At 72.6% G+C, this 56470-nt stretch carries 52 protein-coding genes, 2 pseudogenes and 1 riboswitch (2 of these 55 only partly in view); of the genes and pseudogenes, 22 read left to right on the top strand and 32 right to left on the bottom strand.

Annotated elements, in window-relative coordinates; genetic code table 11:
- Together AC5WS8_RS17895 and AC5WS8_RS17890 are read right to left on the bottom strand one after the other, a co-directional pair.
- A protein-coding gene (locus AC5WS8_RS17895) for a sacsin N-terminal ATP-binding-like domain-containing protein (RefSeq protein ID WP_496104387.1) crosses the window boundary here: on the bottom strand, positions 1–1423 show its start. 1745 nt of this gene lie to the left of the window's left edge; 1423 of the gene's 3168 nt are visible here — the first part of the coding sequence; its start codon is at positions 1421–1423; its stop codon lies beyond the left edge, outside the window.
- A 153-nt stretch (positions 1424–1576) separates the two neighbouring features.
- Positions 1577–2497, bottom strand: a complete 921-nt coding sequence (locus AC5WS8_RS17890) for a DUF3027 domain-containing protein (RefSeq protein WP_496104386.1) — start codon at positions 2495–2497, stop codon at positions 1577–1579.
- 400 nt (positions 2498–2897) lie between these two features.
- Here AC5WS8_RS17890 and AC5WS8_RS17885 point away from each other — a divergent pair, with 400 nt between their 5' ends.
- The 4 genes from AC5WS8_RS17885 (at position 2898) to AC5WS8_RS17870 (ending at position 6425) form a co-directional block, all read left to right on the top strand.
- The gene (locus AC5WS8_RS17885; RefSeq protein WP_496104385.1) at positions 2898–4331 is read left to right on the top strand and encodes an MFS transporter; all 1434 of its coding nucleotides are present in this window, start codon (positions 2898–2900) and stop codon (positions 4329–4331) included.
- A 77-nt stretch (positions 4332–4408) separates the two neighbouring features.
- Positions 4409–4861 (top strand): DUF2771 domain-containing protein, encoded by a 453-nt coding sequence (locus AC5WS8_RS17880; protein ID WP_496104524.1) that lies wholly within the window; start codon positions 4409–4411, stop codon positions 4859–4861.
- Positions 4831–5574, top strand: a complete 744-nt coding sequence (locus AC5WS8_RS17875) for a futalosine hydrolase (RefSeq protein WP_496104384.1) — start codon at positions 4831–4833, stop codon at positions 5572–5574. Before AC5WS8_RS17880 ends, AC5WS8_RS17875 begins: the two co-directional genes overlap by 31 nt.
- Positions 5571–6425 carry a 1,4-dihydroxy-6-naphtoate synthase gene (locus tag AC5WS8_RS17870; protein WP_496104383.1) on the top strand — a complete coding sequence of 285 codons (855 nt, stop codon included), beginning with the start codon at positions 5571–5573 and terminating at the stop codon, positions 6423–6425. The genes AC5WS8_RS17875 and AC5WS8_RS17870 overlap by 4 nt, the downstream gene beginning before the upstream one ends.
- A 27-nt stretch (positions 6426–6452) precedes the next feature.
- Here AC5WS8_RS17870 and AC5WS8_RS17865 read toward each other — a convergent pair whose 3' ends face one another.
- The 4 genes and pseudogenes from AC5WS8_RS17865 to AC5WS8_RS17850 all read right to left on the bottom strand — a co-directional run bounded on the left by AC5WS8_RS17865 (position 6453) and on the right by AC5WS8_RS17850 (position 7703).
- A complete protein-coding gene (locus tag AC5WS8_RS17865; RefSeq protein ID WP_496104382.1) occupies positions 6453–6836 on the bottom strand; it encodes a cold-shock protein in 384 nt (127 codons plus the stop codon).
- Between the two features lie 193 nt (positions 6837–7029).
- A pseudogene (locus AC5WS8_RS17860) lies at positions 7030–7251 on the bottom strand (hypothetical protein); the annotation flags it as partial.
- A 117-nt stretch (positions 7252–7368) separates the two neighbouring features.
- Positions 7369–7524 carry a recombinase family protein gene (locus AC5WS8_RS17855; protein ID WP_496104381.1) on the bottom strand — a complete coding sequence of 52 codons (156 nt, stop codon included), beginning with the start codon at positions 7522–7524 and terminating at the stop codon, positions 7369–7371.
- Positions 7461–7703 carry a hypothetical protein gene (locus tag AC5WS8_RS17850; protein WP_496104536.1) on the bottom strand — a complete coding sequence of 81 codons (243 nt, stop codon included), beginning with the start codon at positions 7701–7703 and terminating at the stop codon, positions 7461–7463. Before AC5WS8_RS17850 ends, AC5WS8_RS17855 begins: the two co-directional genes overlap by 64 nt.
- Positions 7704–8055: 352 nt before the next feature.
- On the opposite strand from AC5WS8_RS17850, the gene AC5WS8_RS17845 reads away from it, so the two are divergent.
- Complete coding sequence (locus AC5WS8_RS17845) at positions 8056–8310, top strand: hypothetical protein (protein ID WP_496104380.1); 255 nt, start codon at positions 8056–8058, stop codon at positions 8308–8310.
- Positions 8311–8340: 30 nt separating this feature from the next.
- On the opposite strand, the gene AC5WS8_RS17840 is transcribed toward AC5WS8_RS17845, so the two are convergent.
- Entirely contained in the window at positions 8341–8958 is a 618-nt protein-coding gene (locus AC5WS8_RS17840) for an HAD family hydrolase (RefSeq protein WP_496104379.1), read from the bottom strand.
- Between the two features lie 87 nt (positions 8959–9045).
- A complete protein-coding gene (locus AC5WS8_RS17835; RefSeq protein ID WP_496104378.1) occupies positions 9046–10038 on the bottom strand; it encodes a hypothetical protein in 993 nt (330 codons plus the stop codon).
- A gap of 531 nt (positions 10039–10569) precedes the next feature.
- Here AC5WS8_RS17835 and AC5WS8_RS17830 point away from each other — a divergent pair.
- Entirely contained in the window at positions 10570–13179 is a 2610-nt protein-coding gene (locus tag AC5WS8_RS17830) for a helicase-associated domain-containing protein (protein ID WP_496104377.1), read from the top strand.
- 89 nt (positions 13180–13268) lie between these two features.
- Positions 13269–14915, top strand: coding sequence for a DNA repair helicase XPB (locus tag AC5WS8_RS17825; protein ID WP_496104376.1), 1647 nt, complete (start codon positions 13269–13271; stop codon positions 14913–14915).
- Between the two features lie 13 nt (positions 14916–14928).
- On the opposite strand, the gene AC5WS8_RS17820 is transcribed toward AC5WS8_RS17825, so the two are convergent.
- Positions 14929–15114 carry a hypothetical protein gene (locus tag AC5WS8_RS17820; RefSeq protein ID WP_496104375.1) on the bottom strand — a complete coding sequence of 62 codons (186 nt, stop codon included), beginning with the start codon at positions 15112–15114 and terminating at the stop codon, positions 14929–14931.
- Positions 15115–15582: 468 nt separating this feature from the next.
- On the opposite strand from AC5WS8_RS17820, the gene AC5WS8_RS17815 reads away from it, so the two are divergent.
- A complete protein-coding gene (locus AC5WS8_RS17815) occupies positions 15583–17547 on the top strand; it encodes a HelD family protein (protein ID WP_496104523.1) in 1965 nt (654 codons plus the stop codon).
- A 42-nt stretch (positions 17548–17589) separates the two neighbouring features.
- Here the strand turns inward: AC5WS8_RS17815 and AC5WS8_RS17810 are convergent, their stop codons facing one another.
- From AC5WS8_RS17810 to AC5WS8_RS17795, 4 genes are all read right to left on the bottom strand, one after another.
- Positions 17590–20931 carry a choice-of-anchor D domain-containing protein gene (locus tag AC5WS8_RS17810; RefSeq protein WP_496104374.1) on the bottom strand — a complete coding sequence of 1114 codons (3342 nt, stop codon included), beginning with the start codon at positions 20929–20931 and terminating at the stop codon, positions 17590–17592.
- A gap of 239 nt (positions 20932–21170) precedes the next feature.
- Positions 21171–21425, bottom strand: a complete 255-nt coding sequence (locus AC5WS8_RS17805; RefSeq protein WP_496104373.1) for an ArsR/SmtB family transcription factor — start codon at positions 21423–21425, stop codon at positions 21171–21173.
- Between the two features lie 55 nt (positions 21426–21480).
- Positions 21481–22170, bottom strand: a complete 690-nt coding sequence (locus AC5WS8_RS17800; protein WP_496104372.1) for a copper homeostasis protein CutC — start codon at positions 22168–22170, stop codon at positions 21481–21483.
- Between the two features lie 106 nt (positions 22171–22276).
- Positions 22277–22954 (bottom strand): maleylpyruvate isomerase family mycothiol-dependent enzyme, encoded by a 678-nt coding sequence (locus AC5WS8_RS17795; protein ID WP_496104371.1) that lies wholly within the window; start codon positions 22952–22954, stop codon positions 22277–22279.
- A gap of 48 nt (positions 22955–23002) precedes the next feature.
- Between AC5WS8_RS17795 and AC5WS8_RS17790 the strand changes: the two genes are divergently transcribed.
- Positions 23003–23650, top strand: a complete 648-nt coding sequence (locus AC5WS8_RS17790; protein WP_496104370.1) for an HD domain-containing protein — start codon at positions 23003–23005, stop codon at positions 23648–23650.
- Between the two features lie 25 nt (positions 23651–23675).
- Positions 23676–24743, top strand: a complete 1068-nt coding sequence (locus AC5WS8_RS17785; protein WP_496104369.1) for a GNAT family N-acetyltransferase — start codon at positions 23676–23678, stop codon at positions 24741–24743.
- On the opposite strand, the gene AC5WS8_RS17780 is transcribed toward AC5WS8_RS17785, so the two are convergent.
- Both AC5WS8_RS17780 and AC5WS8_RS17775 read right to left on the bottom strand, forming a co-directional pair.
- On the bottom strand, positions 24691–25011 hold the full coding sequence (locus tag AC5WS8_RS17780; RefSeq protein ID WP_496104368.1) for a DUF4031 domain-containing protein: 321 nt from the start codon (positions 25009–25011) through the stop codon (positions 24691–24693). The two genes, AC5WS8_RS17785 and AC5WS8_RS17780, sit on opposite strands and share 53 nt — an antisense overlap.
- Positions 25008–25391, bottom strand: a complete 384-nt coding sequence (locus AC5WS8_RS17775) for a DUF8819 family protein (RefSeq protein ID WP_496104367.1) — start codon at positions 25389–25391, stop codon at positions 25008–25010. Before AC5WS8_RS17775 ends, AC5WS8_RS17780 begins: the two co-directional genes overlap by 4 nt.
- 55 nt (positions 25392–25446) lie before the next feature.
- Here AC5WS8_RS17775 and AC5WS8_RS17770 point away from each other — a divergent pair, with 55 nt between their 5' ends.
- From AC5WS8_RS17770 to AC5WS8_RS17760, 3 genes are all read left to right on the top strand, one after another.
- Complete coding sequence (locus AC5WS8_RS17770) at positions 25447–26385, top strand: MurR/RpiR family transcriptional regulator (protein WP_496104366.1); 939 nt, start codon at positions 25447–25449, stop codon at positions 26383–26385.
- 51 nt (positions 26386–26436) lie between these two features.
- Positions 26437–27372 carry an N-acetylmuramic acid 6-phosphate etherase gene (gene murQ / locus AC5WS8_RS17765; RefSeq protein WP_496104365.1) on the top strand — a complete coding sequence of 312 codons (936 nt, stop codon included), beginning with the start codon at positions 26437–26439 and terminating at the stop codon, positions 27370–27372.
- 78 nt (positions 27373–27450) lie between these two features.
- Complete coding sequence (locus tag AC5WS8_RS17760) at positions 27451–28821, top strand: PTS transporter subunit EIIC (protein WP_496104364.1); 1371 nt, start codon at positions 27451–27453, stop codon at positions 28819–28821.
- A 22-nt stretch (positions 28822–28843) separates the two neighbouring features.
- Here the strand turns inward: AC5WS8_RS17760 and AC5WS8_RS17755 are convergent, their stop codons facing one another.
- Both AC5WS8_RS17755 and AC5WS8_RS17750 read right to left on the bottom strand, forming a co-directional pair.
- The gene (locus AC5WS8_RS17755; RefSeq protein WP_496104363.1) at positions 28844–29359 is read right to left on the bottom strand and encodes a DUF6624 domain-containing protein; all 516 of its coding nucleotides are present in this window, start codon (positions 29357–29359) and stop codon (positions 28844–28846) included.
- Between the two features lie 131 nt (positions 29360–29490).
- A complete protein-coding gene (locus tag AC5WS8_RS17750; protein ID WP_496104362.1) occupies positions 29491–29739 on the bottom strand; it encodes a hypothetical protein in 249 nt (82 codons plus the stop codon).
- Positions 29740–29848: 109 nt separating this feature from the next.
- Here AC5WS8_RS17750 and AC5WS8_RS17745 point away from each other — a divergent pair, with 109 nt between their 5' ends.
- The 3 genes and pseudogenes from AC5WS8_RS17745 to AC5WS8_RS17735 all read left to right on the top strand — a co-directional run bounded on the left by AC5WS8_RS17745 (position 29849) and on the right by AC5WS8_RS17735 (position 32228).
- A complete protein-coding gene (locus AC5WS8_RS17745) occupies positions 29849–30688 on the top strand; it encodes a helix-turn-helix domain-containing protein (protein ID WP_496104361.1) in 840 nt (279 codons plus the stop codon).
- Entirely contained in the window at positions 30672–30878 is a 207-nt protein-coding gene (locus AC5WS8_RS17740) for a DUF397 domain-containing protein (protein WP_496104360.1), read from the top strand. The genes AC5WS8_RS17745 and AC5WS8_RS17740 overlap by 17 nt, the downstream gene beginning before the upstream one ends.
- Before the next feature lie 524 nt (positions 30879–31402).
- A pseudogene (locus AC5WS8_RS17735) lies at positions 31403–32228 on the top strand (hypothetical protein).
- Between the two features lie 16 nt (positions 32229–32244).
- Here AC5WS8_RS17735 and AC5WS8_RS17730 read toward each other — a convergent pair.
- Both AC5WS8_RS17730 and AC5WS8_RS17725 read right to left on the bottom strand, forming a co-directional pair.
- Positions 32245–33621, bottom strand: coding sequence for an APC family permease (locus AC5WS8_RS17730; protein ID WP_496104359.1), 1377 nt, complete (start codon positions 33619–33621; stop codon positions 32245–32247).
- Positions 33622–33927: 306 nt separating this feature from the next.
- Entirely contained in the window at positions 33928–34467 is a 540-nt protein-coding gene (locus tag AC5WS8_RS17725) for a TetR/AcrR family transcriptional regulator (protein ID WP_496104358.1), read from the bottom strand.
- Between the two features lie 538 nt (positions 34468–35005).
- Here AC5WS8_RS17725 and AC5WS8_RS17720 point away from each other — a divergent pair.
- Positions 35006–36403 carry a flavin monoamine oxidase family protein gene (locus AC5WS8_RS17720; RefSeq protein ID WP_496104357.1) on the top strand — a complete coding sequence of 466 codons (1398 nt, stop codon included), beginning with the start codon at positions 35006–35008 and terminating at the stop codon, positions 36401–36403.
- 370 nt (positions 36404–36773) lie between these two features.
- Here AC5WS8_RS17720 and AC5WS8_RS17715 read toward each other — a convergent pair whose 3' ends face one another.
- The 8 genes from AC5WS8_RS17715 to thrC all read right to left on the bottom strand — a co-directional run bounded on the left by AC5WS8_RS17715 (position 36774) and on the right by thrC (position 46452).
- A complete protein-coding gene (locus AC5WS8_RS17715) occupies positions 36774–37418 on the bottom strand; it encodes a DedA family protein (RefSeq protein WP_496104356.1) in 645 nt (214 codons plus the stop codon).
- Positions 37419–37503: 85 nt separating this feature from the next.
- On the bottom strand, positions 37504–38649 hold the full coding sequence (locus AC5WS8_RS17710; RefSeq protein WP_496104355.1) for an FUSC family protein: 1146 nt from the start codon (positions 38647–38649) through the stop codon (positions 37504–37506).
- A gap of 325 nt (positions 38650–38974) precedes the next feature.
- The gene (locus AC5WS8_RS17705; RefSeq protein WP_496104354.1) at positions 38975–40534 is read right to left on the bottom strand and encodes a carboxylesterase/lipase family protein; all 1560 of its coding nucleotides are present in this window, start codon (positions 40532–40534) and stop codon (positions 38975–38977) included.
- Positions 40535–40830: 296 nt separating this feature from the next.
- Entirely contained in the window at positions 40831–41955 is a 1125-nt protein-coding gene (locus AC5WS8_RS17700) for an NADH:flavin oxidoreductase (RefSeq protein ID WP_496104353.1), read from the bottom strand.
- 203 nt (positions 41956–42158) lie between these two features.
- On the bottom strand, positions 42159–43784 hold the full coding sequence (gene groL, locus AC5WS8_RS17695) for a chaperonin GroEL (protein WP_496104352.1): 1626 nt from the start codon (positions 43782–43784) through the stop codon (positions 42159–42161).
- 407 nt (positions 43785–44191) lie between these two features.
- Positions 44192–44395 carry a cold-shock protein gene (locus tag AC5WS8_RS17690; RefSeq protein ID WP_004986573.1) on the bottom strand — a complete coding sequence of 68 codons (204 nt, stop codon included), beginning with the start codon at positions 44393–44395 and terminating at the stop codon, positions 44192–44194.
- A 449-nt stretch (positions 44396–44844) separates the two neighbouring features.
- The gene (locus tag AC5WS8_RS17685; protein ID WP_363213747.1) at positions 44845–45120 is read right to left on the bottom strand and encodes a MoaD/ThiS family protein; all 276 of its coding nucleotides are present in this window, start codon (positions 45118–45120) and stop codon (positions 44845–44847) included.
- 51 nt (positions 45121–45171) lie between these two features.
- A complete protein-coding gene (thrC, locus tag AC5WS8_RS17680; protein ID WP_496104351.1) occupies positions 45172–46452 on the bottom strand; it encodes a threonine synthase in 1281 nt (426 codons plus the stop codon).
- 18 nt (positions 46453–46470) lie between these two features.
- A riboswitch (SAM riboswitch) is annotated at positions 46471–46627 on the bottom strand.
- 193 nt (positions 46628–46820) lie between these two features.
- Between thrC and AC5WS8_RS17675 the strand changes: the two genes are divergently transcribed.
- Both AC5WS8_RS17675 and AC5WS8_RS17670 read left to right on the top strand, forming a co-directional pair.
- The gene (locus AC5WS8_RS17675; RefSeq protein WP_496104350.1) at positions 46821–47765 is read left to right on the top strand and encodes a glucosyl-3-phosphoglycerate synthase; all 945 of its coding nucleotides are present in this window, start codon (positions 46821–46823) and stop codon (positions 47763–47765) included.
- Between the two features lie 105 nt (positions 47766–47870).
- Entirely contained in the window at positions 47871–49304 is a 1434-nt protein-coding gene (locus tag AC5WS8_RS17670) for an alpha,alpha-trehalose-phosphate synthase (UDP-forming) (protein WP_496104349.1), read from the top strand.
- A 6-nt stretch (positions 49305–49310) separates the two neighbouring features.
- Here the strand turns inward: AC5WS8_RS17670 and otsB are convergent, their stop codons facing one another.
- From otsB to AC5WS8_RS17655, 3 genes are all read right to left on the bottom strand, one after another.
- Positions 49311–50156, bottom strand: a complete 846-nt coding sequence (gene otsB, locus AC5WS8_RS17665) for a trehalose-phosphatase (protein ID WP_496104348.1) — start codon at positions 50154–50156, stop codon at positions 49311–49313.
- Between the two features lie 207 nt (positions 50157–50363).
- Positions 50364–50591 carry a DUF3263 domain-containing protein gene (locus tag AC5WS8_RS17660; RefSeq protein ID WP_496104347.1) on the bottom strand — a complete coding sequence of 76 codons (228 nt, stop codon included), beginning with the start codon at positions 50589–50591 and terminating at the stop codon, positions 50364–50366.
- A 49-nt stretch (positions 50592–50640) separates the two neighbouring features.
- The gene (locus tag AC5WS8_RS17655; protein ID WP_496104346.1) at positions 50641–51933 is read right to left on the bottom strand and encodes an ABC transporter substrate-binding protein; all 1293 of its coding nucleotides are present in this window, start codon (positions 51931–51933) and stop codon (positions 50641–50643) included.
- A gap of 105 nt (positions 51934–52038) precedes the next feature.
- On the opposite strand from AC5WS8_RS17655, the gene AC5WS8_RS17650 reads away from it, so the two are divergent.
- The 3 genes from AC5WS8_RS17650 (at position 52039) to AC5WS8_RS17640 (ending at position 55210) form a co-directional block, all read left to right on the top strand.
- Positions 52039–52983, top strand: a complete 945-nt coding sequence (locus AC5WS8_RS17650; protein WP_496104345.1) for an ROK family protein — start codon at positions 52039–52041, stop codon at positions 52981–52983.
- Entirely contained in the window at positions 52983–54125 is a 1143-nt protein-coding gene (gene nagA / locus AC5WS8_RS17645) for an N-acetylglucosamine-6-phosphate deacetylase (protein ID WP_496104344.1), read from the top strand. The genes AC5WS8_RS17650 and nagA overlap by 1 nt, the downstream gene beginning before the upstream one ends.
- Before the next feature lie 155 nt (positions 54126–54280).
- Complete coding sequence (locus AC5WS8_RS17640) at positions 54281–55210, top strand: 1-phosphofructokinase family hexose kinase (RefSeq protein WP_496104343.1); 930 nt, start codon at positions 54281–54283, stop codon at positions 55208–55210.
- A gap of 22 nt (positions 55211–55232) precedes the next feature.
- On the opposite strand, the gene AC5WS8_RS17635 is transcribed toward AC5WS8_RS17640, so the two are convergent.
- Both AC5WS8_RS17635 and cdgB read right to left on the bottom strand, forming a co-directional pair.
- Entirely contained in the window at positions 55233–56171 is a 939-nt protein-coding gene (locus AC5WS8_RS17635) for a CBM35 domain-containing protein (RefSeq protein ID WP_496104342.1), read from the bottom strand.
- 117 nt (positions 56172–56288) lie between these two features.
- Positions 56289–56470, bottom strand: partial view of a diguanylate cyclase CdgB gene (cdgB, locus tag AC5WS8_RS17630; protein WP_496104341.1) — the 3' portion only. 1498 nt of this gene lie beyond the right edge of the window; 182 of the gene's 1680 nt are visible here — the last part of the coding sequence; the start codon falls outside the window, past its right edge — the gene reads right to left on this strand; the stop codon is at positions 56289–56291.

Here is a 56470-nt window from a genome sequence, read left to right as displayed (position 1 = left end):
GCCCCGCGAGCCGGTCGATCGCCTCGGTCAGCGGCACCCGGGCCACGCCCAGCGTCCGCAGCTCCACGCGGCGTTCCAGGCCCGCAGGCAGCAGGCAGGGCAGCACCTCGGCGAGGACCCGCACGGTCCCGGCCCCGGCGCCCTCGACGACCTCGGCGTCGCGGGGACGCAGCGCCTCGGGCAGTTCGTCGTCGCCGGGCTCGCCCGCAGGGGGCAGGAACGCGGTGCGCGGCAGCCGCTCCAGGATCGCCCCGCGCAGTGCGCCGTCCAGTTCGCCCCTGCCGAGCGGTCCCGGCACCAGGTCCAGAATGCCGGGGGTCACCGGGCGCCAGGTGTCGAGGAGTTCGGCGTAGGCGTCGGCCGCGCGCTCCACCAGGAAGTCGGTCAGCGGGCCGGGCGCGGCGTGACGGCGGCTGGTGTCCAGCGGGAACGACGCGATGAGCAGCGCGGGCACCCCGAGCGGCTCGTCGCTGGGGGTCGGGGCGTGCACCACCGGTGCGGTGCTGGGACGGGCCGGGGTGCCGTCGGCCTCGGCGGGGACGGCCCAGGTGACGGACCAGTGGGGGCGCAGCCGCTCCTCGACGGGGCGGTCGGCGAGCAGGTCGGGGGTGAGGGGGCCGTGCTGGGAGACGGTGCGCCAGCGGGTGGTGCCGTCGCGGGAGTCCGCCACGACGGTGTCGGTGCCCTCGGTGCGCCGGATCAGCGTGCGGGGGCCGCAGTCGTGGATTTCGACCAGGACCTCTTCGAGGCCGGGCAGGGCGAGCAGCAGCGCGTCGTCGACGGCCCCCAGCAGCCGCTCGGCGAGATCGGCGGCCGCCGCGTCGCGCAGCGGGAGGATGACGGCGGTGTCGTACGGGTCCGGAGCGGTGCCCTCGGCGGAGAACGGCAGCCGCAGCAGCGGTACGTGCCCGTCGCGGCGGCGGATCTCGTCGCCGAGGCCGGGGCTGTGCCGGGCGGTCTCGGTGGCCAGTTCGCGGGCCTCGGACAGGGACCAGCGCACCCCGCCGTGCCGGCCGACGACCGCCGGTTCGTCGCTGACGGCGAGGACGGCCGCGAAGCCGACGCCGAAGCGGCCGACGGCCTGTTCCCGTTCGCCGCGCTTGGCGGAGGCCCGCAGGGTGGACAGCGACTCGACACCGGCCGCGTCCAGCGGGGCACCGGTGTTGGCGGCGACGAGCACGCCCTCGCGGAGGGTCAGCCGGAGCCGGCCGGGTACCCCTGCCCGAGCCGCCGCGTCGGCGGCGTTCTGCGCGAGCTCGACGACCAGGCGGTCGCGGTAGCCGCCGAGGACGAGGTCCTCCTCGGCGTTGGCGTCCTCGCGGAACCGGGCCGGGCTGGTGGCCCAGGCGTCCAGCACGCCGCGGCGCAGGCGGGCCGTGCCGAACGGGTCACCTTCGGCTGCCGGTCGCACGAACTTGCTCACGGTTCACTCTCCCTCTGGCGGCCTGGCCGGGCGCCGCGGGGATGAAGTTACCGTCTGCCGGGGCCGCCGTTCCCCGGGGCTGCGCCCAGGACCCCGCTTCGGGTGGAAGGGCCTCGTCCGCGAACCGCGCCAAGCCCTTCGCGAGGGCCTGCCCTACGAGTGCCCCAGCTCCGCCGACGACTCGTCCGGCACCACCGGCACCGACCCCTCCGGGGACGGCCGCAGCGGAAACGGTTCGACCTTCGTCTCGTCGACCACCGGCGGGGCCGGGCGCGGTGTCTTGGGCATGACCGCCGCCTCGGAGTGGCCGCCGCAGCCGTACGACAGGGAGACCACACGGCCGTCCGCCGGGGAGAACTCGTTGGCGCACACCCCGAAGGCCTGTCCGAGCGAGCCGCCGATCGGGACGAGGAAGCCGCAGCTGACGCAGGAGGCGGGAGCCGCCTGTGCCATCGGCGTCTTGGGTCCGAACGCCTCCTCCCAGCGGTCGGCGGCGACGTGCAGTCCGTAGCGGGACAGGACCCGGGCGCGGCGCATGCCCAGTTCCTCCGCCAGCGCGGAGATCGAACCGCGCGACGGGGCGATCGGCAGGTTCGCCGGGACCCCGGCGGTCACCTCCGCGTCCTCCGCCTCGACCAGCTCGGCCATCTCGCCGGAGACCGCGGAGTTCGGCGGCGGCTCCTCCTCGACGAGGAAACCGGGCTCCAGGCGCTGATCCTCGGCGTCCGTCGGCAGCAGGTCGCCCGGACCCAGGTCGCCGGGGCGCAGCCGCTCGCTCCACGGCACCCACTCCGGGGCGAGCAGTGCGTCGGGGCCGGGCAGCAGGACCGTCTCGTCCACCGTGACGATCTTCGCGCGTGAGGCCCGCGCGACCGTCACCGCCCAGCGCCAGCCCCGGTACCCCGGTTCCTTGGACTCGAAGAAGTGCGTGACGACGCGATCGCCCTCGGACACCATCCCGGCGTGCTCGCCGACGACGCCGGGCGCGGCGGCCTCCTCGGCGGCGGTGCGTGCGAGGTCGATCGCCTCGGCGCACAGGCGGTCGGGGGTGCGGCTTCGCGTTGTCGCGCTCACAGGTATCGCTTCTCTCCTACGCCGTCTCACGGTGCGCCCTTTCTCGGCTGGGTGCGGACGGAGCGGACCTGGGGGCCGCGTCGACGTCCGCGCCCGTTCGCGCTCGGGCGCACCCACACCATCCATTCTGCGGGATGGAATTCAGGCGCGCGGCCGAGAACGATCGCCACGGCGCGCTACGCACGCTACCCTCTCCGCGCCCCAGGGCCCACACCGAGTCGCCGCGCTTTCGCGGAGCCCGGCCCTCCGCATGCCGTTCGGGTCGTGTCGCACCGGTGCCTCCCGGCCGGGAGCGCACCTGGCCCGTTCCGTACCCGCGCTCCGCCCCGGTACCACACCGGTCGATCCCGTACGTGCGACAACCGCGCTACACCCGCGCTTCTCGGGGCACTATGACGGGGTGGCAGCCGCAAGGTCGTCCGAGGGAACCACCGGGGTGGGTGGGGCCGGGGGGCGCAGCCGGGGTGGCGGTTCGGGCCGGTTCGTCGGGTCCGTCCGCGCGGTCGGCCGTGCCGTGCGTCGTCCGCTCACCGGTGTCGCCCGCGGCATCCGGAAGGTCACGCACGCGCACGGCGCGGGCGAGTCCGGCCTCGGCAAACTGATCGAACTGCACGCCGTGAACGGCGCCGGCGACGTCATGGTCACCGTCGCCCTGGCCTCCACCGTCTTCTTCTCCGTGCCGACCGACGAGGCCCGCGGGCGGGTCGCGCTCTACCTCGCCATCACCATGGCACCGTTCACGCTGCTCGCCCCCGTGATCGGCCCGCTCCTCGACCGCCTCCCGCACGGCCGGCGGGCCGCGATGGCGGGCGCGATGCTCGCCCGGGCCCTGCTCGCGCTGATCATCTCGGGGGCGGTGGCGAGCGGCAGCCTGGAGCTGTATCCGGCGGCGCTCGGCGTCCTCGTCGCGTCGAAGGCGTACGGGGTCGTCCGCAGTGCCGTCGTGCCACGGCTGCTGCCGCCCCGCTTCTCCCTGGTCAAGGCCAACTCCCGGGTCACCCTCGGTGGTCTGCTCGCCACCGGGCTGGCCGCCCCGGTCGGGGCCGCACTGCATGCCGTCGGTCCCGGCTGGCCGCTGTACGGCGCCTTCGTGGTGTTCGTCGCGGGGACGTTCCTGTCGTTCTCGCTGCCGCCGAAGGTCGACTCGGCCAAGGGGGAGGACCGTGCGCTGCTCGCCGCGGACGAAGGACATCTGCACGGACCCGGGCGCAGGTCGGCCGCACGCCGGCCCGGGCTGCGCACCGTCGGCCCCGCCGTCATCCACGCCCTGGCCGCCAACGCCGCACTGCGCTGCCTGTCCGGCTTCCTGATCTTCTTCCTCGCGTTCCTGCTGCGCGAGCACCCGCTCACCGGGGAGAGCGCGGCGGTGTCGCTCGGCATCGTGGGCGTCGCGGCGGGCGCGGGAAACGCGCTGGGTACGGCCGTCGGCGCCTGGCTGAGGTCCCGCGCACCGGAAGTGATCATCGTGACGGTGGTGGCGATCGTGCTGGGCGCGGCGATCACGGCGGCGGTGTTCTTCGGCGCGTTCCTGGTCACGTGCCTGGCCGGGGGCGCCGGGTTCGCCCAGGCACTCGCCAAGCTGGCGCTGGACGCGCTGATCCAGCGGGACGTGCCGGAGCTGGTGCGCACGTCGGCGTTCGCACGCTCGGAGACGCTGCTGCAGATGGCGTGGGTGCTGGGCGGGGCGATCGGGATCGTGCTGCCGCTCAACGGGGTGCTGGGGCTCTCGGTCGGCGCGGCGATCGTCGCGGCGGGCTGGGTGCCGACGGTACGCGCGCTGCTGGCCTCGGCCCGGCGCGGGGGACCGGCCCCGGCACGGGTGCCCGGGGCCTGATCGCGGGAGCGGGCACGTCGTACACCCCGCGTGGGGGGCACCCCGGTCGTGCCCGATAGCCTTCGGCCATGACCCCACTGCGTTCCCGTCGCGCCGTAGCCGCCTTCGGCGCCGTTTCCGCCGGACTGCTCCTGTTGTCCGCCTGTAACAAGCCGTCGCCGCTGGCGACCATCACGGTCGGCACGAACTCGGTGAGCTCCCAGACCGACTGCTACAACGACGGCAAGGAAGTCCCGTCCGGCGATCTGGAGAAGTGCCTGAAGTCGAAGGACATCAAGTCGATCAAGGTAGACCCCGAGGAGACGGTCCGCTTCGGCGTCGACCCGGCCATCGCCGACAAGGGCTGGACGATCCTCCTGAACGGCCAGCCGCTGACCGATTCCAGCACCAAGACCTACCGCACGATCCCGGGCAGCGTGTTCTTCAACGCCCAGTACGGGGCGAGCGGCAACTCCACGCTCGTCTCCATCAAGGAGGGCGAGAGCAAGGTGACGGGGCTGTGGTCCTTCAGGCTCGAGAAGGCTTCCTGATCACTGCCGCACACGCAAGGGTCCTGGTGGCCACCGCGGTCCCCGTGGAACGGGACGCGGTGGCCGGGGCCTTCGCGTCCCCGGCCACCGAGGTGCCGCTGCCGGGGGTGACCCTGCACCGCACCGGCGCCCTCGACCTGCTCGCCGCCGGGGTGGGCCCCGCCCTCGCCGCCGCCTCCACCGCCGCCGCGCTCACCGCCGCCGCCCTCGACGGCACCCCCTACGACCTCGTCGTCTCCGCCGGCATCGCGGGCGGCTTCGGGCCCGACGCGCCCCTCGGCTCGCTCGTCGTCGCCGACGACATCGTGGCCGCCGACCTCGGGGCCCAGACCCCGGACGGTTTCCTGCCCGTGACCGAACTCGGCTTCGGGACCGTCAGCCATCGGCCGCCGGAATCCCTCGTACGGGATCTCGTCGCCGTCACCGGGGCGCGCGCCGGGACCGTCCTCACCGTCTCCACCGTGACCGGCAGCGCCGCACGCGCCGCCGAGCTGCGTACCCGGCATCCGCGGGCGCTCGCGGAGGCCATGGAGGGGTTCGGGGTCGCGGAGGCGGCCACCGCGCACGGCACGCCCGTCGTGGAGATCCGGGCCGTCTCCAACCCCGTCGGTCCGCGCGACCGCGCCGCCTGGCGCATCGGTGACGCGCTCGCGGCCCTCACGGAGGGCTTCGGGAAGCTAGCGCCCGTATGGGAGAGTTGGGAGTCAGCATGACCGCATCCGCCGAGCCCCTGAAGATCGCCTACTCCCCGTGTCCGAACGACACGTTCGTCTTCGACGCCCTCGCCCACGGCCGGGTGCCCGGCGCGCCGTCGCTCGACGTGACGTTCGCCGACATCGACATCACCAACGGGATGGCCGAGCGCGGCGAGCTCGACGTGCTGAAGGTGTCGTACGCCGTCCTGCCGTACGTCCTGGACGAGTACGCCCTGCTGCCGTGCGGGGGCGCGCTGGGGCGGGGCTGCGGGCCGCTGGTGCTCACTCGGGAGGAGGGGCTCGATCTCACCGGCCGGACGGTCGCCGTGCCGAGCGAGAGGTCCACGGCGTATCTGCTGTTCCGCCTCTGGGCCGCGGACACGGTCCCCGGCGGAGTCGGCGAGACCGTGGTCATGCCGTTCCACGAGATCATGCCGGCCGTGCGGGACGGGAAGGTCGACGCGGGGCTGGTCATCCACGAGGCGCGCTTCACGTACCGGAACTACGGGCTGCACAGGCTCGCGGACATGGGCGAGCACTGGGAGCACACCACCGGCCTGCCGATCCCCCTGGGCGCGATCATCGCCAGGCGGTCGCTGGGTGCGGACGCGCTGAAGCTGCTCGCCGACTCGATCCGCACCTCCGTACGGGCAGCCTGGGACGACCCCGAGACCTCCCGCCCGTACGTCATGGAACACGCGCAGGAGATGGACCCTGCGGTGGCCGACCAGCACATCGGCCTGTACGTCAACGAGTTCACGGCCGACCTGGGCGAGGACGGCTATGCGGCCGTCCGGGGCCTGCTCACCCGCGCGGCGGCCGAGGGGCTTCTGCCGCCCCTCGGCCCGGACGCACTCGCGTTCCCCTGACAAAGGCCCGATGCGCGCTGTGCGTGGTCAGACGTCCAACTGGTCGGCGACCGCGCGCAGCAGGCCCGCGATCTTCTTGCCGGAGGCCTTCTCGGGGTAGCGGCCCTTCTCCAGCATCGGCGTGATGTTCTCCAGGAGGGTCGTCAGGTCCTGGACGATGGACGCCAGCTCGTCCGGCTTCTTGCGCTGCGCGGCCGCGACCGAGGGGGTCGGCTCCAGAAGGGTGACGGACAGCGCCTGGTCGCCGCGCTGGCCGGCGACCACTCCGAACTCCACGCGCTGTCCCGGCTTCAGGGAATCCACTCCGGCGGGGAGAACCGAGGAATGAACGAAGACGTCGCCGCCGTCGTCGCGGGAGAGGAAGCCGAAGCCCTTCTCGCTGTTGAACCACTTGACCTTGCCAGTCGGCAAAGCACACACTCCCTCGATCCGTCCTGGACAACGCCCGGACGCCCTTGAACTGCCGTGGAACCACCTTACCGAGGGTCTCTCCAGCCGGACACGCCTTAAAACGGGACCGATCCCCCGTGCGCCTGGTGTGACGCAATAGAGGCTCGGCCGAGTGAGGGAAGTGTGCCGACCACCCGATGTGCCGGTAGAGGGCTGCGCGGGAGACTCCGAGAGCCCTGGCAATGGCAGCGATACTCTCACCCTCCTCCTTACGAGCCTTGGCCACGGTGAGCGGATCCTCAGTGGTGACGGCAGGACGTCCACCGGTACATCCCTGAGCCTTGGCCGCTTCCGGTCCGGCACGCGTCCTGCCCTTGATAAAGGGAACGCTCGAACTCCGCCGTTGCGCCCACGACTTGGCGCATGAGCCGCCCATCCGGGGTGCCGGGGTCAATCCGACGAGAACGCCCGCGAGCACCTTGAAGCCGATACCGCGCTCCTCCAGGCCGTCCACAGTCGTCGCCAGGTCGATAAGGGAGCGGGCGAACCAGTCCTACGTCCAGACACAGCGGGAGTCGCCCTCACGGAGGCAGTCCAGAGCCTTACCGAGCTCCGGCCGGTCCATGTTCTTGCCGGACGCCTTGTCTACGAAGACCCGGGAGCAACCGGCTTCCTCGAGTGCATCGATCCGAAGCTGTGCGTGATGCACCCCGGCACTTCGAGAGTGCCGTAATTTTCAAGAATCACTTCACGCATCTCTGGGCCGTCCAGCAGTGCGGGGTCGAACCAGTGCGCCGGAACGTTGTGGGCAATCGTGCGCCAGTCCGCCCCCCTGTCCATTTGCAGGTTCAGTTCCTCGGCCATGACCTTGATGTCACCCAGGTCCATCACTGCCCCCCGTCCCATTCCAGCAACAGCTTCACGCCACGCCCGGACAGTGACTCCGTAGGCCCGCAGGAACTCTCTGCGGTCCTCTCTGTCCTTGGACTCCCGGACTTCCCCGTACTTCTTGCCCGTTGCCCACAGGGCGGGGCGCGCCCAGGTGGGCTGACGTGGTGCCGGATCACGCCACGCTGCCACTCGATGGACGTCGAGCCGTCCGTGTCGGCAGAGAGGCGGAGACGGGACAGGTAGCGCAGACCAGGTGTCATGACAGGGAGCGTAGGGCTCTGTGTGCCCGGATGACCGACTTGGCCTTACCGGTAGGCACGCCCTTCGCGGCGGGAACTACCCTGGTCCGGTGCGTGACAAAACCCAGGCGAATTCCGCCGCGGCCGGCGACCGGCTGATCCGTGCCGGTGCCGTCGTGTTCTTCCTCGGGGCCGTGTCCACTCTGGTCACCGTGGCCCCGCTGCTGCTGGGGACGAAGCCTTTCCCTCCGTACATGTACGGCCTGTGCATGCTCATGGGCGTGGGCTTCCTGATCGCCGGGGCCGGCGTGCTCCAGTCGATCTCGGAGGGACGCAGGCAGGCGCGCGGAGTGGGGCAGCGGTAGCCGTGGCGGGCCGGCGGCGGTGACGGGGCGCTACCGGGCCCGGTACGTCGCCAGCCAGGCCGGGAACTCGGTGAGGTCGGCGAGCACGACGTCCGCGCCGGCGGCCCGCAGTTCGTCGGCGGCGCAGGGGCCGGTGGCGACGGCGACGGAGTGGGCGTCCGCCGCGCGGGCGCCGCGCACGTCTCCGACGTGGTCGCCGACGTAGACGGCCGCGCCGTGATCGGCCAGCGCCTCCGCCTTGCGCTCGGCCCACAGGTCGCCGATCACCGCGTCGGGCTCGATACCGAGGTGCTCCAGGTGCAGCTTGGCGTTGGGCTCGTACTTGGCGGTGACGACGATCGCGCGCCCGCCGGCCGCCCGTACGGCCCCGATCGCCTCGCGGGCACCGGGCAGGGCGGGCGTCGCGGCGACGGCGATGGTGGGGTACATCTCACGGTAGAGGTCGGCCACCGCGTCGACCTGCTCCGCCGGGAACCAGTTCACCAGCTCCTCCGCGAGCGGTGGGCCGAGTCGGGTGACGGCCAGGTCGGCGTCGATGTACGTGCCGGTCCGGGCGGAAAGCGCCTGATAGCAGGCGTGGATCCCGGGCCGGGAGTCGATCAGCGTCATGTCGAGGTCGAAGCCGACGGTGAGGGCGCGCGAAGTCATACGGGCGATTCTCCCAGGGGAGCCGTGCGCGCCGGACTCGTGAGCGGCCTTTGCAGGATCCTCGGAATTCTCGGGAGCCCTGCGGTGTCACCGGCGGCGCTGTGAGCGCCAGACCAGGAAGAGGGCCGAGGCGACGGCGGCTCCGCGGACGACCCACGGCCAGGTCTGGGCGATCGCGTCGCTCATGTGTCCCTGGACGATGGGGGTGCCCCAGCGGCCCTCCGTGCGGCCCCAGAGCCAGACGACGCCGGCGGACGCGACCAGGCCGGGCATGCCCATGACCGCCCACTTGGACTCGGTGGGGGTCAGCCGGCGGGAGGCCCACGCGATGAGCCAGCCGAGACCGAGGGCGATCCAGTTGCCGAGCACGGCGCCGGCGACCAGGAGCAGGGCGGCGAGCAGCAGCAGGGGGTTGTGCCATCCCGCCAGGCGCGGCGGGCGGCGGGACGGGGCGGCCGTCTCCTCGGCGCTGGGGGCGGCCTCCACGGCCGGTACCGGCTCCGGTTCCTTCCGTACGGGCTCCGGCTGCGCCGGGTCGCGCGGCGGCGGCTTCAGCAGCTCGGGGATCTCCACCCCGCCGACGAACCCGGGGACCCCGTCACCGACCCCGAACGCACCGCCGGGCTCGCCGTCGACCCGCCACCAGTCGGGCTGGAGCGCGCTGTCGCCGAGCTCGTGGGCACCGGCCAGGTGGGGCGGGGACGGCGCGTTCCGGGAGGTGCCGGCGAGCGGCGGATCGGCGGGGCGGGGCCTGGGTACGACACGGCGCAGGCCCTTGGGGCGGTCGTCCGTGTCGTTCGCTCGCTGGAGGGGGACGGACGCGGGGCGGCTCTCGGTGGCGCCGGCGGGGGCGTCGGCGGACGCGGCGGCGACGACCTCGTCGGGGGTGCCGAGGCGGGCGAGAATGCGGCGAACGGCGGCGGGGCTGTCGACGGGGGCCTTCGCGCGCCGCCGGTCGATCTCGTTGCGCAGGTCCGACACGAGCCGCATGCGCGCGGCCGACGGCAACTGGCGCTGCTGGGCCATGTCTCCGACCCGGCTCAGATAGTCGAAGACGAGCTGATCGCTTTCGATCCCCACGAAGCCCCTCCGGGGTGGCGCCGCATGTCCCCCGTACCGTATCCCGGCCGAACCGTCCCCGGGGGCTGCGCCCCCGACCCCCTTTCGGTCTTCGGCCCGACGATCGGGTGGCTTCGGCCCGACGATCGGGTGGCTTCGGCCCGACGATCGGGTGGCTTGCGCCCGTGCCCGGCTGCGGGCCGCAGGTGGCAGGCCGCGCCCCCGCGCCGCAGCCGCAGTCGCAGTCGCAGTCGCATGTCGACACGGCCCGCGCCCCTTTCGGAGGCCCTGCCCCGCAGCGCCCGATCGGCCGTCGGCCCGAAGGGCTCGGTGGCTTGGGCGAGTGCCCGGCTGGAGGCGGTATGTGGCCGGTCGCGCAGTTCCCCGCGCCCCTTCACGGCGCAGCCCAGCCGCCACAGGCCGCTGCGGGGACGCAAACCCCACCCGCACCCGGAGCGAAGCCCCGCCAGCAAAGCACCGGCCACAGTTCCGCTCGGTGGCCGGTCCGGCAGGGCACGCGTCGGCCCCGCCCCACCCGCTACCGTGGACCGGATGACGACCGAGGAGCGCTCGCAGAAGGAAGCCACCGGAACCGGTACGCCCCGTTCGCTGGCCGAGTCCCTGCGCGCCCGGGACGACGCCTCCCTGGCCGCCCTCCTCCGCGCCCGCCCGGACCTCGTCACCCCGGTCCCCACGGATCTCACCCAGCTCGCCGCCCGCGCCGCCACCCGCGCCAGTGTCATCCGGGCGCTGGAGCGCCTCGACCGGTTCGCCCAGCAGACGGCGGAGGCACTCGCCGTGGCCCCGGACCCGGCCTCGTACGGCGAACTCCTGCAGCTCATGACCGGCGACGGCGGGGCCGAGACCGATCCCGTGGTCGCCGAGGCCGTCCCCCACGCCCTCGGCACCCTGCGCGATCAGGCCCTCGTGTGGGGCACCGACGACCGGCTCCACCTCGTCCGCACCGCCCGCGAGCTGCTCGCCCCCTCCCCGCAGCACCCCTCCCCCACCGGCCTGGGCCCCACCGCCGCCGAGGCCACAGCCGGCATGTCCCCGGGGCGGATCCAGGAGATCCTCACCACCACCGGGCTGCCGACGACCCACGACGCCGTGTCCGCCGTGGCCTCTCTCACCGCCCTCTTCAGCGACCGCACCCGCATGGCCGCGCTCCTCGCCACGGCCCCCGCCGAGTCCCTGGAGGTCCTGGGCCGGCTCGTCTGGGGACCGCCGTACGGGCAGGTCACCCCGGACCCCGCCCCGCGGCTGCGCTGGCTCCTCGACCACGGTCTGCTGCTGCCCACGGCACCCGGCACCGTCGTGCTCCCCCGCGAGGTCGCGCTGCACCTGCGGTCCGGGCGGGCGCACCGCCACCCCGAGCCACTGCCGCCCGCGGTGGAACCCGCCGCCACGCACCGCCCACAGGTGGTGGACGCGACCGCGGCCGGGCAGGCGTACACGGCGCTCGCCACCGTCGAGGAGCTGCTGAAGGACTGGGACGAGGGCGGCCCGGCCGTGCTGCGGGCCGGCGGGCTCAGTGTGCGGGACCTGAAGCGGACCGCCGTCGCCCTCGACGTGACGGAGCCCGTCGCCGCCTTCTGGGTCGAACTCGCCCACGCGGCGGGTCTGCTCGCCTCGGACGGCGAGGCCGACGAGCGGTACGCGGCGACCCCGGCCTACGACGAGTGGCTGGAACGCCCCGCCGCCGAGCGGTGGACGCGGCTCGCCACCGCTTGGCTGGCCGCCACCCGCACCCCCGGTCTCGTCGGCGGGCGGGACGCCAAGGAGCGCACCCTGTCCGCGCTCGGCCCCGGCCTGGACCGCTCCGCCGCGCCCGAGGTCCGCCACCGCGTCCTGACCCTGCTCGCCGGGCTGCCGGAGGGCGCCTCCACCACCCCCGAGTCGATCCTGGCCCGGCTGCGCTGGGAGCGCCCCCCGCGCGGCACCCTGGTCGGCGGCGCCCAGGTCGGCGGCGCCCCTCCCGGCGCCGACGATCTGCGCGCCCGCCTCGCCCAGTGGACCCTCTCCGAAGCGGAAGTCCTCGGTCTCACCGGCCGCGGTGCCCTGTCCGCCCACGGCCGCGCCCTGATCGGGGAGCCCTCCGGTCACGCTCCGGCCGTCGAGCCCGCCGCGACCGGCCCCGGCGACAAGCTCCCCGTCCACCGGCACCACCACCGGCCCCCCGTCCCCCGCGCGCCGCTCACGCCCGCCGAGCAGGCCGCGGCCGCCTCCCGCGCCGCCCGCCTGCTCGCCCCGCTCCTGCCCGAGCCCGTGGACCACGTGCTGCTCCAGGCGGACCTCACGGCGGTGGCCCCCGGCCCGCTGCGGCGCCCGCTGGCCGACGTGCTCGGCGTGCTGGCGGAGGTGGAGTCGAAGGGCGGCGCGACCGTCTACCGCTTCACGCCCGCCTCCGTCCGCCGCGCCCTGGACGCCGGCCGCACCGCGTCCGACCTGCACGCCTTTCTCGCCGCCCACTCCCGGACACCGGTCCCGCAGCCGCTGACGTATCTCATCGACGACGTCGCGCGGAAGCACGGTCACCTGCGTGTCGGGGCCGCCTCCGCGTATGTGCGCTGCGACGACGACGCCCTTCTGGGCGAGATCCTCGCCGACAGGCGCTCGGCCCCCCTGCGCCTGCGCCGCCTGGCCCCGACCGTCCTGGCCGCCCAGACCGACCCGGCGACGCTGCTGGAGGGGCTGCGGGCGATGGGACTCGCCCCGGCCGCCGAGTCCGCCGAGGGCGACGTCCTGATCACCCGCGCCCACGCCCACCGGACCCCGCCGCGCACCCCGCCCGAGCCGGTCCCGGACGGCCCGCCGACCCCCGACACCACCCTCCTCACCGCTGCCCTGCGCGCCATCCGCGCCGGCGACCTGGCCTCCACAACCCCCCGCAAGTCCGCCGGTGCTCCCACGACCGGCGGCGACCTGCCGCGCACGACGTCCGCCGAGACCCTCGCCACCATGCAGGCCGCCGTGCTCACCGGCGAGTCCCTGTGGATCGGGTACGTCAACGCCGAGGGCGCCGCCAGTCAGCGCGTCATCGCCCCCATCCGCGTCGAGGGCGGCTTCGTGACGGCGTACGACCACACGGCGGACGAGGTCCGCACCTATCCACTGCACCGGGTCACCGGGGTCGCGGAACTCGCGGACGACCAGCAGTGATCCTTCCGGTGAGCCGGACGTGACCGCCCCCGCATGAGGCACACTGGACGTTTGGCCGCAGCGTATGGCCGTAGCGAAAGGGTGCGCGCGTGAATGGTCCGCTGATCGTCCAGTCCGACAAGACCCTGCTCCTCGAGGTCGAGCACGAGCAGGCCGACGACTGCCGTCGGGCCATCGCACCGTTCGCCGAGCTGGAACGGGCGCCCGAGCACATCCACACCTACCGGGTGACCCCGCTCGGGCTGTGGAACGCGCGCGCCGCCGGGCACGACGCCGAGCAGGTCGTGGACGCGCTCGTGCAGTACAGCCGGTACCCCGTGCCGCACGCGCTGCTCGTCGACATCGCCGACACCATGGACCGGTACGGTCGGCTCACCCTCAGCAAGCACCCCGCCCACGGGCTGGTGCTGACCACCACCGACCGGCCCGTCCTGGAGGAGGTGCTGCGCTCCAAGCGGATCGTTCCGCTGGTGGGGGCCCGGATCGACGAGGACACCGTCGCCGTGCACCCCTCCGAGCGCGGGCAGATCAAGCAGGTGCTGCTGAAGCTGGGCTGGCCGGCCGAGGACCTCGCCGGGTACGTGGACGGTGAGGCGCACCCGATCGAGCTGCGCGAGGACGGCTGGGCTCTGCGGCCCTACCAGAAGCAGGCCGTGGAGAACTTCTGGCACGGCGGCAGCGGTGTCGTCGTCCTGCCCTGCGGCGCCGGGAAGACCCTGGTCGGCGCCGGGTCCATGGCGCAGGCCAAGGCGACCACGCTGATCCTCGTCACCAACACCGTCTCCGCGCGGCAGTGGAAGCACGAGCTGGTGAGGCGGACCACGCTCACCGAGCACGAGATCGGCGAGTACTCGGGGACCAGGAAGGAGATCCGGCCGGTCACCATCGCCACCTACCAGGTCCTGACCACCAAGCGGAAGGGCATCTACCCGCACCTGGAGCTGTTCGACTCCCGCGACTGGGGGCTCATCGTCTACGACGAGGTGCACCTGCTGCCCGCGCCCGTCTTCAAGTTCACGGCGGACCTGCAGGCACGGCGGCGGCTCGGGCTGACGGCGACGCTGGTGCGGGAGGACGGGCGCGAGTCGGACGTGTTCTCCCTGATCGGGCCCAAGCGGTTCGACGCGCCGTGGAAGGAGATCGAGGCGCAGGGTTACATCGCGCCCGCGGACTGCGTGGAGGTGCGGGTGAACCTCACCGACTCCGAGCGGCTCGCGTACGCCACCGCCGAGACGGAGGAGAAGTACCGGTACTGCGCGACCACCGACACCAAGCGGAAGGTGACCGAGGCGCTGGTCAGGCGCTTCGCCGGGCAGCAGATCCTGGTCATCGGGCAGTACATCGACCAGCTGGACGAGCTGGGCGAGCACCTGGGGGCGCCCGTCATCAAGGGCGAGACGTCCAACGCGCAGCGCGAGAAGCTCTTCGACGCCTTCCGTCAGGGCGAGATCAGCGTGCTGGTCGTCTCCAAGGTCGCGAACTTCTCCATCGACCTGCCGGAGGCGACGGTCGCCATCCAGGTGTCGGGAACGTTCGGGTCGCGGCAGGAGGAGGCGCAGCGGCTGGGCCGGGTGCTGCGCCCCAAGGCCGACGGCCACCAGGCCCACTTCTACTCGGTCGTGGCCCGCGACACGATCGACCAGGACTTCGCCGCCCACCGCCAGCGCTTCCTGGCGGAACAGGGCTACGCGTACCGGATCGTGGACGCGGACGAGCTCCTGGCCGGGGAGAGCTGAGGGGAACGGGTGACTACGGGCGGCGGCGGGTGCCCGCCTCCTCGCCGTACTCGCCGAACAGGACGACGTCTATCGCGGCGCCCAGGAACACCTTGACGGCGCGCAGGGCGTCGCCGAGGCGGTGACGGTGGTGGTCGTCGAGGGCCGTCGCACCGGACGGCGGCCCGTGCCGGGAGGGGGTGAAGGTTGCTGCGCTCATGTCTCCATGGTGGAACGGCACCACCCGAATGGCGTCGGCCCAGGGACGTAACCTGCACGGCCCGCTCCTCCCCCTCCGGTCGCCCCCGGCGTAGTACCCGGGAGGGACACCGACCCCTGGGGCACCCGGGCCCGCGGCCCTGAGACGGTGGGAAAACCGTTGGCCGGCGTATCCGCCCGTCACCTAGAATCCCCTCTCTTGCCCGCCTCCCTTCACGGAGAGCCGCCGTCCGGACGGAAACCGGACGGCAGAACCGCCGCCCGTCACCGCAGCAGCCGGCCGGAGGTACGCACGCACACGTGCCCGCGTTCCGCCGGCCCCCTCGCCACGCCCCGGAGGCACCTTTCCGTGTCCACCCCGACCAGCCCACCGACCCCGTCCGTCCCGCACGCCCCGGATTCCGCAGCCACCGACCCCCTCTCCCGGGAGCGCGCCCACCTCGCCGCCTCCCGGGCCGCCCTGCGGGCCATGCGCGAGGACGTGGAGAATCTCGACATCCGCGACGTCACCGCCAACTGGGTCAACGCCGAGGTCCTCGCCCACCAGATCGAGGAGCGCATCAGGGCACTCGCCGACCTCAGCCACACCCCGCTCTTCTTCGGCCGCCTCGACTACCTGTACGCCCCCGGCGCCGACCAGGCGGAAGGGGCGGAAGGCGAGAGGTTCTACATCGGGCGCCGGCACGTGCACGACGGCGACGGCGACCCCATGGTCATCGACTGGCGCGCCCCCGTCTCGCAGCCGTTCTACCGGGCCTCCAAGAAGGACCCGATGGACGTCGGGCTGCGCCGCCGCTTCGGCTACACCGGCGGGGACCTCACCGCGTACGAGGACGAGCACCTCTCCGACCCCGCCGAGGCGGCCACCACCAGCAGGCTGCTCCAGCAGGAGATCGAGCGCCCGCGCGTCGGCCCGATGCGCGACATCGTGGCCACCATCCAGCCCGAGCAGGACGAGATCGTACGAGCCGGGATGTCCGGGACCGTGTGCGTCCAGGGCGGACCCGGCACCGGCAAGACCGCCGTCGGCCTGCACCGCGTCGCCTACCTCCTCTACGCCCACCGCGAGCGCCTGGCCCGCACCGGCACCCTCGTCATCGGCCCCAACAAGTCCTTCCTGCACTACATCGAGCAGGTGCTGCCCGCACTCGGCGAGCTGGAGGTCGGACAGGCGACGGTCGACGACCTGGTCGCGCACGTGGAGGTGCGCGGCACGGACACCGCGGCCGCCGCCGTGATCAAGGGTGACGCGCGCATGGCGGAGGTCCTGCGCAGGGCCGTCCGTTCGCACGTGACGATGCCCACCGAGCCCGTCGTGGTGGTGCGGGGCTCGCGGCGCCGGCGGGTACCGGTGCACGAACTGGAGGAGATCGTGCGGGAGTTGCTGGACCGGGACATCCGGTACGGCGCCGCACGCGAGGCCCTGCCGCAGCGGATCGCCCACGCCGTGCTCGTGCAGATGGAGCGCTCGGGGGAGGCGCCGGACGACCGGGTGCAGGACGCCGTCGCCCGCAACGCGGCCGTGAAGGCGGCGGTGAAGGCGATCTGGCCGCCCGTCGACCCCGCCAAGCTGGTGCTGCGGCTGCTCACCGACGCCGTTTTCCTGGCGGAGCACGCCGACGGCATACTCGACGAGGACGAGCAGAAGGAGATCCTCTGGTCGAAGCCGGTCAAGTCGGTGAAGTCCGCCAGGTGGGCGCCCGCGGACGCCGTGCTGATCGACGAGGCCGCCGACCTGGTGCAGCGCACGCACTCGCTCGGGCACGTGGTGCTGGACGAGGCGCAGGACCTGTCCCCGATGCAGTACCGGGCGGTCGGCCGGCGCTGCACGACCGGTTCGGCCACCGTGCTCGGCGACCTGGCGCAGGGCACCACGCCGTGGGCGACGCGGAGTTGGCAGGAGGCGCTCGCCCACCTCGGGAAGCCGGAGGCGGTGGTCGAGGAACTGACGGCCGGCTTCCGTGTGCCGACGGATGTGATCGCCTACGCCTCGCGGCTGCTGCCGCACATCGCGCCGGGCCTGGCACCGGTCGCCTCGGTGCGGGAGAACCCCGGCTTCTTCGAGGTCCGTACGGTCACGGGGGCCGCCGAAGTGGTCGCCGCCTGCGCGGAGGCGCTGCGCAACGAGGGCTCGACGGGCCTGATCGCGGCCGACGCCCGCATCCCCGCCCTGGCCGGGGCCCTGACGGCGGCCGGCGTCGCGTACCTGGCCCCCGGTGAGGAGACCACCCGCGAGACCCGCCTGACCCTGGTCCCGGCCTCGCTCGCCAAGGGCCTGGAGTACGACTACGTGGTCCTCGACGAGCCGCAGGCCGTCGTCGACGGCGAACCGGACGAACGCACCGGCCTGCGCCGCCTGTACGTGGCCCTCACCCGGGCGGTCTCGGGCCTGGTCGTCGCGCACACGGCACCGCTGCCGCCGCAACTCGGCTAGGGGGAGGCGCGGCACCTCGTGCGGTGCCGCGCCGTTGCCCGGTCACATGAGCGCGTTGTAGATGTTCCAGCCGTAACCGATGGACGTGCGGGCCAGGAAGGGCGCCGAGGCGTTCCCGGTGCCGCGGTACAGCCACAGGCCGCCGTGGGTGTCACGGGCGACGAGGTCCGCCTTGCCGTCCCCTGACAGGTCGGCGGTGCCGACGACGGAGCTGTAGATGTTCCAGCCGTAACCGATCTGCTTCCGGGGCGCGAAGGGCGCCTGCGGGTTGCCGGTGCCCTGGTAGAACCACAGCCTGCCGCTGCCGTCACGGGCGACGAGATCCGCCTTGCCGTCCCCCGTCAGGTCACCGGTCCCGACGACGGAGCTGTAGATGTTCCAGCCGTAACCGATGGAGACGCGGGCCAGGAAGGGCGCCGAGGCGTTCCCGGTGCCGCGGTACAGCCACAGGCCGCCGTGGGTGTCACGGGCGATGAGGTCGGCCTTGCCGTCCCCGGTCACATCACGGGTGCCGACGACGGAGCTGTAGATGTTCCAGCCGTAACCGATCTGCTTCCGGGGCGCGAAGGGCGCCTGCGGGTTGCCGGTGCCCTGGTAGAACCACAGCCTGCCGCTGCCGTCACGGCCGACGAGGGTTCCGTTGCCGTCCGCCGTCTCGCCGCTGACACTGGTGACCATGTTGTAGGTGTTCCAGCCGGTTCCTATGGCAGCCCGGCGGGCCAGTGCCCCGGAGGGCACGCCGGTGCCGCGGTAGAACCACAGGGTGCCGGAGGAGTCCCGCGCCAGCACGGCGCCCAGCTGCGACGCCGGGGGCACACCGATGCCGGTGAGCGGTTCCAGCTGTGCTCCCTGCCCGGCGTCGCCGGTGACCTCGTACGTGGCCGACTGGCTGCCGCTCACGGTCGGGGCGAAGGTGACCGTCTGCCGGACACTCTGCTCGGGGCCGATGACCAGGCCCTCGGCGAGCTGGTCGGCGCTGCTGAACACGCCCGCCGGGGCCTTCGCCTTGGTGACGGTGACCGGGATGTTCCCGGTGTTGGTGATGGTGAAGCTCCGAGTGCTCGACGTGCCGCGGACCACCGCGCCGAACGAGAGGGTCGTCGGACTGAGCTCCAGGTGGCCCTGGCCGCTGATCGCGCTGCCCTGGACCGGGATGGTGAGCGAGCCGCTGGTGCTGCTCAGTGTGATCGACGAGGAGTTCTGGCCGGTGGCCGCGGGCGCGTACTTGACCTGCGCGACGATCGAGCTCTGGGCCGGGATCACCGTCGGGTTCGCCGGGTCGGCGCTCGGCAGGTTGGCGGCCGTGAACGGTCCGTCCGGCGGGGTGACGGAGGTGATGGTCTCGGGGTCGGTGCCCGTGTTCGTCAGCTGGACGTTCGCGGTGGCCGTGGTCCCCGTCGGCTGGTTGACGAAGGACACCGTGCCCGGGAACGCGGCCAGACCGGGCTTGGTGCCGACACCGTGCAGGCTCAGAGCGAAACTGCCGGCGCCGGTGGCCACGGTGAGCGTTCCGCTCGCGCCCAGCACCGCGGTGGGCTTGAAGGAGACGGGTATCGTCAGCTGCCCGCCCGCCGGGATCGTCGACGGCAGCGACGAGGTGTCCGCGGTGAACGGACCGTCGACGGTGACGCCCTTGATGACGAGGGACTGGGACGGGCTCTGATTCTCCGTCAGGACGACGTCGGTGCTCGTGGAGCCGCCCACCGGCACCAGTCCGAAGTCGACCGGGCCGCCCTTGAGCGGGCTGCCCACCGGTGTGCCGAAGGCGTAGACCTTGCCTTCCCGCGTGCCGACGAAGACCTGACCGCCGTCGGTGGCCGGGGTGGCGAACTTCGGCGCGGTGCCGATCGGCGCGGACCAGACCAGCGGCAGGACGCCGTTCGCGTCGGGAACCGGGTCGTACGCGCGCAGCTGGGCGTTGACGCCGCTCGACCCGCCCGACCAGACCACCCACGCCAGGGCGCTGCCCGAGCGCGTTCCGTCGGAGGTCACCACGGGCGATCCGCTGGTGTAGGGGAAGGAGTCCTGGCTGGACCCGGCGACGGTCAGCGCGGGGTCGCCCGAGCCCGTCACGCCGCGGTGCAGCGCCACCAGTGGGCCACCGTTGCCGACGGAGTAGACGTATCCGCCGTCACCGCCCCAGACCGCGGGGTGACCCCACTGGCCCTTGAGCGGGCCGGTGATGCCGACCACGTCGTCGGTTCCGCCGGTGCCCTGGGAGCTCCCGCCGAGGCGGTCGCGGTCCAGCAGGAAGACCCGGCCGTCCTTGCCCTGCTGCACCAGCAGGTGCGGGTGCGAGGCGGTACCGAAGCTGTCCGGCAGGCCGACCGGTCCGCCCGAGGCCAGGTCCTTGTCCTGCTGGTCCAGGGTCGGCGCGTTGGACGGGCTGAAGAAGTCGGCGGCCTTCAGGCTCCGGTCGGCCTGCACCTGGAGCCGGACCACGGACTCCGCGAGAGTGCCTGGTGGGGCGCTGCCGGGGCCGGGCGCCGGGCTGACGCCGTTGCCGGTGGCGAGGAAGATCCGGCCGGGGCCGTCCGAGACGAGTCCCCCGCCGGACTGCCAGATGCCGGCCCCGCTGTTGCTGGCGCCGGTCTCCGTCGCCCACATCGAGGTCACCGAGGGGTTCGTGGTGCTGACGCCGACCACGTAGCCGCGGTAGGGCTTGGCGTCGCAGTGTCCGCCGAACGCCGCGTACACCACCCCGTCGAGCAGCAGCAGGCCCGGACGCTGCATCTGGTACGCGGGCAGGAAGGACTGGGTGGGGTCGTTGGACGGGGTGCCCTGGATCGTCACGGGGAAGCCGGACTTCTCCGCCCCGGTGACCGGGTCGAGCGCGTGCATGTACCAGTGCGGGTTCAGCTGGTCGGGACCGTCGTCGACCTTGGTGGTCAGATAGACCGCGCCGCCGGCGGGGTCGTACACCGGTGTGGCGGTGCTGCCGATGGTCGGCACGAGATCGCCGCAGTTGAGGGTGGACGCGGGCCATGCGGGCCCGAAGCTGCGCTGCCACAGCACGGCACCGGTGGTGCGGTCGAGGCCGTAGGCCTCGTTGTTCTCGGTGACCGCCACCACGGTGCCGCCGACGACGATCGGCTGGGCGTATATCTGCCCGTCGAGTTGTGCGGGAGCCTTCCAGAGCTGCCCGAAGGAAGAGGAGCGTACGTCGGAGGGGCCGAGGTTCGGTTCGCTCTGGTCCCAACCGGTCCGGAGCGTGTCCACCGAGCCGGTCGTCTCGCTCGCCTGCGCCGGTGAGAGGCCCAGCCCGATCAGGCCCGCGGTCACCGCGGCTGTCAGGGCGAGCGCCAGACCGCGCCGCCGGGTGTGTCTGCGTCTGTGTGCGTGTCCGGTGGCACCCGCCACCACGTCGCCTTGCGACCTCGCCAAGGAAACCCCCCTGAGTCCCCACCTTCGACGGCCCCCACCGTCATCCCGCCCGGCCGCGGCGGTCTCCTCGGTCGTGTGGGAGGCCGCAGCGCACGGGCACAGCCCGCGCATCCAATCACACAACCCTCATGGATGTGTACGGTCGGGCCCCTGATGCACACGGTTCCGTCGCAGGCTCGCGCACGCACTCGACGCGCCGGGGCCCCAGGAGAAGGCGGCCGGGGAGCCCCACCCGTTGCTCACTTGTCGCACGCGGCCGGGTGGGGCGGGGAAGCGGTCAGGACGTCCAGGAGGCCGGGGAACCTCGCGTCCAGGTCCCCGCGACGCAGCCGCACATACCGGTTGCGGCCGACCGCCCCGGTGGAGGTGGGCCCGGTCCCACGCATGATCTTCAGATGGTGCGAAACGGTCGCCTTGTGCTGATGCCCGAGGCCGAGCGCGTCGGGCGCGCGGCCGAACCGCCGGCCGGTCGAGCAGACCTTCAGCAGCCGCAACCGCTTCAGCCACCGGCACCTCGCGTTCGAGCGGGAACGGCATGAGCAGGATTCCCTAACCGTCGAGCGCCCCGCGCCAGACGCGGACCGCCTCCGCCGACACCGGTGTCGTCCAGCCGTCCGTGCGGGCCGCCGTGCCGATGTGGAAGGCGTCGACGCCCGCGCCGCGCAGCCGCGGGACGTGGTCCAGGCGGAGGCCGCCGCCGGCCATGAGGCGCTGGGTGTAACCGGGCTCGCCGCGCCGGGCGGCCTCGGCGACGAGGGTGGGCAGGCCGTCGTCCACGCCGTGCGGGGAGCCCGCCGTGAGGTAGGTGTCCAGGCCGGGCACCTCGGCGAGCTGCTTGCGCAGGGCGTCGCGGTCGGCGGCGCGGTCGATCGCGCGGTGGAAGGTCCAGCGGCAGCCGTCGAGCTCCCTCGCCAGCCGCTCCACGGTGTCGAGGTCGGGCCCGCCGTCCTCGCCGAGGAAGCCGAGCACGAACTCCTCCGCACCGGCCGCACGCAGGTCCCCCGCGGCCCGCAGCAGCGCCTCGACGTCACCGGCCGCGAACCCGTCCCCGAGGCGGAGCATCACACGCAGGGAGATGTCCACGGCGGCGCGGACCCCGGCGAAGGTCTCCACCGGCGGGGTGAGTCCGTCGGAGGCCATGTCGGTGACCAGCTCGAGGCGGTCCGCGCCTCCGGCCTGGGCGGCGACCGCGTCCTCGGCCGAGAGGGCGATCACCTCCAGGACTGCACGCGTGCTCATAGGACCCCTTCCGTCGGTGTTCCCGTGGAGCGGCTACAGGTCTAGTCCAATCCAAGGGTACGACGACGGCGACGGCGGCCGCGAGAAGGGCTCCGGTCGCCTGTCCTCAGCCGAAGAGGTTCAGCTCCCCCTCCGCCACCCCGGCCAGCTCGTACCGCGCCCCGTTCAGCGGGCGGCCGGAGTAGAGCCGTACCAGCGTGGGTGCGTCGCCGATGAACCGGGCCGGCGGGTGCTCCCCGTTCGCGTCGCCCAGGAGCAGCGGCTCGTCCAGGTCGTCGAGGTCCGCGTGGAGCGGGACGTGCCCCCGCTCGCGGGTCACCCGGGCGAGCAGCGTGAGCGCGTGCGGCAGGCCGTGGTCGGCGTACGCCCCCGGCGCCCCGAACGCCTCCCGTACGTCCCCGGCGTGCACCCACTCCCCGAGCGCGACCATGTCGAGCACGCCGCCCGCCTTCGCGATCGCGGCGCCCGCCTCGGTCATGCCGCGCTCCAGCTCGTCCACGACCTGGGCGTTGGTCCAGCCGGCGCGCTCGGCGATGTCACGGTCGTTCGACTCCGGGCTGAACACACCCTTCTCGAAGCGCCTCTCCACCACCCGGGTCAGGGCCGCCGAACAGTGCGCGAGCACGTGCCGCACGGTCCAGCCGGGGCACGCGGCGGTCGGCAGCGCGAAGTCCGCGTCCGGGCGGGAGCGCAGCAGCGGGATCAGCGCGTCGCGCTCGGTGGTCAGCAGCAGGCCGGGCAGTTCGGGGTCCCGTACGTCGTCGTGCAGGTCTGCAGTCGTCATGGGCCCCAACGCTAGGCCCCCCGGGGTGGACACGGGAGAATGCCCCCCATGACCGACCTCGACGCGTTGCGTGAGAGCTGGCGGCGCGCCCTGCTCGCGGTGCGAGGCGGAGCGGAGCGGCCCGATCCCGCGCCCTACGCCGACAACCTGCTGCGCCGCTGGTCGGAGCCGCAGCGCCGGTACCACACGGTGGAGCACCTGGCGGCGGTCCTCGACCGCGTCGACGTGCTTCAGGCATACGCGGACGACCCGGACGCGGTGCGCCTCGCGGCCTGGTTCCACGACGCGGTGTACCTGCCGGAGCGGTCGGAGAACGAGGAGCGGTCGGCGCGTCTGGCCGAGCGCGCGCTCCCCGAGGCCGGGGTGTCCGGGGAGAGGACCGCCGAGGTGGCCCGCCTGGTCCGGCTCACCGTCACCCACGACCCCGCCGCCGACGACCGCAACGGCCAGGTCCTGTGCGACGCGGACCTCGCGATCCTCGCCTCGCCCCCGTCGGCGTACGCCGCGTACACCGCGGCCGTGCGCGAGGAGTACCACTTCGTCCCGGGCGAGGCGTTCCGCGCGGGCCGTGCCGCGGTTCTGCGTCAACTCCTCCATCTGCCACGGCTGTTCCGGACCCCGTACGGGCAGGAGAAATGGGAGGCGACGGCCCGCCGCAACCTCACCTCAGAGCTGGAAATGCTGTCGCCGCGCTGAGCGCCCGGCCCCTAAGCTGCCCCGCATGCGAAGCATGGGCGGGGAACAGGTCAGGGAAGCCGTCGCGGGGGCGGTGCGGGTGCTGCGGTCGGCCGCGGACCGGGACTGGGACGGGGTGCGGGCGGGGCGGCTGGAATGGAGCTGCCGGAAGACGGCGTTCCACATCGCCGAGGACCTCATCACGTACGCCTGGCGGCTGGCGGGACGCGCGCAGGACGGCCACGCCCCCTTCGAGATCGCCCTCGACGAGGGCACCGGTACCTCCGGCGTGCTCCAGGTGATCGAGACGACGGGTGCGCTGCTCGCCGCGGCCGTCGCCACCACGCCCCGCGAGGTACGCGCCTTCCATCCATTCCCGTTCCGCAGCGCGGACCGCGAGGGGTTCGCGGCCATGGGCATCACCGAGGTCGTGCTGCACACCCACGACATCGCCGAGGGCCTCGGGCTCGCCTACGCGCCGCCCGCGGAGCTGTGCGAGGACCTGCTCATGCGGCTGTTCCCGCACGTGCGGCCCGGCCCGGAGCCCTGGCCGACGCTCCTGTGGGCCACGGGCCGTGGCGATCTGCCCGGTCGTGAGCCGGTCACCGAGTGGCGCTGGAGCAACAACCTGGTCATTCCCACCGAGCGTCTCACCCTTCAGGGCGTCACCCCGGCGGCCGCCACCGATCTGCGCACGGGCGGCACCGGAGGCTTCGAGTGGCTCGACGGCGAGCCCTTCGAGGGCACCCGGGGGGCCACCGGGATGCTCGTGAAGGCGTACGAGGCGGGGGTGCACCGGCCCGAGTGGGGCGTCTTCGTGCTCGTACGGAACAGGGACGGACGCGCGGTCGGGGGCATGGGCTTCCACGGAGCCCCGGACGAGGAGGGACGCGCGGAGATCGGCTACGACCTGGTGGAGGGCGCCCGCGGCCACGGCTACGCGACCGAGGCGCTGCGCGCCCTCGCCGCGTGGGCGCTGGCCAGGGACGACGTCGGCACGCTGTTCGCCACCATCGAGCGGACGAACACCCCGTCGCAGCGCGTCATAACCCGGGCCGGGTTCACCCGGGTGAGTGAGGACGAGGAGACGTACGCGTACGTGCTGCACCGCTGAGCCCCGGCTCGCGCCCCTTGCGCAGGCGCAGTCCGGACGCGTGCAGCAGCCGCACCACCTCGCGGCTGGAGACCTCCACCGCTCCGGCGGCCACCGCGTCGGCGTAGCGGTGGCCCGGCAGGTCGTAGTGGTCCCGGTCGAAGGCGCGGCGCGGTACGCCCAGCTTCTCGGCGAACGCGTGCAGTTCGTCGTACGAGACGTCGCTGACCAGATGCGACCACAGGCGGCCGTGCCCCGGCCAGGCGGGCGGGTCGACGTAGACCGTCACGAGGACGTCATCCCGCCCGTCGCCCTCCCCAACGACCCCACCGCCGCGACCTTCACACCGGCCTGGGGGCACACCCAGTGCGGGTTGGGCCCGAGTTCCGGCTCGACGTCGAGGGCGTGCGGGTCGCCGGTGCCGCACACCGGGCACAGCGGCCAGCGGCCGTACCGATCCAGGAGCGCGTCCTGGACGTCCTGCGCGACCAGGCCCGCCACGTAGTCGGCGCCGTCCGGCCACTGCTCGACCCACCAGCGCCGCTGGGCCACGGAGTCCTCGACGAGCGAGACCACGTCCGCCTGGGCGACCTCGCCCGCGATCAGGTCGGCGAGCACCAGGGCGCGCGCCGCGTGCAGGGCCTGCTCCAGGGGGCTGATGGGGTCCATGCCCCTATTGTGCGCACTCTTGACCGGACGACCGAATCGAAAATAGCTTTCAGGTGTGACCCGCGACGCGAAGGAAACTTTCACAGGGCCGGTGGGGCGGGAGGTGCCACCCGCCCCCGCCGCCCTCGCCGCCAAGGTGCGCACCCTCGCGCCGTCCATGACCCGGTCCATGCAGCGCGTCGCCGAGGCCGTCGCCGCGGACCCGGCGGGCTGCGCGGCGCTCACGGTCACCGGACTCGCCGAACGGACCGGCACCAGCGAGGCGACCGTCGTCCGCACGGCCCGCCTGCTCGGCTACCCCGGCTACCGCGACCTTCGGCTCGCCCTGGCCGGCCTCGCGGCCCAACAGCAGTCGGGCCGCGCCCCGTCCGTCACCGCGGACATCGCGGTCGACGACCCCATCGCCGACGTCGTCGCCAAGCTCGCCCACGACGAGCGGCAGACCCTCGCCGACACGGCCGCCGGGCTCGACACCGTGCAGCTCGGCGCCGCCGTCGCCGCGCTCGCCGCCGCCCGCCGTGTCGACGTCTACGGCATCGGGGCCTCCGGGCTCGTGGCCCAGGACCTGGTCCAGAAGCTGCTGCGCATTGGTCTCATAGCCCACGCGCACAGCGACCCGCACCTCGCCGTCACCAACGCCGTGCAACTGAGCGCCAAGGACGTGGCGATCGCGATCACGCACTCCGGCTCCACAGGGGACGTCATCGAACCGCTGCGCGTCGCCTTCGAGCACGGCGCGACCACCGTCGCGATCACCGGCCGCCCGGACGGGCCGGTGGCGCAGTACGCCGACCACGTCCTGACCACGTCCACGGCCCGCGAGAGCGAGCTTCGCCCGGCCGCGATGTCCTCCCGCACCGGCCAACTGCTCGTGGTGGACTGCCTGTTCGTGGGCGTGGCACAACGGACGTACGAGACCGCGGCGCCTGCGCTGGCCGCTTCGTACCAGGCACTGGCGCACCGTCACCGCCCACGGGGCGGAACGAGACGCTAGGGCCGCCCCTCCTCTCCCAGAGCAGTGCCGCACCGGAAACGAGCCACCCCGATGACCCCCTCGTCCCACCCCCGCGATCTCCGCGCCGAGCTGGAGACGCTGACCACCGAGGCGTTCCGTGCCGAGCTGGCCGGGATCGACCGGCTGCCGACGCTGGAGATCGCGGAACTCATGAACGGCGAGGACGCGACGGTGCCCACCGCGGTCGCCGCGCGGCTGCCGCAGATCGCCGCCGCGATCGACGCGATCGCCGGGCGGATGGCCCGCGGCGGCCGGCTCGTCTACGCGGGCGCCGGGACCGCCGGGCGGCTCGGCGTCCTGGACGCCTCCGAGTGCCCGCCCACCTTCAACACCGGCCCCTCCCAGGTCGTGGGGCTGATCGCGGGCGGCCCGGGTGCCGTGGTGACGTCGGTCGAAGGCGCCGAGGACTCCAGGGAGCTGGCGGTGCGGGACCTCGACGCGCTGGAGCTGACGGAACGTGACACGGTGGTCGGCGTCTCGGCGTCGGGACGTACGCCCTACGCCGTCGGCGCGGTGGAGCACGCCCGGACACGCGGGGCGCTGACCGTCGGCCTGTCCTGCAACGCCGGCAGCCCGCTCGCGGCCGCCGCCGACCACGGCATCGAGATCGTCGTCGGCCCCGAGCTGCTGACCGGCTCCACACGGCTGAAGGCGGGCACGGCGCAGAAGCTGGTGCTCAACATGCTCTCGACGATCACCATGATCCGCCTCGGCAAGACGTACGGAAACCTGATGGTCGACGTCCGCGCCTCCAACGACAAGCTGCGCGCCCGCTCCCACCGCATCGTGGCGCTGGCGACCGGCGCGGCGGACGAGGAGATCGAGCGCGCCCTCGCGGCCACGGACGGCGAGGTCAAGAACGCGATCCTCACCATCCTGGGCGGCGTGGACGCCCCGACGGCGAAACGTCTCCTCGCGCAGAGCGGCGGGCACCTGCGCGCGGCACTGGAGAAGTCGTCCGGCTGAGCCACCGTTCGGTGGAGAGCGGCGGAGGTCCCCGCGCGGCGCCCACCCCGGTGCCTGCGGCAGCCGCACCCTCGACCCGTGCCCAGTACCTCATACGCCGCCACCGCCGCCGCGTTGCTCCCCCTGCTCGGCGGCCCCGCGAACGTCACCTCCGTCGCCCACTGCATGACCCGTCTGCGGCTGGGCCTAGCCGACCGCTCCCTCGTCGACGAGGACGCCCTGCGCGCGCTGCCCGACGTGCTGGGGGTGGTGGACGACGACACGTACCAGATCGTGCTCGGGCCGGGGAGGGCCGCACAGATCACGGCGGAGTTCGAGGCCCTCGTCCACGCGAGTGCCGAGGACCCGGCGGCCCGGGGAGCCGCGGTGAAGGAGGCCCGGCGGCGGCGCAACGCCACGCCCGGCAAGCTCCTGCTGCGCCGCGTGGCGAACGTCTTCGTGCCGCTGATCCCGGCCCTCATCGGCTGCGGCGTCATCGCGGGCGTGACGGGCCTGCTCCTCAACCTGCGCCTGCTGCCGTCCCTCACCCCCGCCCTCACCGCCGTCTCCTCCGCGTTCACGGCCCTGATCGCGGTCTTCGTGGGCCACAACACGGCGAAGGAGTTCGGTGGCACGCCCGTGCTGGGCGGCGCGGTGGCCGCGGTGGTGGTCTACCCGGGCGTCGCCAAGGTCACGGTGCTCGGGACGGCCCTCGCCCCCGGCCGGGGCGGGGTGCTGGGCGCCCTGGCCGCCGCGCTGCTGGCGACGTACGTCGAGAAGTGGTGCCGCACCTGGGTCCCGCCCACCCTGGACGTCCTGCTGACCCCGACGCTCACGGTCCTGGTCCCCGGCCTGGTGACGCTCTACGTCCTGATGTACGCGGCCGGAGCGGCGGCGAGCGCCCTCGGAGCGGCGGCGAACTGGCTGCTGTCGACGACAGGCGCTCTCGCGGGCCTGGCGCTCGGCGGCCTGTTCCTCCCCCTGGTGATGCTGGGCCTGCACCAGGCCCTCATCCCGATCCACACCACCCTCATCGAACAGCAGGGCTCCACGGTCCTGCTTCCGCTCCTGGCGATGGCGGGCGCGGGCCAGGTGGGCGCGGCCCTGGCGGTCTACGTCCGCCTCCGCCACGACCACTCCCTGCGTACGACGATCCGCTCGGCCCTGCCGGCGGGTCTGCTGGGCGTGGGCGAGCCGCTGATCTACGGAGTGTCGCTCCCGCTGGGCCGCCCGTTCCTCACGGCGTGCGTCGGCGGCGCGGCGGGCGGAGCGTTCGTCGGCGCCTTCGCCATGCTGGGCTGCAAGGTCGGGGCGACGGCGATCGGCCCGTCCGGCTGGGCGCTTTTCCCGTTGCTGGCGGGGAACAGGGGGCCGGGAGTGACTGCTGCGATCTACGCGGGAGGCCTGCTGACCGGCTACCTGGTGGGCTTCGTGGCGACGTACGCGTTCGGCCTTCCGCGGCGGACGTAGCCGGTCGACGCGGGGCTTCCGATCAGGCGGATCTCGGCGCGAACTTGGCGACGTACTCGGCGAAGGGCTCGATGCCGGCCTCGGCACGCAGTTCGTCCACGCGCTCGGGCTCCTCGCAGGGCCACGGCACCGGCGAACCGTCCTCTCCCACACCGGCGATCTGGGTCCCGTAGACCTGCTTGCGCCCCTCGTTGACCAGCGTCCGGTCGCGCAGGAACGCCAACTCACGCGGACGGGCCGTCCCCGCCGCCACCGCCTGCTCCATCAGCCGCAGCGCACGGCGCTGGACGTCGAGCAGGCGGTCCGCGTGCTGGGCGATCAGCCAGGCCGCACGGGCGGCGTCCTCGCCGACGACATCCGCCGTCGGCCAGCCGAACTCATCCATGAGCGCAGCCAGCCGGTCCCCGTGCCGCGCGGTCAACCGACGCCACGCCAGCCGCTCGGCGAGGTCGTCGCTGTTCGCCCGGGCGGCGGCCCGGTGGTCGGCCTCGGCCATGGCCACGAGTTCCTGCGCCAGAGCGGCGACGTCCTGGGTCACTCTCAACTCCCGTGGGTGTCATGCGGTGTACGTCTTCCACCGGTCACCCTAAAGCCGCATACGGCACACAAAGATCATTCCGGAGAACGGTGACAGGGCCCGGCGGGCGCTGGGATACTGGATCCACCGGTTCACGGCACCCGCGAGTCCCGATTGAGCTGCCGCACCCGCGCTCGCAGCTCCTCTCCCACGGGCATCGCCCGCAGGACGTCCGTCAGGTGCCGGGCCGTCCGCACGTTGCAGCGCCCGAGCTCCACCAGGACGAACCGCTCGTCACTCGCGCCGGTCACCGGGTCGACGCCCAGCGACGGCAGTACGACATCGACACGCGCCAGAGCGGCCCGCAACGCCTCCACGACCTCTTGGGTGGACTGCGCCATCCCTCACCTCCACACTGAGTTTCCGATTCGCCACCCAGCGTGGCCGCTGCGCTCCTAACCTGGCCATACCCGGCACCCAACAACCCGACGTGTGCGACAGGAAGCTGCCATGCCAGGACCGAAGGACCTCGACCCGTCCTCCTCACCCCGGGCCCTGCTGGGCGCCGAGCTGCGGTACGCCCGCGAGAAAGCAGCCCTGAGCCAGGAGGAGCTGGGCGGGCGGCTGTTCGTGAGCGGGTCGTTCATCGGGCAACTGGAGGCGGGGACGCGGCGGATGCAGCCGGAGTACGCGCGGATGCTGGACGAGGTCCTGGGCACGGAGGACTTCTTCACCCGGAACTGCCTGGCGGCGGCGAAGTCGAGGTACCCGGAGCACTTCGCGGAGGCGGCGGAGGCGGAGGTGAAGGCCACGGCGATCAGGGAGTACGCATCGATGCTGATCCCGGGGCTGCTCCAGACGTCCGCCTATGCACGGGCCGTGTGTCGCGCGTACCAGCCGACAGCGACTGAGGAGAAGATCGACGAGTTGGTCAGGGATCGGATCGCGCGCGCCCGCATCCTCGCCGATCCAACAGAGCCGATGTTGTGGGCCGTGGTTGACGAAGCGGCACTGCGCCGCGTGACGGGCGGGCCCAACGTCATGGCGGAGGCTCTGCGTCACATCGCTGATCTGGCGCTCCGAAGCCGGGCCATCGTCCAAGTGCTGCCGTTCGACGCGGGGGCGCACCCGGCGATGCAGGGCTGCGTGAAGCTGATGGACTTCGACGACGCGCCTCCGCTGGTCTACCTGGAGGGCGTCGGCACCGGACGGCTGGAGGACGACCGCGCCACCGTGGCGGAATACAGGCTCTACTACGAGTTCCTCACGGCCTCGGCGCAGTCCCCTGGGAAGTCCCTGGCCCTGATCGAAGCGATGGCGCAGGATTACGCCCATGAGGCGCATCTCTGACTACGACATGAGCACGGCCGGCTGGTACAAGTCCAGCTACAGCGGTGGCAGCGGCGACAACTGCCTGGAAGTGACCCACGACTTCTCCGCCCTCGTCCCAGTCCGCGACTCCAAGAACCCTGACGGTCCGAAGCTCGTGTTCCGGGCGGAGACCTGGGCGGCGTTCGTCGAAAGCGTCAAGCACGGCTAGAGCCAGGTTCCGGACGTGCCGGGTACGACACGATGTGCGACCGGCACAGCCGACCCGACACACCACCTGGCACTGGCCCGTGAACGGGGACGGCGGCACCCGCCTTCCACCGCGAAAGCTACGTTCCTCAAGGCATCACGGGAGATCAACTCCTTGTTCGAGGAACGCAGCCAGTGGCCGGAACGGGGCATGAGCGTCAGCTGACGGCTCACTGCCGCCACGCACTGACCCATTGCGCACCGGCGCATCGGCGCGCCCCGAAGCTCAAGTCCCGCGCTCCGAGCCCTCTTTGCAAGGAATGGTTGAGGGCCTCAACCCGCCCTCCCACCCTGCGTGTTGACCTGACGCGTTCGACTTGCAACGCACGGTGACAACGCTCTAGCGTGCCCGCATAACGAACAGCCCCCGCTCGGTGCTCGCAACACCTGCGGGGGCTTGACCTACGAGATCGAAAGCGACTCGATCCCATGGCTGACGCCAAGCTTAGTGCTGCCTCCCTGCTCGCGCACGCCTCCCCGCACCCGATGGCCAATCCGGGCTACGGCAAGCGCTCCGCCCCCGACCAACGTCCCCGTGCCCGACACGACTTCGCCCACCTCCCACCCCGCGAAGCCGCCGTCGCCGCCTACGTCGACCGCCTCCCCGACGGCGCCGACATCTCCGTGAAGACGCTGGCCAAGCACCTCCCGTACGGCCAGTGCGCGCTCCGCACCGCCCTCAACCACCTTCAGCGGGCAGGGCACTTGCGCCGGGGCCGGGAGCGGCTGGAGGCGGAGGTGGGCGGCTCCCGCTGGATCACCCGATCGTGGTTCTCCCGTACGGCACGGGACGACGGCTGGTGGGCGGCGTTCGTCCGGGGTGACGTGCCGAGGGAGCCGTCACCGGAGGCACCCCGGCCGACCCGTACCCGCGCCCACATCCTCCTCGCCGCCCTCGGCCGCACGGCCCCCGCCCTGTCGCTCTCCCAGGCGGACTGTGCGGCCCTCGCCCCGCTCGTGGCGGAGTGGTTCGCCCGGGGTGCGACGGACGAGGCCGTCCTCCGCGCTCTGGCCGCCGGCCTGCCCTCTCCGGTCCACCACCCTGCCGCCCCTGGTTCGCAGGCGCCTGACCGACAAGCTCCCGCCCGAGCCGGCACCCGAGTTCCAGCGCCGCCCCCTCCGCGTACTGGAATGCGCGGAGTGCGGGATCCCGGGCCGCCCGGATGCGCTGACCGGCGGCCTGTGCGGCGCGTGCCGGAACGGGCCCGCCGCCCGCCTCGACGCGCCCCTGCCGGCCCGGACCGTCCGCGCCCACGCGGCCGGGATCCGCGGCGAGATGTCGCTGCGGCGACGCGAAAGGACACCCGTGTGACGGCTCCCAGGGCAGTTCAGGGGCCTTCGCAGCCGTGCGAGGCGCCCGGAATGCGGCGCCGCCGGGCGAGCGGGAAGTAGAGCAGTGCCGAGCCGGCTACGGCCAGGAGGCAGTACGTCACCGCCTGGGTGCCGTTCTGCACGTACTGCTGCCAGGCTGCCCACGCGCAGACGCCTGTCAGGCTCAGGGCGATGAGGCAGAGCGAGAACGCCCCGCCGGGGATGAGGTACGGGCGGTCCAGTTCCGGCTCGCGTACGCGCAGCGAGACGAGTGCGGCGACCTCGAGCAGCAGCGTGATGTTGGTCAGGAAGACGTCCGCGACGATCAGGTCGCTGAAGCTGCTGAGGCAGAACAACGCGTAGATCGCCGAGGAGCCGATGACGGAGACGGCCGGCACCTGGCGCCGTGTGCTCCTCCTCGCCATCCGGGCCGGGAAGTAGCCGTCCTCCGCCAGTGCGAAGGGTATGCGGGCGTTGGAGGCGAGGAGCGCGGAGAACATCGCCAGCGAGGCGAACATGCCGCCGACGGTCAGGGTGATCTGCAGCCACGGTCCGGCCAGGGTCCCGGCCACGACGGAGAAGGAGCCGCTGTGCCAGTTCTTCCAGCCGGCCGGGCCGTCCGGTCCGGCCGCGAGCGAGGCCAGCGTGGGCAGCAGGTAGCCGACGACGATGACCACGACCGAGAGCGCGAGCGCACGCGGCAGGTGCTTGCGCGGGTTGTCCATCTCGCCGGCGAAGGCCGAGACGCTGTCCCAGCCGCTGTAGTTCCACATCGCGAGGAAGAGGCCGTCGCCGAAGGCGCTCCCCATCGACTGGTCCGGTCGGCTGGTCAGCTCCGTCACCGGGTTCGCGCCGTGGCTGAACAGGTGCGCGAAACCGACGACGCTCAGCAACAGCATCGGAGCGAGGCAGACGATCGCGAAGACGACCGAGGAGTCACCGACCCAGGCCGCCCCCATCAGGTTGACCAGTGTGAAGACCGTGACGACCGCCAGGCAGACGAACCAGTTCAGGTCGAACCGGAGGTGGCCGACGGTGAAGAGCACGTGCTTGCCCGGCGCGACCCAGGCCGCCATGGACTGCAGGTAGCCGGTGAACAGCAGCGGGTAGACGGCCATGTCCACGAAGCTGCACAGCCAGCTCAGCACGCCCTGCTGAAAGCCCCAGAAGTCCCCCAGCCCGCGCCGCACCCAGTGGTAGTAGCCGCCGTCGACGGGGATCGCGGTGCCGAGCTCGGCGCACACCAGCGCGTGCGGGACGCTGTAGATCAGCGGCGTGACGAGGATCAGCAGCAGGCCCATCCCGGGACCGGAGGTGGAGAACAGTTCCTCGATTCCGTAGGCGCCGCCGGAGACGCTGAAGAAGATGAGCGCCACCAGGGGGGTCAGTTTCACCCCTCGGGGCGATGTCAGCGACTGCAACGCCGGAGTGACCTCTGTCGAAACCATGGCGTTCGGTCGCATTTCCATCCCGATGTGACAGACGAGGGGTGACGAGCCGGGTGATTGACGCGCACGCCGCCTTGACGGCGTCGGCGACGGGCAGGGGGTCGTCCCGCAGGACGTCGGCAAGGCCTCCGGTGATCCGGATTCCGGCGCAGCTCACCGCCCGGCCTCGACGTGCCGGTCACCACCGGTCCGGCGGCCGGGCGGGTCGCTGAGCAGGCGCTGACACGGCTGTTCGCCGCGGGATTGGTCGCGTCAGGCGGTCGCGCCGTGCAGCAGGATCGCCTGGATGAAGTCCGGTGCCTGGCGGGGGCCCATGTGGCCCTCGAGGGTCAGCTCCCAGGCGGTCTCGGCCAGGCCGCAGAACGTCGAGGCCAGCCAGGTGGCCGGCATGTCGTTGCGCAGCAGCCCGGAGTTCTGGCCGCGTTCGACGAGCGCGGTGGTCCGCCTGAAGATCGTCGAGGCCCGCTCACTGGCCTCGGGCACGCCCAGGACCTCGGGTTCCACGTAGACGAAGTTCCACAACTGGGCGAACGGCGTGTACTCGGTGACCACTGCGCCCAGTACCTGCTGCATGGGCGCGTTGTCGGCTTCGGCCCGGGTCAGAACCCGGTCGCAGTCGTCCAGGATCTTCTCCGCCATCGCCTGGACCAGCACCTGGCGGGTGGGGAACAAGCGGAGCAGCGTGGCCCGGCTGATCCCGGCTCGAGCGGCGATGACCTGCATCGACGCCCCCCGGTCCTTGGCGAGGACCGCCGTTGCCGACTCCAGTACCTCCGCTGCGGGGGTCCGCATGAACACATCCTCCAATGCCTCTTTTGAAGCATCGTTGCTTCAATGTATCCTCTGGTGCATCAGTTGGATTGTACTGAAGGGGGTGTCCTCTGCCGCCGCGCAGCTTGACCGGCCATGCGGTCACCACAGTTCTGCGCCGTCTCTTCGTCGTGCGCCCCTCCGCCCGCGAGCCGGGATTCCGGCCTGAAGCAGGGCGGACAGGTCCCCGCCCGGCATGACTCCGCCCGTGCGCCGACGACGCCGCACAGGCACGGTGCCGCTGCCGCACATGCCCGGTCGAGCCACGCTTCGACGACCGGTCCGCGGCACGTGACCGTCCGGGCGCGGTCCGCGGCGTCCGCGCTGCGGCGGTGAGGATCGGGCACCCCACAGGCACCCGCCTTGACGCGACCCGTGAAACGCAGCGGGCCGCCGGCGGGCCGCCGCTCAAAGTCCTGGACGGTTTCTTTTCCCCCGGACAGCCCGCTGCGCACGGTGGCTGTCCGCCGCGATGCCCAGCAGCCAGACCGACAGACCAGACCGACAGATAGGCATACCCATGACCCTGCACCGTCGACGCTTCCTGCAGAGTGCGGGCCTCGGCGCCGCGCTCACCTCTCTGGCCGCCTGCAGGGCCGACCCGACCGGCACGGGCTCCACGTCGGACTCGTCCGACCGCGACAAGGTGATCGTCGTCGGTGCCGGGATCAGCGGTCTGGCCGCGGCCCGCCACCTCGCCGACCACGGTGCGGACGTGGTGGTCCTCGAGGCGCGCAGCCGGATCGGCGGCCGCATATGGACCAGCGAGGAGTGGGCCGGTGTCCCGCTGGACCTCGGCGCCTCCTGGATCCACGGCATCGACAACAACCCGATTGCCGCACTGGCCGCGAAGGCCAAGGCACGGACGGTCGTGACCGACCCCGACAGCTCCACCGACTACCTTCCCGACGGCAGCGAGGTCGACGACGCCCAGGCGAAGGCGCTCGAGGGGTGGCAGACCAAAATGGAGGACGCTCTCGCCGCATACCAGGACGACACAGACAACGACGCATCGGTACGCAGCGTCGTGGAACGCGCCCTCGACTGGTCCTCACTGTCGGACGACGACAAGGCTCTGGCCTCCTTCGGGCTCAACGACTACGAGCACGAATACTCAGGCAGCGTGAACCAGATGTCGGCCCTGTACTTCGACAACGGCGCGGACATCAAGGGCAAGGACGTGCTGTTCCCAGGCGGCTACCACCAGATCACCGATCTGCTCGCACGAGGGCTGTCCATCCGCACCGGGCAAGCGGTCGAGCACATCGACTGGGACTCCGGCGGCGTGACAGTCACCACCGAGAAGGACACCTTCGACGCCGACCATGTGGTCGTGACGCTGCCGCTCGGTGTACTGCAGAGCGGCGCGGTCACGTTCGGGCCCGGGCTGCCCGCGAACAAGCGCACCGCCATCGACAAGCTCGGCATGGGCGTTCTCAACAAGTGCTACCTGCGCTTCCCCAAGGTGTTCTGGCCGGACACCGACTGGATGACCTACATCCCGGAGCTGGACAGGTACGGCCGGTGGGAACAGTGGATCAACATCACCCGGCCCACCGGCAAGCCCGTGCTGCTCGGCTTCAACGCCGCCGACTTCGGCCGCACGATCGAAGGCTGGAGCGACGCCCGAATCGTCGACAGCGCCATGGAAACGCTGAAAACCCTCTTCGGCAGCGACATCCCCGCGCCCGTGGACCACCAGATCACCCGCTGGGCCTCCGACCCGTACGCGCGAGGCTCGTACTCGTACAACAAGATCGGCTCCACGCCGGCCATGCGCGACCATCTCGCCGCGAGCGTCGGCCGGCGTGTGCACTTCGCCGGTGAGGCGACGCACCGCGCCTCCTACCAAACCGTCCACGGCGCCTACCTGTCGGGAATCCGCGCGGCGAAGGAGATCGCGGACTTCACCGACTGAAAGAGCCGGCCCCGGACGCCCCCGCCTGCTGCGCCCTTCAGCGGCCTGGCCCCGGCCCCGGCCCCGAGGGACGCGGCGCCGACCGGAGCGGCACCAAGACATCCGAGAGCTGGTCGCACTCCGCGCCGTCCGCACCGGCTCCCGCCCCGCCTGCCGGGCAACATCCCCACCCCCTCATCACCTGACGAAGCACTACCGGTGCTTGCGTGCCGGCAAGGGGCATCACTGGCCGGTGGCGGTCGGCCCCGAACCGCCGACCCGGCCGCGGCGGGCGCGGCGGGCGCGGTGATGACGCCGTCATCACCGGGAGCCGTACGGTGCCGGGCGCCCGCTCTGCCGGGTCCCGCTCCCGTGCCGTGCAAACCACCGGTCACTGATCCGGCTGCTGCGCGGCGTCACCGTGGCGGCGGTGGTACACGCTGCGCCCGACGAGGATCAGGATCAGCACGGCCATGGTGACCAGTACGTACAGCTCGTAGCGCCGGATCGCCGGGTAGAGCGTGTTCAGGTGGGCCCCGGCCAGGCCGCCGAACGTGACCCAGGCGCCGACCCACAGGGCCGCGCCCAGGGCGTTGAAGGCCAGGAAGCGGCGCCAGTGCATTCCGGCCATCCCTGCGATGATCCCGTTCGCCTGGCGCAGGCCCTCGATGAACCTGGCCACGGTGACCACCTTGCCGCCGTGCCGGGTGAAGAAGCCCTCCGCCTTCTCGACGCGGGCCGGGGTGAGCAGGACGTAGCGGCCGTAGCGCTCGACGAGCCGGTGGCCGCCGAAGCGGCCGATGGCGTAGCCGATGTTGTCGCCGAGCACGGCGGCGAGGAAGGCGATGACGGCCACCAGGACGATGTTGAGCCGGCCCGCGCCCGCGTAGACGGCGGCGACGATCAGGACCGTCTCACCGGGTACCGGCACCCCGAAGTCCTCCACGAAGACCAGGCCGGCGACCGCCAGGTAGCCCCAGTGGTCGAGGATCGGGGCGATGTCGGCCAGGACTCCGGGAAGCGGGGGCTGTGTCATCGGTGGTCTCCCGTGCGGCTGGGGATGAGCGGTCGGCACCGGTCTCCATGGTCCTGCACGCCCGCGCGACACGGGCGGGACGGCCTCACGGCTCCGTGGCGACGAGCTGGTCGACCAGACGGCGCGCCTGCGTCAGCAGGGTGCCGTAGGTGGCGACCTGGTCGGGGTCGTCCGGTACCGAGCGGGTCAGGTGCCGGCTCAGTTCGTCCTGCGTGTCGCGCAGCTTGCGCACGGCGTGGCGCAGCTCGTGGTCGTCCTGGGTGCCGAAGCGGCTTCGGCAGTAGGAGCGGAGGGCCTGCGCGGTCTGGTGCAGGAAGTCCGCGTAGCGGCGGGCGACGGAGGGGTCCGGCCGGGTCCCCGGGCGGTCCTCGGACGCGGCCTCCAGGACCGCCCGGGTGACGCCGGCGGTGTGCACGGCGGCGTAGTCGAGGACGACGACCGCGTCGTCGTAGTCCTTGCCCGGCGCGGAGTGGGCGCGCGAGCGGCGGCAGAGGTTGATGCGCATGCTCTCCCGGCTCCAGCCGATCGCGGAGCGGGCCTGGTCCACCAGGCGTCCCAGGCGCAGTGCGCGTTCGTGCCAGTCGGCGGCCTCGTCGGCGTCCCACCGGTCCTCGGCCATCCCCTCGGCCACCGCCTCGAGGATGTCGTGGGCCTCCCCGGTGGCGTCCTGGAGGGCCGCCCGGCTGTCGCGAAGATACACCGGGGGCCGGATCAGCGCGTTGACGGCGATCCCGACCAGGGCGCCGAAGACCGCCTCGGCGATCCGGGCGGCCGAGGTGGCGACGGTGGCCTGCCCGTTGGTCAGGACGAACAGCGCGCCGGTGGCCGCGTAGATGCCCTGGCTGCCCAGGCGCTGCCACTGACCCAGCAGCACCACCGTGGGCAGGACCAGTGCCATGGCGGTCATCGTGTCGTCCAGCGCAAGGGCCGCCGCCGTCGCCACGACCGTGCCGGTGGCGATCGCCGCGAGCTGCTGCAGCCCGCGCGCGATCGACCGGTACACGGTCGACTCCACCAGGACGACCGCCACCCAGGGCGCCACGAAGGCCACCGGCGCCTTCAGCCACCAGCCCGCCACCGCCCAGGCCACCCAGGCGGCCAGTGCCGCCTTCAGTGCCTGGACGACGATGTCCCGCTCCCGGCCGGGTTCCGCCCGGGCCCGCCGTACCGCCCCTGCGGCCGTCCGCACCTGGCCCCCCACCTGCCGCGCCACCGTTCGCTTCCCGCTCATGGCGACCCAGGTGCCACGGGGACCGCGATGAATGCCCGCTTTTCCCCGCCCGCTCGCGCCCGCGCCGGATGCGCGCGGACCTGTCCCCGCAGGAACTCCGCGATGCGCTCGTCCCAGGTCGCGATGTCGGCGGGGTCGTGGGAGGCGTGCAGCCGCGCGTCGGGCGGCAGCTCGGCGAGTTGTCCCGCCGTGGAGACCGGGCGCCCGGGGTCACCGCTCCAGGTGAGGACAAGTGCGGGCTGGGCGAGACGGGCGATCTCCCCCCGGGCGGGCAGGTCGGAGGCCGCCGCCCCGCGCAGCAGCGCCGGCAGCGTCTCGATGAGCGCTACGGACGTTCGAGCAGCGGCAGCGCCGGGAACTCGTGCCCCTCCCAGATGCGCCGCGACGGCTCCTCCGGGTACGCGGTGACCGTCGGGTGCACGTCCAGCACCTGCACCAGCCGGCGCTCGGTGTCGTACGGCGGCCAGCCCGGGTCGCCCGTCCGCGCGAACGTCGTCCAGGACGTGCGGAAACGGGAGGCCAGCGCTTCGGCCTCCGGGCCCGGCTCCACGCCCGCGAACAGCAGGGCGCCGAGGTCCGCCGTGAAGGTGCCGAAGAGGAGCGGGACGTCCAGGGCGTGGCAGGCGCGCAGGACGCCTCCGCTGCCCGGGGCGGGCCAGGTCAGTTCGTACACGTGCGCGCGGCCGCCCCCGGTCACCTGCGCCTCGGCCAGGTGCAGGGTCGGCATGCGGAAGAGCCAGTCGGACTGGATCCGCTCGTACAGCTCGTCGGGCGTGGCGTCGGGGAACGCGGCGCGGTAGGCGGCCTCGCCGTCCGGGCCCGGTGCGAACAGGCGCAGGGCTCCCGTGACCTGTTCGTCGGTGACCCGGCCGAGCATGCCGCCGAGGACCAGGAAGAGCCGGTACTCCTCCCGGTTGTGCCCGGTGATCAGCTCGACGTCCCGGCCGGCGCCGTCCGCCAGCGCCCGCCAGGGGGTGGTGGGCAGCACCTCCCCGTCCACGACCGGCGAGAAGGGGGTCACCGTGGGCGCGACCTGCCCCCAGCGGTCCTGGTACTGGAGCATCTTCGCGCTCAACGCCTGGCCCGCGTCGGTGAGCCGGCGCGGGTCCACGGCCGACAGCGCGGCGGCCGTGGGACGCAGGCCCGCCTCGGCGGCGAGGGCGGTCGCGAGGTCGCGGGCCAGTTCGTCGGAGAAGTACGTGCCCGGCACGCTCTGGGCGATCGCCCGCCGGAACAGCCCGGCCGCGCGGGGCATGGCCAGCAGCGCGGCGATCGAGCCGGCGCCCGCCGACTCGCCGAAGACGGTGACCTGCTGCGGGTCGCCGCCGAAGGTCTCGATGTTGTCGCGCACCCACTCCAGGGCCGCGAGCTGGTCCAGCAGGCCGCGGTTGGCGGGGGCCCCTTCGATGCGGGTGAAGCCCTCGATGCCCACGCGGTAGTTGAAGGTGACGACGACGAGGTCGCCGTCGCGGGCGAGGTGCCGGGCGTCGTAGCCGGGGCTGCCCGCGTGGCCGAGCTTGTAGGCGCCACCGTGGATCCACACCATCACGGGGCGGCGGGCGGCCGGATCCGGGTCGGGCGTCCAGACGTTCACCGTCAGCCAGTCGTCGCCCGGGCTCCTGCCCAGGAAGCCGGTACGGCCCTGGAGGCCGATCTCCTGCGGGGGCGGCGGCCCGAACGCGTACGCCTCCCGTACGCCCTCCCAGGTCCGTGCCGGGCGCGGCGCCTGGAAGCGGGCCTCCCCCACCGGCGGCTCGGCGAACGGTATGCCGCGGAACACCGCGAGGCCGTCCTCCCGGCGTCCGCGCACCGCACCGGCCGTGGTGCGCACCACGGGCCCGGGCTCCTCGTCGGCGGTCGGCCTGCGGGTCTCGGCTTTCGTCATCTGTGACCCCTCACTGGTTGCCGGGACGGGCCCTTCGTCCAGGTGCCCGTGGAGCATGGTGCGTGGGCGGCCCGGCGGCCGCCGCCCGCCTGAGCGGGACGGCGACCGCCGGGCCTGACGATCAGTTGGACTCTACGCCCTGGCCTCGTCGGGCCTCCACGGGCCTCGGCCGGGCCGTCGGGCGCGGGCGTCCGTACCGGGGGACCGGACCGAAGGGCGCCCCGCCGCCGCACACCACACAGCCCCGCGCCCTTCGGAAGAGCGCGGGGCTGTGGACGGCCGGCCGGGCGTCCGCGTCAGTGCAGGGTCTTCACCGCCGCCGCGTCGTACGAGGTCAGGTCGTCGAAGCGGCCCTCGAGGACCTTCCGCGCCCACTCCGGGTCCTGGAGCAGGGCCCGGCCCACCGCCACCAGGTCGAACTCCTCCGCCTCCAGGCGGTCCAGGAGGTTGTCGAGGCTCTTGACCGGGGCGCCCTCGCCCTGGAACGCGTGGATGAAGTCGCCGTCCAGGCCCACCGAACCGACCGTGATGGCCGGCTTGCCGGTGAGCTTCTTCGTCCAGCCCGCGAGGTTGAGGTCCGAGCCCTCGAACTCGGGGAGCCAGTAGCGGCGCGTGGAGGCGTGGAAGGCGTCCACGCCCGCCGCCGCGAGCGGGGTGAGGATGGCCTCCAGCTCCTCGGGGGTCTCGGCGAGACGGGCGGTGTAGTCCTGCTGCTTCCACTGCGAGTAGCGGAACAGGACCGGGAAGCCGGGGGACACCGTCTCGCGGACGGCGGCGACGATCTCCGCGGCGAATGTGGTGCGGGCCACCGGGTCGCCGCCGTAGGCGTCGGTGCGCCGGTTGGTGCCCTCCCACAGGAACTGGTCGACGAGGTAGCCGTGGGCGCCGTGGATCTCCACGCCGTCGAAGCCGATGCGCTCGGCGTCCGCGGCGGCCTGGGCGAACGCGGCGACGACGTCGTCCAGGTCCTGCTGGGTCATCGCCTTGCCGGTGGGCTCGGCGCCCGCGGTGACGAGGCCCGAGGGGCCGACGGCGGGGGCGTCCGAGAAGGGGGGCTCGCCCTGCTTGCGGACCATGCCGATGTGCCACAGCTGCGGCACGATCCTGCCGCCCGCCGCGTGCACCGCGTCGGCGACCTTCGCCCAGCCCGCCAGCTGCTCCTCGCCGTGGAACCGCGGTACGCGGTCGCTCTGACCGGCCGACTCGTGGCCCACGTAGGTACCCTCGGTGACGATGAGCCCGACTCCGGCGGCGGCGCGACGGGCGTAGTACGAGCGCACGTCCTCACCGGGGACGCCGCCCGGGGAGAACATACGGGTCATCGGCGCCATCACGATCCGGTTCGGAACGGTGAGGCCGTTGAGCGCGATCGGGCGGGACAGCAGCTGGGCCGCGCGGGAGGCGGGCGTCGTGACGGTCATGTGGGGGCTCCTCGTGGGTGACGGTGTTGACCGCTCGGTATGTGCGTGCGCATTTTTGCAGCTACTGAAGCAACCGCCCGTGCGGTGACCCACATTCCCGGCCCGGTGGCCGGACTCTGTGATCCCGGACACGCCCGAGGGCGGCACCCCCTGTCACGGACAGGGGGTGCCGCCCTCGGAGAGGACAGGCTGATCCGGCCGGATCAGAAGTCCATGTCACCGCCCGGCATGCCGCCACCGGCAGGCGCGGCGGCCTTCTCCGGCTTGTCGGCGATGACGGCCTCGGTGGTGAGGAACAGCGCGGCGATGGAGGCGGCGTTCTGCAGCGCGGAACGGGTCACCTTCGCCGGGTCGATGATGCCCTGGGCGATCATGTCCACGTACTCGCCGGTCGCGGCGTTCAGGCCGTGGCCCGGGGTGAGGTTGCGGACCTTCTCCACCACGACGCCGCCCTCGAGGCCGGCGTTGACGGCGATCTGGGTCAGCGGGGCGGTCAGAGCCTTGCGGACGATCTCGGCGCCGACGGCCTCGTCGCCCTCGAGCTCCAGCTTCTCGAAGGAGTTCTGCGCCGCCTGGACCAGGGCCACGCCACCACCGGCGACGATGCCCTCCTCGACGGCCGCCTTCGCGTTGCGGACGGCGTCCTCGATGCGGTGCTTGCGCTCCTTGAGCTCCACCTCGGTCGCGGCACCGGCCTTGATGACGGCCACGCCGCCAGCGAGCTTCGCCAGGCGCTCCTGCAGCTTCTCGCGGTCGTAGTCGGAGTCGCTGTTCTCGATCTCGGCGCGGATCTGGTTGACGCGGCCGGAGACCTGGTCGGCGGAGCCGGCACCGTCGACGATGGTGGTCTCGTCCTTGGTGATGACGACCTTGCGGGCGCGGCCCAGGAGGTCCAGGGTCGCGTTCTCCAGCTTGAGGCCGACCTCCTCGGAGATGACCTCGCCGCCCGTGAGGATGGCGATGTCGCCGAGCATGGCCTTGCGGCGGTCGCCGAAGCCCGGGGCCTTGACGGCGACGGACTTGAAGGTGCCGCGGATCTTGTTGACGACCAGGGTCGACAGGGCCTCGCCCTCGACGTCCTCGGCGATGATCAGCAGCGGCTTGCCCGACTGCATGACCTTCTCCAGCAGCGGGAGCAGGTCCTTGACCGAGGAGATCTTGGAGTTGGCGATCAGGATGTACGGGTCGTCGAGGACGGCCTCCATACGCTCCATGTCGGTGGCGAAGTACGCCGAGATGTAGCCCTTGTCGAAGCGCATGCCCTCGGTGAGCTCCAGCTCCAGACCGAAGGTCTGCGACTCCTCGACGGTGATGACGCCTTCCTTGCCGACCTTGTCCATGGCCTCGGCGATCAGCTCGCCGATCTGGGTGTCGGCGGCGGAGATGGAGGCCGTGGAGGCGATCTGCTCCTTGGTCTCGACGTCCTTGGCCTGCTCGAGCAGCGAGGCGGAGACGGCCTCGACGGCCTTCTCGATACCGCGCTTCAGGGCCATCGGGTTGGCACCGGCGGCCACGTTGCGCAGGCCCTCGCGGACCAGCGCCTGGGCGAGCACGGTCGCGGTGGTCGTACCGTCGCCGGCGACGTCGTCCGTCTTCTTGGCGACTTCCTTGACCAGCTCGGCGCCGATCTTCTCGTACGGGTCCTCGAGCTCGATCTCCTTGGCGATGGAGACACCGTCGTTGGTGATCGTGGGGGCGCCCCACTTCTTCTCGAGGACGACGTTGCGGCCCTTGGGGCCGAGGGTCACCTTGACGGCGTCCGCGAGCTGGTTCATGCCGCGCTCGAGGCCGCGCCGCGCCTCCTCGTCGAACGCGATGATCTTGGCCATGTGAAGTGGTCCCTCCAGGACTGGGGGTGATTACTTCGGACCGCGCCCGCGCCCGCGACGGACGGCCCCGGCCGGAGGTTCCTTGCCCCACCCGGTCCGCGGCCTCACCGACCCGGTCCTTCTGTTGTCACTCTCACCTTCAGAGTGCTAACGCCAATGATTAGCACTCGCACCGTCCGAGTGCAAGGCGCTCCCGCGAAGCGGGCTCGTCGAGGGGTGGTGGTCGGGTGACGGGCGGGCGCGGGCGGCCCCGAGGAGAGGAGGAGGTGAACGCCGCGGTGCGCCCCCTGCCGGCGCCCGTCCCGGAGCGGTGCCCGAGCAGGTCCCGGACAGACCGAGGGGCCCGCATCCCGGACGGGATGCGGGCCCCTCGACACGTCGGACAGTGCAGTCGTCGGCGCGTTGTATCAGGCGGTCACGCGGACCATGTCCGCCTGCGGGCCCTTCTGACCCTGCGAGATCTCGAACTCGACCCGCTGGCCCTCTTCCAGGGTGCGGTAGCCGTCCATCTGGATCGCGCTGTAGTGGACGAAGACGTCCGCACCACCGTCGACCGCGATGAAGCCGTACCCCTTCTCCGCGTTGAACCACTTGACGGTGCCCTGAGCCATGCCTAACTCCCCTATTACTGGCCCTTGCACGGATCCACACTTCGCGGATCCGGGTCAGACCTCACCCCCCAACGGTTGGGGGCGTGCGCCGGAACGCGTCGACCGCGGCTGAATGTATCTGTCCAACTGCCCTCTGCAACAGGTCAATCGGACGAGAATTCGGGGTGCGACCGGTCGGGAATGTGCCGAGAATTCACCCGATTTCAGGGCAAGTCGGGCCCGGCAAAGGGAACGAATGGCGCAAAAGCCCTGCACACTTTGGCTGTTTCTCGTCGGGTGCGCGGCATCCGATCGCGGCCCCGGAGGGGAAGACCGGGAGCGTGTTCCCCAACTGTACCGCGCTCAACCATGCAGAATTGCCCCCTCCGTTTCTCTCACGGAGAGGGCAATTCGATGAACGGGGAGTGACGCACGTTACCGAGGGTAATGACGGTGCGTCCGAACGACCGTCAGCCGCCCGCCACCGCGGGGATGATGGAGACGCCCGCGCCGTCCGGTGTGGCGGTCTGGAGACCCTGCTCGAAGCGGACGTCGTCGTCGTTCACGTACACGTTGACGAAGCGGCGCAGCTTGCCCTGGTCGTCCAGCACCCGGGCGGCGATGCCGGTGTGGTTCTTCTCCAGGTCCTCGATGACCTCGGCGAGGGTCGCGCCCTCGGCGGCGACCTCGGCCCGGCCGCCGGTGTAGGTGCGCAGGATGGTGGGGATGCGGACGGTGACGCTCATAGGGGGTGACCTCCGGTCGGGGTGCGGCTGGCGGGTGGGGCGGTGAGGAGGTCAGACGAGACCGGCCTCGCGGAAGGACTCGAGGGTGGGACGGATCGTCGCGGTCGGACCGGTGCCGGCCACCGCGTCCAGCGTCTTCAGACCGTCCCCCGTGTTGAGGACGACCGTCGTCTTCGCCGGGTCGAGGACGCCGTTCTCGATCAGCTTGCGCGTGACGCCGACGGTCACGCCGCCCGCCGTCTCGGCGAAGATGCCCTCGGTGCGCGCCAGCAGCTTGATGGCGTCGACGATCTGCTCGTCCGTCACGTCCTCCACGGCACCGCCCGTGCGGCGCGCGATGTCCAGGACGTACGGGCCGTCGGCCGGGTTGCCGATCGCCAGCGACTTGGCGATGGTGTTCGGCTTCTGCGGCCGCACCACGTCGTGGCCCGCCTTGTACGCCACCGACACCGGTGAGCAGCCCTCGGCCTGCGCGCCGAAGATCTTGTACGGCTTGTCCTCGACGAGCCCGAGCCGGATCAGCTCCTGCAGGCCCTTGTCGATCTTCGTCAGCTGCGAGCCGGAGGCGATCGGCACCACGATCTGGTCCGGCAGCTCCCAGCCGAGCTGCTCGGCGATCTCGTACGCCAGGGTCTTGGAACCCTCCGCGTAGTACGGCCGCAGGTTGACGTTGACGAAGCCCCAGCCCTCGCCGGCCGGGTCGCCGATCAGCTCCGAGCAGAAGCGGTTCACGTCGTCGTAGTTGCCCTCGATGCCGACGAGCTCGCCGCCGTAGACCGCGGCCATGACGACCTTGCCCTGCTCCAGGTCGTGCGGGATGAACACGCAGGAGCGGAAGCCGGCCCGGGCCGCCGCGGCGCCGACCGCGCCCGCGAGGTTGCCGGTGGAGGAGCAGGACAGGGTGGTGAAGCCGAAGGCGCGCGCTGCCTCCAGCGCCTGGGCGACCACGCGGTCCTTGAAGGAGTGCGTCGGGTTACCGGAGTCGTCCTTCACATACAACCCGCCGGTGACGCCCAGCTCGCGCGCCAGGTTGTCGGCCTTGACGAGCTTGGTCCAGCCAGGGTTGAGGTTCGGCTTGTCGGCGACGTCCGCCGGGACCGGCAGCAGCGGCGCGTAGCGCCAGATGTTCGCGGGGCCCGCCTCGATCCGCTTCCGCAGTTCCTCGGTGCCGTAGCCGGAGAAGTCGTAGGCGACCTCGAGGGGACCGAAACACTCCTCGCAGGCGAAGACCGGGCCGAGCGGCACCCGGTGGCCGCACTCGCGGCAGGACAGGCCCGCGGCGGGTCCGAGGTTCACGGAGTCGGTGGTGCTTGCAACGGTCTGCACAGCCATGTCAGGCGAGGCCCTTTCTCCTCATCTTCCCCACGACGCACCTCGCCGTGAGACGGAATTGGCACCTTCCCTAGCCGGGAGCCTCGCGGAGACGATCAACAGTGATCTACGAGAGCCGGCTGGAGGGTTGCCGGGGCTTCATCGGGCCGTGTCCCTCTGCCCCTCTGGATGAGCTGTATGTGATTGTTTCGCCGGCGCGGGCCGCGGTGGGCCCCGACATGCGATGGTCACCGGCGTTGTTCAAGACTGTAACCGACGGCCGGGAGAGTTGAGATAGTCGTCCGAACCGCGAGACGGATCACAAGAGAGACCCGTTCGACCGTCCCCGACTCACCCCCACCCCGTAGGAACGTGAGGAGCCGCTGACCGTGCTGGAAGAAGTCGAGCGCTGGCTGAGCACCCGCTCCTGGTCCGTCACCGACCGCCCGCTCCACCAGATCATGGCCGCGAAGCGCGCCTCGGGCTCCTCGGTCAGCGTCGTGCTGCCCGCGCTCAACGAGGAGGAGACGGTCGGCGAGATCGTCTCCGTCATCCGCCACGACCTCGTGCGTCAGGTCCCGCTGGTCGACGAGATCGTCGTCGTCGACTCCGGCTCCACCGACCGCACCTCCCAGGTCGCCGCCGCGGCCGGCGCGAGGGTCGTGCACCGCGACACGATCCTGCCGCGCATTCCGGCCGTGCCCGGCAAGGGCGAGGTGCTGTGGCGCTCCCTGCTCGTCACCGGCGGGGACATCGTCTGCTTCGTCGACGCGGACCTGAAGGAGTTCTCGTCGGACTTCGTGACCGGGATCGTGGGCCCGCTGCTCACCGACCCGGGCGTGGACCTGGTGAAGGCGATGTACGACCGGCCGCTCGCGGGGGCGGCGGGGCAGGGCGGCCGGGTCACGGAACTGATGGCGCGCCCGCTGCTCAACATGCACTGGCCGCAGCTCGCCGGATTCGTCCAGCCGCTCGGCGGCGAGTACGCGGCCCGCCGCTCCCTGCTGGAACGGCTCCCCTTCCCGGTCGGGTACGGCGTCGAGCTGGGCATGCTGGTGGACGCGCTGCACCTGGTGGGCCTGGACGCGCTGGCCCAGGTCGACGTGGGGGTGCGCAAGCACCGCCACCAGGACGGTCAGGCGCTCGGCCGGATGGCCGCCGCGATCTACCGCACGGCCCAGCTCCGCCTGGCCCGCGGCCATCTGATCCGCCCGGCCCTCACCCAGTTCGAACGCGGGTCGGACGGCTTCGAGCCCCGGACGTACTCCGTGGACACCGAGGAGAGGCCGCCGATGGCGCAGATCGCGGAGTACACGGAACGGAAAGCGGCCTGAACCGTGCTCGCCCGGGCGACCGGGCGACCGGACGTGGCGGAGACCATTCCGCATACGGCCGAACCGTACGTTTGAGCGTTTTCCGCTCGGGCTAGGTTTCGTGGCATGGCTTCCACGCAGCACGCGCACGGCGCCCGCATCCTCGTCGCCTCCAACCGTGGCCCCGTCTCGTACACGCTGGACGGGTCCGGGCAGCTCACCGCCAAGCGCGGCGGAGGCGGCCTGGTGTCGGGCCTGTCGGCGATCGGCCCGGACGCGGACGCCGTATGGGTGTGTGCGGCCCTCGACGACGGCGACCGCGAGGCCGTACGCCGCACGGGTGGCGCGCTGGATCCGGCCGACACCGGAGGCCGGCGGGTCCGGATGCTCGACATCGCGCCGGACGTGCACGCGGACGCGTACAACGGCATCGCGAACTCGGTGCTGTGGTTCGTGCACCACATGCTCTACCAGACGCCGCTGGAGCCGGTCTTCGGCCGGGAGTTCCGGCGTCAGTGGGCGTCGTACGAGGCGTACAACCGGGCGTTCGCCGAGGCGCTCGCCCAGGAGGCGGCCGAGGGCGCGGCGGTGCTGATCCAGGACTACCACCTCGCTCTGGCCCCCGGCATGCTCCGCGAACTCCGCCCCGACCTGCGGATCGGCCACTTCTCCCACACGCCGTGGGCCCCGCCGGACTACTTCCGCCTGCTGCCCGACGACATCGCGGCGCAGGTGCTGCGCGGCATTCTGGGCGCGGACCGGGCGGCGTTCCTCACCCGGCGCTGGGCGGACGCGTTCACCGCGTGCTGCGAGGCGCTCGTCGGCGGGCTCGGGGACACGCGGATCGGGGTGCACGGTCTGGGTGCGGACGCCGAGTTCCTGCGCAGGCGGGCGCACCAGCCGGACGTGGACGAGCGGATGGCGATCCTGCGGGAGCAGATCGGGACGGCACCCGACGGCCGCCCGCGCAGGGCGATCGTGCGGGTGGACCGCACGGAGCTGTCGAAGAACATCGTGCGGGGCCTGCTGGCGTACGAGGAGCTGCTGGAGTCCCACCCCGAGTGGTGCGAACGGGTGGTGCACGTGGCGTTCGCCTACCCGTCCCGGCAGGACCTGGCCGTCTACCGGGACTACACGGCGGAGGTCCAGCGGGTGGCCGCGGAGATCAACGAGCGGTACGGGACACCGGGCTGGGTACCGGTCGAGATGCACGTCAAGGACGACTTCGCGCGCTCCCTGGCCGCGTACCGGCTCGCCGACGTGGCCCTCGTGAACCCCATCCGGGACGGCATGAACCTGGTCGCCAAGGAGGTCCCGGTCCTCTCCGACGAGGGCTGCGCCCTGGTGCTGTCCCGGGAGGCCGGGGCGCACGAGGAGCTGGGCGACGACGCGGTGACGGTGAACCCGTACGACATCGGGGGCACGGCGGCCGCGCTCCACGCCGCGCTGTCGATGCCGGCGGACGAGCGGGCGGAGCGCGCCAAGCGGCTGGCCGCGCAGGCCACGGCGCTTCCGCCCGCCCGGTGGTTCCTGGATCAGTTGGCCGCGCTGGAGGCCTAGAGCTCCCTACGCCAGCCTCTGTGCCAACGACCTCAGGAGCTGCACCACCCCTGCCGGGCCGTCGACCACCACGTCCGCCCGCTTCGCCAGGTCCGTGACCTCGTCGCTGCCGCTGCAGACCAGGAGGCCGGGGACGCCGTCGGAGCGGAGTTTGTCGACGGCGGCGAAGGCGGACAGATCGCCCAGGTCGTCGCCCGCGTACAGGACCGCTTCGGCGCCGGTCTCACGGACGTACTCCGTGAGGGCCACCCCCTTGTCCATGCCCGGCGGGCGCAGTTCCAGGACCATGCGGCCGGGTTCGACGATCAGGCCGTGGCGGGCGGCCAGGGCGGCGAGGGGTTCGCGCAGGGCCTCGAAGGCGGCCTGCGGGTCCTCGGCGCGGCGGGTGTGGACGGCGACGGCGCGGCCCTTCTCCTCGATCCAGGTGCCGCGCCAGGCGCCGATCCCGTCGAGGAGACCGGGGAGTTCGGCGCGGACGGCGGCGACTCCGGGGTGGGGGGCCGGAGCGGTGACGGTGCCGGTGCGGGCGTCCCAGCGTTCGGCGCCGTAGTGGCCGAGGACGACGAGGTGGTCGAGTCCGGGGACGCCCGCGAAGCCACCGTTGCGGACGGCGACGCCGGCGGGACGGCCGGTGACCACCGCGACGGAGGCGACCTTCGGGGCGAGGGCCGCGAGGGCGGGGACCGCGTCCGGATGGGCGCGGGCCTGGTCGGGGTCGGGGACGATCGGGGCGAGCGTCCCGTCGAAGTCGAAGGCGAGGACGGCCCGTTCGGGCCGCGCGAGGATGGCGTCGAGACCGTCACGCCCCGCCGGAGTGGCGGGTGTCGGCAAGGAGTCCGTGTGGCTGCCCATGGGTCCGACCCTATCGGCGCCCAGCCGGGCGCACCCACGGGTCATGGGGGCGCGCCGGGCGCGCGCCCCCATGACCCGCGCGGCCGACGGGCGATCCGCCCGGGGTGCGGGGCGCCGATCCGCCCCGGCCCCCGATCGACGACCAGGCCCCGATCGACGACCGGGCCCCGATCGACGACCGGCCCGGATCGCGAGCGGGTGGCGCGTTCAGCGTTCCGCGCGGCGCGCCTCCCGGACGCGGCGGAGACGGTTGACGGTGACCGGGGCGTGGGCGAGGGCCCTGGGGTCGTCCAGGAGGGCGTTGAGCAGCTGGTAGTAGCGGACGGGGGCGAGGCCGAGCTCCTCGCGTACGGCCCGCTCCTTGGCCCCCGGCCCGGAGAAACCGCGGCCCTCCAGGGCCAGGATGGCCTTCTCTCTCGGGTTCAGGTCGTCCATGCCGGAACCGTAACCGGTGGGTCCGACACACTCCCCCGCGTGCCTGCCGTCAGCGGGCCGCGTTGTCCGCCGTCACGGCCGCCCGCTGCAGCTGGCCCAGGATCGCCGCCGGGCTCGCGTCCGGGCCGACCGCCTTGCCTATCTGCTGCTTTATGTCCGCGCTGACCCTCGCCCACGACGTCTTGCCGACCGGGTACAGCTCCGCGGTCGGCAGCTCCTGCAGGAACGGCTCCAGATCCCGGTCCCCGGACGACTGCGCCATGGCCTCCTGCGCGGAGGTGGTCACGGGCAGCAGGTCGTACTCGCGGGAGAAGGACAGCACGTTCTTCTCGCTGTACACGTAGTCGAGGAACTCACGGATCTGGTCCTGGTGACCGTGCTGCCGGAACGCCATCATCCAGTCCGCCACGCCCATGGTCGACTTCGCCCGGCCGTTGATCCCGGGCATCGGCACCATGCCGAACTTCACGCCCTTCTCCCGCGCCATCTTCATCAGGGACGGGTGGCCGTTCAGCATGCCCACCTCGCCGCGCGTGAACGCGGCGAAGGCGTCGGCGCGGTTCAGCTGCCCCGGGGCCACCGGGCCCGTCAGGCCCTTGCCCACCAGGTTGTCCTTCAGCCAGGTGAAGGTGGCCACGTTCTGCGGGGAGTCGAGGGCGTAGGAGCCGAAGCCGTCCAGGTAGCCGTCACCGCCGCTGAGCAGCCACTGCATCGTCTCCGCCTGCGCCTCCTCGGGGCCCAGCGGCAGCGCGTACGGGTACTTCACGCCCTTGGCCTTGAGCAGCTGCGCGTCCGTCGCGAGGTCGCTCCAGCTCTGGGGCGGGGTGGTGATGCCGGCCTCGGAGAACAGCGCCTTGTTGTAGAAGAGGATCCGTGTGGAGGCGGCGAACGGCATGCCGTACTGGGTCCGGTTCACCTTGCCGGCGTCGCTCAGCTCCGAGGCGAAGTCCGCCTGGACGGGGATCGAGAGGACGTCGTCGGCCGGGTACAGCCTGCCCGCCGCCGCGTAGTCCGCGTACGCCCCGATCTGCGCGATGTCCGGGGCGTCGCCCCGGTCCACCATCTCCCTGACCTTGCGGTCGACGTCGTTCCAGGAGTAGACGCTGACGTCGACCTTGATCCCGGGGTGCTCCGCCTCGAAGTCCTTGACCAGCTGGTCCCAGTATTTGCCGGAACTGTTCGCCGAGGAGTCCCCGTAGTCCGCGGCCACCAGCCGCAGGGTGACGTCCCCGGAGCCCACCGCACCCGCGCAGCTCGCCAGGGCTCCGGTCATGCCGAGAGCGGACACCGCCGCGATCAGCCCCCTGCCCCATGTCGTCCTGTGCGTCACGCGTCGCTGCACTTGCTCTCGTCCTGCCGTCTCGTCATGCGGAATATCCAAAACATAAGGTCTACACCACCCGGAGTGGACTAGACCTCTCCGGGGTGCAGGGGCGACACTGTTCCCGTGAGACATGTCATCGCCCTCGATGTGGGCGGCACCGGGATGAAGGCCGCCCTGGTCGGGGCCGGAGGCGAGCTGCTGCACCGGGCGCGCCGGGCCACCGGACGCGAGCGCGGGCCGGACGCCGTGGTGGAGTCGGTGCTCGCCTTCGCCGGCGAGCTGCGCGCCCACGGCGAGCGCCACCTGGGCGAACCCGCGGCCGCGGCCGGCGTCGCCGTCCCCGGGATCGTGGACGCCGAGCGCGGCATCGCCGCCTACTCGGCGAACCTGGGCTGGCGCGATGTGCCGCTGCGGGAGCTGCTGAGCCGCCGGCTCGACGGGGTGCCCGTGGCGCTCGGGCACGACGTGCGCACCGGCGGACTCGCCGAGGGGCGCCTCGGCGCGGGCATGGGGGCGGACCGGTTCCTGTTCGTGCCGCTCGGCACCGGCATCGCGGGCGCCATCGGCATCGGCGGCCGGGTCGAGGCCGGGGCGCACGGCTTCGCGGGCGAGATCGGCCACATCGTCGTACGGCCCGAGGGGATGCCGTGTCCGTGCGGACAGCGCGGCTGTCTGGAGCGGTACGCGTCCGCGGCCGCCGTGGGCAAGGCGTGGGCCGAGGCGGCCGGGGTCCCGGAGGCGGACGCCGCCGACTGCGCGAAGGCCGTGGCGTCCGGGGATCCGCGGGCGCGGCAGGTCTGGCAGGGCGCCGTGGACGCCCTCGCCGACGGCCTGGTGACCGCACTCACCCTGCTGGACCCGCGAACCCTGATCATCGGCGGCGGGCTCGCCGAGGCGGGGGACACGTTGTTCACACCGCTGCGGGCGGCCGTGCGCCGGCGCGTGACCTTCCAGAAACTGCCCCCGATCGTCCCCGCCGCGCTGGGGGATGCGGCCGGATGCCTGGGTGCCGGGCTTCTGGCCTGGGATCTCCTCGAAACCACCGACCCTGCGGAGGTAACCGTCTGATGGCCACCACGAAGGTTCTCACCGGCGCCCGGGTGGTACTGCCCGGCGGGGTCGTGGACGACGGCCGCCTGGTCGTCGAGGGCACGCGCATCGCCGCGTCCGCGCCCGAGAGCGCCGAGACCGTCGACGTACGCGGCCACTGGCTGGTCCCCGGCTTCGTGGACATCCACAACCACGGCGGCGGCGGTGCGTCCTTCTCCGGGCCGGCCGACGACGTCCTGAGGGCCCTGCGCACCCACCGCGAGCACGGCACCACCACGCTCGTCGCCTCCACCGTCACCGACGACATGGACGTCCTCGTCCAGCAGGCCGGGCTGCTGTCGGAGCTGGCCGAGCAGGGGGACCTCGCCGGCATCCACTTCGAGGGGCCGTTCATCTCGCCGTGCCGCAAGGGCGCCCACTCCGAGGCGCTGCTGCGCGACCCCGACCCGGCGGAGGTGCGCAAGCTGATCGACGCCGCGCGCGGCCGGGCCGCGATGGTGACGCTCGCGACCGAACGGCCCGGCGGTCTGGACTCCGTACGACTGCTCGTCGAGCACGGCGTGATCGCGGCGGTCGGGCACACGGACGCGACGTACGAGCAGACGGTCCAGGCCATCGACGCGGGCGCCACGGTCGCCACCCACCTGTTCAACGCGATGCCGCAGCTCGGCCACCGCGCCCCCGGCCCCGTCGCCGCTCTCCTGGAGGACGAGCGGGTCACGGTGGAGCTGATCGACGACGGTGTCCATCTGCACCCGGCGGCGCTGCGGCTGGCGTTCCGTCATGCGGGCGCGGGACGCGTGGCGTTCATCACGGACGCCATGGACGCGGCCGGCATCGGGGACGGGCGGTACATGCTCGGCCCGCTCGAGGTCGAGGTCCGCGAGGGGGTGGCCCGGCTGGTGGAGGGCGGCTCGATCGCGGGTTCGACGCTCACTCTGGACCGCGCGTTCCGCCGGGCGGTCACCGTGGACGGGCTGCCGGTGCAGGACGTGGTCAGGGCCGTCTCGGCCAACCCCGCGAAGCTGCTCGGCGTCGACGACCGGGTGGGCTCCCTGGAGCCCGGCAAGGACGCCGACCTGGTGCTGCTGGACGACGGCTTCCGCCTCAGGGGTGTGATGCGCCGCGGCGAGTGGGTGGTCGATCCCCAACTGGGGTGATTCATCCGTTTGTTGGCATACGGCCGTCGAACCCGGGGCTGGGCCGACCGCCGACTCTTTTGGCATGATCGTGCCTCCGCAACCGCCGACGGCAGGCGCATTCCCGGTCCGGGCCCACGGACCGCGCCGCCCCGACTCTCGAGGGAGGTTCCCAGGTGATCCTGACGGTCACGCTGAACACCGCTCTCGACATCACCTATCGCGTACGGGAGCTGAGGCCGCGCACCTCGCACCGGGTGACCGAGGTGACCGAACGGCCCGGCGGCAAGGGACTGAACGTGGCCCGGGTGCTCGCCGCGCTGGGTCACGAGGTGACGGCCACGGGCTTCGCGGGCGGCGCGACGGGCCGCTCGCTGCGGGACCGGCTCACCCGCACGCCCGGTCTCGTGGACGCGCTGGTCCCGGTCCGGGGCGCCACCCGGCGCACCGTCGCGGTGGCCGACCGGGCGACCGGCGACACCACCCAGCTCAACGAACCCGGCCCGGTGATCACGCCCGCCGAGTGGTCGGCGTTCCTGGAGAGGTACGACGACCTGGTGCGCTCCGCCGCCGCGGTGGCCCTGTGCGGCAGCCTGCCGCCGGGCGTGCCGGTGGGGGCGTACGCCCACCTGGTGCGCACCGCCCGGGCGGCGGGCGTCCCGGTGCTGCTCGACACCAGCGGGGAACCGCTGCGCCGCGGGGTCGCCGCCCGCCCCGACATCGTCAAGCCGAACGCCGACGAACTGGCCGAACTGACCGGCTCCCACGAGCCCGCGCAGGCGACGCGGGACGCCCGCCGGCGCGGGGCGCACACGGTGGTCGCCTCGCTGGGCGCCGAGGGCCTGCTCGCCGTGAACACGGAAGGCCGCTGGCGGGCCGCCCCGCCGCGCCGCCTGACGGGCAATCCGACGGGCGCGGGCGACTCGGCGGTCGCGGGCCTGCTGTCGGGCCTGGTGGAACACCTGCCCTGGCCGCGACGCCTGGCCCGGGCGGTGGCCCTGTCGGCGGCGACCGTACTCGCCCCGGCGGCAGGCGAGTTCGACCGCAGTACCTACGAGGAGCTGCTGGACCAGGTGACGGTGACCGCCGAGGCCACGGCGGCGTAGCCGTGGAGCCCTTCTGCGGGCCCTACTTCGACCAGCCCTTCGTCAGCCACAGCTGGTCCAGGTAGACGTTGCACTGGTTCCCCTGCTCGCAGGAGATCCGGATCGTGTTGGTGCCCTTGTTGAGCTGGATGTAGTTGTACGTCTTCGTCCAGCCCTTCTCCCAGTCGCCCTGGGGCGCGTTGGCCCAGTTCTTCAGGGACAGGGGGTTGGTCTGTGCCGTACCGTCGATCGTGAGGGTGGCGGTGGCGTCGACGCCGGGCACGCCGTAGCCGGTGTGCAGGGTGTACTTGCCGGTGGACGGGACGTCCACGGTCCAGGTCACGGCGGCGCCCACGTTGTTGAAGTTGCCGACGTAGACACCGCCGTCCGCCTTGGCGCCCTTGACGTCGGACGCGGTGGTCGCGCCGCCCTCCAGGTGCAGTGCCTTGGCGTCGATCGTCGGCAGCTTGGTGTCGTCCGTGGACTGCTGCGTGGCGGACTGGCTCGGGGACGCGCTCTGCGTGACCGTCGGGCTGGAGCCCGCCCGGCCGCCCTTCTTCCCGTCGTTCGAGTCGCCGGTGATCATGACGACGCCGATGCCGATGACGACCGCCGCCACCACCGCGATCGCGCCGATCAGCAGACCCTTGGTGTTGGGGCCCCGGCCGCGGCCACCGCCGGGCGGCGCGGCCGACGGCGTCTGACGGGTCGTCGGGGCACCGCCCGGCACCGTTTCCGGAGCGGCGTAGTGCGCGTTCGGCTGGCCGTACGACTGCTGTTGCGGGACCTGGCCGTAGGCGGCCGTCTGGGCCTGCGGCTGGCCGTACTGGCGCTGGCCGACCGTGCGCACTCTGTTCACGGAGCCCGGGTAGCCGTAGCCGCCGGAGGGCGGCTGGGCGCCGTTGGCCTGACCGTCGGCGTAGAGGTAGCCGAACGGGTCGTCGTCCTCGGGCGTGCTCGCGCCGTTGTTGCCGGGCGTCATCCCTAGGTCTCCTCAACAGGTGCGGGTCCAGATGCGTACATGGCTGAATGGCGAGCCTACCCGGTCCCCGGACCGCACACGGCTGTTGTTCCCATCACCCAAGGGCTGACCTGCGGTTTATCCCGCGCGCCTGTGCGCTTTGGGACGAGACCGTTTCTCTACGTACATCCGCTCGTCAGCCGATTTCAGCACTTCGTCCGCCGTCATGCCGCAGTGTGCCCAGCCGATGCCGAAACTCGCGCCGACACGCATGGCGCGGCCGTCGACCCGGATCGGCTGGATGATCTCGTTGCGCAGAC

This window comes from Streptomyces sp. PTL18 (assembly GCF_059510295.1).
This window is presented reverse-complemented; position numbering and strand designations above follow the sequence as displayed.

What these genes read in the sequence shown, in the direction of transcription:
- AC5WS8_RS17870 (WP_496104383.1), top strand. Translation starts at nt 5,571, where the DNA reads ATGACCGCATCCGCCGAGCCCCTGAAGATCGCCTACTCCCCGTGTCCG.
- AC5WS8_RS17850 (WP_496104536.1), bottom strand. Translation starts at nt 7,703, where the DNA reads ATGGACCTGGGTGACATCAAGGTCATGGCCGAGGAACTGAACCTGCAA.
- AC5WS8_RS17840 (WP_496104379.1), bottom strand. Translation starts at nt 8,958, where the DNA reads ATGACTTCGCGCGCCCTCACCGTCGGCTTCGACCTCGACATGACGCTG.
- AC5WS8_RS17830 (WP_496104377.1), top strand. Translation starts at nt 10,570, where the DNA reads ATGACGACCGAGGAGCGCTCGCAGAAGGAAGCCACCGGAACCGGTACG.
- AC5WS8_RS17820 (WP_496104375.1), bottom strand. Translation starts at nt 15,114, where the DNA reads ATGAGCGCAGCAACCTTCACCCCCTCCCGGCACGGGCCGCCGTCCGGT.
- AC5WS8_RS17815 (WP_496104523.1), top strand. Translation starts at nt 15,583, where the DNA reads ATGCGCGAGGACGTGGAGAATCTCGACATCCGCGACGTCACCGCCAAC.
- AC5WS8_RS17800 (WP_496104372.1), bottom strand. Translation starts at nt 22,170, where the DNA reads ATGAGCACGCGTGCAGTCCTGGAGGTGATCGCCCTCTCGGCCGAGGAC.
- AC5WS8_RS17795 (WP_496104371.1), bottom strand. Translation starts at nt 22,954, where the DNA reads ATGACGACTGCAGACCTGCACGACGACGTACGGGACCCCGAACTGCCC.
- AC5WS8_RS17790 (WP_496104370.1), top strand. Translation starts at nt 23,003, where the DNA reads ATGACCGACCTCGACGCGTTGCGTGAGAGCTGGCGGCGCGCCCTGCTC.
- AC5WS8_RS17785 (WP_496104369.1), top strand. Translation starts at nt 23,676, where the DNA reads ATGCGAAGCATGGGCGGGGAACAGGTCAGGGAAGCCGTCGCGGGGGCG.
- AC5WS8_RS17775 (WP_496104367.1), bottom strand. Translation starts at nt 25,391, where the DNA reads ATGGACCCCATCAGCCCCCTGGAGCAGGCCCTGCACGCGGCGCGCGCC.
- murQ (WP_496104365.1), top strand. Translation starts at nt 26,437, where the DNA reads ATGACCCCCTCGTCCCACCCCCGCGATCTCCGCGCCGAGCTGGAGACG.
- AC5WS8_RS17750 (WP_496104362.1), bottom strand. Translation starts at nt 29,739, where the DNA reads ATGGCGCAGTCCACCCAAGAGGTCGTGGAGGCGTTGCGGGCCGCTCTG.
- AC5WS8_RS17745 (WP_496104361.1), top strand. Translation starts at nt 29,849, where the DNA reads ATGCCAGGACCGAAGGACCTCGACCCGTCCTCCTCACCCCGGGCCCTG.
- AC5WS8_RS17740 (WP_496104360.1), top strand. Translation starts at nt 30,672, where the DNA reads ATGAGGCGCATCTCTGACTACGACATGAGCACGGCCGGCTGGTACAAG.
- AC5WS8_RS17725 (WP_496104358.1), bottom strand. Translation starts at nt 34,467, where the DNA reads ATGCGGACCCCCGCAGCGGAGGTACTGGAGTCGGCAACGGCGGTCCTC.
- AC5WS8_RS17720 (WP_496104357.1), top strand. Translation starts at nt 35,006, where the DNA reads ATGACCCTGCACCGTCGACGCTTCCTGCAGAGTGCGGGCCTCGGCGCC.
- AC5WS8_RS17715 (WP_496104356.1), bottom strand. Translation starts at nt 37,418, where the DNA reads ATGACACAGCCCCCGCTTCCCGGAGTCCTGGCCGACATCGCCCCGATC.
- AC5WS8_RS17710 (WP_496104355.1), bottom strand. Translation starts at nt 38,649, where the DNA reads ATGAGCGGGAAGCGAACGGTGGCGCGGCAGGTGGGGGGCCAGGTGCGG.
- AC5WS8_RS17705 (WP_496104354.1), bottom strand. Translation starts at nt 40,534, where the DNA reads ATGACGAAAGCCGAGACCCGCAGGCCGACCGCCGACGAGGAGCCCGGG.
- AC5WS8_RS17700 (WP_496104353.1), bottom strand. Translation starts at nt 41,955, where the DNA reads ATGACCGTCACGACGCCCGCCTCCCGCGCGGCCCAGCTGCTGTCCCGC.
- groL (WP_496104352.1), bottom strand. Translation starts at nt 43,784, where the DNA reads ATGGCCAAGATCATCGCGTTCGACGAGGAGGCGCGGCGCGGCCTCGAG.
- AC5WS8_RS17690 (WP_004986573.1), bottom strand. Translation starts at nt 44,395, where the DNA reads ATGGCTCAGGGCACCGTCAAGTGGTTCAACGCGGAGAAGGGGTACGGC.
- AC5WS8_RS17685 (WP_363213747.1), bottom strand. Translation starts at nt 45,120, where the DNA reads ATGAGCGTCACCGTCCGCATCCCCACCATCCTGCGCACCTACACCGGC.
- thrC (WP_496104351.1), bottom strand. Translation starts at nt 46,452, where the DNA reads ATGGCTGTGCAGACCGTTGCAAGCACCACCGACTCCGTGAACCTCGGA.
- AC5WS8_RS17670 (WP_496104349.1), top strand. Translation starts at nt 47,871, where the DNA reads ATGGCTTCCACGCAGCACGCGCACGGCGCCCGCATCCTCGTCGCCTCC.
- otsB (WP_496104348.1), bottom strand. Translation starts at nt 50,156, where the DNA reads ATGGGCAGCCACACGGACTCCTTGCCGACACCCGCCACTCCGGCGGGG.
- AC5WS8_RS17660 (WP_496104347.1), bottom strand. Translation starts at nt 50,591, where the DNA reads ATGGACGACCTGAACCCGAGAGAGAAGGCCATCCTGGCCCTGGAGGGC.
- nagA (WP_496104344.1), top strand. Translation starts at nt 52,983, where the DNA reads ATGGCCACCACGAAGGTTCTCACCGGCGCCCGGGTGGTACTGCCCGGC.
- AC5WS8_RS17635 (WP_496104342.1), bottom strand. Translation starts at nt 56,171, where the DNA reads ATGACGCCCGGCAACAACGGCGCGAGCACGCCCGAGGACGACGACCCG.